35 protein-coding genes (1 of these 35 running past the window's edge) are annotated in these 43862 nt (G+C 61.2%); 22 read left to right on the top strand and 13 right to left on the bottom strand.

Translation table 11 applies throughout. The annotated features are described in order from the left end of the window. The 13 genes from AC07V0_RS24485 to tssA (AC07V0_RS24425) form a co-directional block, all read right to left on the bottom strand. A partial coding sequence (locus tag AC07V0_RS24485) for a DUF6531 domain-containing protein (RefSeq protein WP_492568620.1) occupies window positions 1-1229 on the bottom strand: 1229 nt, incomplete at its 3' end. Window positions 1230-1241: 12 nt separating this feature from the next. After that, entirely contained in the window at window positions 1242-1676 is a 435-nt protein-coding gene (locus tag AC07V0_RS24480) for a DcrB-related protein (RefSeq protein WP_086945205.1), read from the bottom strand. Between the two features lie 18 nt (window positions 1677-1694). After that, a complete protein-coding gene (locus tag AC07V0_RS24475; RefSeq protein WP_086945204.1) occupies window positions 1695-3632 on the bottom strand; it encodes a type VI secretion system Vgr family protein in 1938 nt (645 codons plus the stop codon). Window positions 3633-3680: 48 nt separating this feature from the next. Then, window positions 3681-6359: a type VI secretion system ATPase TssH gene (tssH, locus tag AC07V0_RS24470; protein ID WP_018927410.1), complete on the bottom strand. Its 2679-nt coding sequence runs from the start codon at window positions 6357-6359 to the stop codon at window positions 3681-3683. Further along, the gene (tssG, locus tag AC07V0_RS24465) at window positions 6352-7404 is read right to left on the bottom strand and encodes a type VI secretion system baseplate subunit TssG (protein ID WP_086945203.1); all 1053 of its coding nucleotides are present in this window, start codon (window positions 7402-7404) and stop codon (window positions 6352-6354) included. The genes tssH (AC07V0_RS24470) and tssG (AC07V0_RS24465) overlap by 8 nt, the downstream gene beginning before the upstream one ends. Then, window positions 7368-9227 (bottom strand): type VI secretion system baseplate subunit TssF, encoded by a 1860-nt coding sequence (gene tssF, locus AC07V0_RS24460; RefSeq protein ID WP_018927412.1) that lies wholly within the window; start codon window positions 9225-9227, stop codon window positions 7368-7370. The genes tssG (AC07V0_RS24465) and tssF (AC07V0_RS24460) overlap by 37 nt, the downstream gene beginning before the upstream one ends. Beyond that, on the bottom strand, window positions 9224-9736 hold the full coding sequence (gene tssE, locus AC07V0_RS24455) for a type VI secretion system baseplate subunit TssE (RefSeq protein ID WP_018927413.1): 513 nt from the start codon (window positions 9734-9736) through the stop codon (window positions 9224-9226). Before tssE (AC07V0_RS24455) ends, tssF (AC07V0_RS24460) begins: the two co-directional genes overlap by 4 nt. Beyond that, on the bottom strand, window positions 9730-10155 hold the full coding sequence (locus AC07V0_RS24450) for a hypothetical protein (protein ID WP_018927414.1): 426 nt from the start codon (window positions 10153-10155) through the stop codon (window positions 9730-9732). Before AC07V0_RS24450 ends, tssE (AC07V0_RS24455) begins: the two co-directional genes overlap by 7 nt. Next, complete coding sequence (locus AC07V0_RS24445; protein ID WP_018927415.1) at window positions 10155-10607, bottom strand: type VI secretion system amidase effector protein Tae4; 453 nt, start codon at window positions 10605-10607, stop codon at window positions 10155-10157. Before AC07V0_RS24445 ends, AC07V0_RS24450 begins: the two co-directional genes overlap by 1 nt. An 82-nt stretch (window positions 10608-10689) precedes the next feature. Then, complete coding sequence (locus AC07V0_RS24440; RefSeq protein WP_018927416.1) at window positions 10690-11178, bottom strand: Hcp family type VI secretion system effector; 489 nt, start codon at window positions 11176-11178, stop codon at window positions 10690-10692. Window positions 11179-11264: 86 nt separating this feature from the next. Beyond that, window positions 11265-12758: a type VI secretion system contractile sheath large subunit gene (tssC, locus tag AC07V0_RS24435; protein ID WP_018927417.1), complete on the bottom strand. Its 1494-nt coding sequence runs from the start codon at window positions 12756-12758 to the stop codon at window positions 11265-11267. 15 nt (window positions 12759-12773) lie between these two features. Continuing rightward, window positions 12774-13283: a type VI secretion system contractile sheath small subunit gene (gene tssB, locus AC07V0_RS24430; protein ID WP_007894500.1), complete on the bottom strand. Its 510-nt coding sequence runs from the start codon at window positions 13281-13283 to the stop codon at window positions 12774-12776. Window positions 13284-13363: 80 nt separating this feature from the next. Further along, complete coding sequence (gene tssA, locus AC07V0_RS24425) at window positions 13364-14395, bottom strand: type VI secretion system protein TssA (RefSeq protein ID WP_064621133.1); 1032 nt, start codon at window positions 14393-14395, stop codon at window positions 13364-13366. A 404-nt stretch (window positions 14396-14799) separates the two neighbouring features. On the opposite strand from tssA (AC07V0_RS24425), the gene tagH reads away from it, so the two are divergent. The 22 genes from tagH to tssH (AC07V0_RS24315) form a co-directional block, all read left to right on the top strand. After that, on the top strand, window positions 14800-16233 hold the full coding sequence (gene tagH / locus AC07V0_RS24420; RefSeq protein ID WP_086945202.1) for a type VI secretion system-associated FHA domain protein TagH: 1434 nt from the start codon (window positions 14800-14802) through the stop codon (window positions 16231-16233). Between the two features lie 75 nt (window positions 16234-16308). After that, the gene (gene tssJ / locus AC07V0_RS24415; RefSeq protein WP_018927420.1) at window positions 16309-16815 is read left to right on the top strand and encodes a type VI secretion system lipoprotein TssJ; all 507 of its coding nucleotides are present in this window, start codon (window positions 16309-16311) and stop codon (window positions 16813-16815) included. Between the two features lie 16 nt (window positions 16816-16831). Further along, the gene (gene tssK / locus AC07V0_RS24410) at window positions 16832-18166 is read left to right on the top strand and encodes a type VI secretion system baseplate subunit TssK (protein ID WP_018927421.1); all 1335 of its coding nucleotides are present in this window, start codon (window positions 16832-16834) and stop codon (window positions 18164-18166) included. 6 nt (window positions 18167-18172) lie between these two features. Continuing rightward, window positions 18173-19471, top strand: a complete 1299-nt coding sequence (locus AC07V0_RS24405; RefSeq protein WP_018927422.1) for a DotU family type VI secretion system protein — start codon at window positions 18173-18175, stop codon at window positions 19469-19471. Further along, window positions 19468-22965: a type VI secretion system membrane subunit TssM gene (gene tssM / locus AC07V0_RS24400; protein ID WP_086945201.1), complete on the top strand. Its 3498-nt coding sequence runs from the start codon at window positions 19468-19470 to the stop codon at window positions 22963-22965. Before AC07V0_RS24405 ends, tssM begins: the two co-directional genes overlap by 4 nt. Further along, a complete protein-coding gene (gene tagF, locus AC07V0_RS24395; RefSeq protein WP_064621130.1) occupies window positions 22962-23612 on the top strand; it encodes a type VI secretion system-associated protein TagF in 651 nt (216 codons plus the stop codon). Before tssM ends, tagF begins: the two co-directional genes overlap by 4 nt. A 12-nt stretch (window positions 23613-23624) precedes the next feature. Further along, complete coding sequence (locus AC07V0_RS24390; RefSeq protein ID WP_173861179.1) at window positions 23625-24344, top strand: PP2C family protein-serine/threonine phosphatase; 720 nt, start codon at window positions 23625-23627, stop codon at window positions 24342-24344. Beyond that, window positions 24341-27373 (top strand): serine/threonine-protein kinase, encoded by a 3033-nt coding sequence (locus AC07V0_RS24385; RefSeq protein ID WP_086945199.1) that lies wholly within the window; start codon window positions 24341-24343, stop codon window positions 27371-27373. The genes AC07V0_RS24390 and AC07V0_RS24385 overlap by 4 nt, the downstream gene beginning before the upstream one ends. Next, complete coding sequence (locus AC07V0_RS24380; protein ID WP_064621127.1) at window positions 27373-28089, top strand: ABC transporter ATP-binding protein; 717 nt, start codon at window positions 27373-27375, stop codon at window positions 28087-28089. The genes AC07V0_RS24385 and AC07V0_RS24380 overlap by 1 nt, the downstream gene beginning before the upstream one ends. Next, a complete protein-coding gene (locus AC07V0_RS24375; protein ID WP_019650065.1) occupies window positions 28089-29285 on the top strand; it encodes an ABC transporter permease in 1197 nt (398 codons plus the stop codon). Before AC07V0_RS24380 ends, AC07V0_RS24375 begins: the two co-directional genes overlap by 1 nt. Next, window positions 29278-31005: a formylglycine-generating enzyme family protein gene (locus AC07V0_RS24370; protein ID WP_019650066.1), complete on the top strand. Its 1728-nt coding sequence runs from the start codon at window positions 29278-29280 to the stop codon at window positions 31003-31005. The genes AC07V0_RS24375 and AC07V0_RS24370 overlap by 8 nt, the downstream gene beginning before the upstream one ends. An 84-nt stretch (window positions 31006-31089) precedes the next feature. Then, entirely contained in the window at window positions 31090-32019 is a 930-nt protein-coding gene (gene tagQ, locus AC07V0_RS24365) for a type VI secretion system-associated lipoprotein TagQ (protein WP_064621125.1), read from the top strand. An 846-nt stretch (window positions 32020-32865) separates the two neighbouring features. Next, the gene (gene tssA / locus AC07V0_RS24360) at window positions 32866-34422 is read left to right on the top strand and encodes a type VI secretion system protein TssA (protein WP_495019979.1); all 1557 of its coding nucleotides are present in this window, start codon (window positions 32866-32868) and stop codon (window positions 34420-34422) included. A gap of 32 nt (window positions 34423-34454) precedes the next feature. Continuing rightward, window positions 34455-34958, top strand: coding sequence for a type VI secretion system contractile sheath small subunit (gene tssB / locus AC07V0_RS24355; RefSeq protein WP_007934526.1), 504 nt, complete (start codon window positions 34455-34457; stop codon window positions 34956-34958). Between the two features lie 28 nt (window positions 34959-34986). After that, window positions 34987-36462, top strand: coding sequence for a type VI secretion system contractile sheath large subunit (gene tssC / locus AC07V0_RS24350; protein ID WP_018927432.1), 1476 nt, complete (start codon window positions 34987-34989; stop codon window positions 36460-36462). 12 nt (window positions 36463-36474) lie between these two features. Beyond that, window positions 36475-36882 (top strand): type VI secretion system baseplate subunit TssE, encoded by a 408-nt coding sequence (gene tssE, locus AC07V0_RS24345; RefSeq protein ID WP_018927433.1) that lies wholly within the window; start codon window positions 36475-36477, stop codon window positions 36880-36882. Between the two features lie 10 nt (window positions 36883-36892). Further along, window positions 36893-37405 carry a PAAR domain-containing protein gene (locus AC07V0_RS24340; protein WP_064621122.1) on the top strand — a complete coding sequence of 171 codons (513 nt, stop codon included), beginning with the start codon at window positions 36893-36895 and terminating at the stop codon, window positions 37403-37405. Next, a complete protein-coding gene (locus AC07V0_RS24335) occupies window positions 37402-38208 on the top strand; it encodes a hypothetical protein (RefSeq protein WP_064621121.1) in 807 nt (268 codons plus the stop codon). The genes AC07V0_RS24340 and AC07V0_RS24335 overlap by 4 nt, the downstream gene beginning before the upstream one ends. A 282-nt stretch (window positions 38209-38490) precedes the next feature. Next, window positions 38491-38691, top strand: a complete 201-nt coding sequence (locus AC07V0_RS24330; protein ID WP_019650072.1) for a hypothetical protein — start codon at window positions 38491-38493, stop codon at window positions 38689-38691. A 63-nt stretch (window positions 38692-38754) separates the two neighbouring features. Further along, window positions 38755-40542: a type VI secretion system baseplate subunit TssF gene (gene tssF / locus AC07V0_RS24325; RefSeq protein ID WP_086945197.1), complete on the top strand. Its 1788-nt coding sequence runs from the start codon at window positions 38755-38757 to the stop codon at window positions 40540-40542. Then, window positions 40506-41513, top strand: coding sequence for a type VI secretion system baseplate subunit TssG (gene tssG, locus AC07V0_RS24320; RefSeq protein WP_018927440.1), 1008 nt, complete (start codon window positions 40506-40508; stop codon window positions 41511-41513). The genes tssF (AC07V0_RS24325) and tssG (AC07V0_RS24320) overlap by 37 nt, the downstream gene beginning before the upstream one ends. Window positions 41514-41526: 13 nt before the next feature. Continuing rightward, on the top strand, window positions 41527-43862 hold the 5' portion of the coding sequence (tssH, locus tag AC07V0_RS24315; protein WP_086945196.1) for a type VI secretion system ATPase TssH. Its footprint extends 313 nt past the window's final position; the window shows 2336 of its 2649 coding nt (coding positions 1-2336); it begins with the start codon at window positions 41527-41529; its stop codon lies off the right edge, out of view.

Raw genomic sequence — 43862 nt, 5'->3', positions numbered from 1 at the left:
CCGCTGTCGCTTTCTATCAACAGCTGCCCATTAACGTGGCGCCGGACACTCAGCCCTTCACCGGCACTGAACACCGCACCGCCCAGAGGAATCGAGCCCATATCGATGCGCCGGCCCTGTTCATCGGTGTACACCAGCGTTTCCCCGCCCTCCGGGTGAGGCAGGATTTCAACGCACACCTCGTAGGACACGCTCCAACCCGCCCCGAACAACCCGTCGCGTCGCTCGTCGCGGCTGTTGTAGAAGCGCTGCCAATCGATCGGCAAGACACCGGGCAGCACGAAGTCCAGCTCTTCCTCGCCTCCCAGCACCTTGGCCCCGGTCGCAGCATGCACCGGGTTCGACGAGCCCATGGCGGCGTTGGCCATCGCGCCCATGGCGCTGCTGACGGCCATCGACGTCGCGCCACCGATCAGCATGCACGGCAATTTGCTGAAGAATTTTCCCTTGCCGCCCTTGAGCATCAGCAACGCGGTGACCGCCAGGCCCACGCCCGGGGTCTTGCCGCTGCGGATCTCGCGTACCACCACCGAGCCGCCGCCAATGGTCACGTTGGAGGAAATCAGCCCGGACGATACGACCTTGGCGTCGCAGGTGCTGCGGTCGCCGCTGCGCACGGCAGGCTGGCCGTTGATGGTGACCTTGTCCGAGCCCTCGGCCATGAACTGCGGCGGCATCGGCGGATGCTTCATGCAGACGAGCAGGTCCAGTGGCTTGGGCACTGCGCCGGGCGCCGGGGTGGCGACGGTGGGGCGCCACATCTGCGAGAAGAAGCTCTCGGCGATGTCCAGATAGCTGGGCTCGGCTTCGGGCTCGGGTGCCTCCAGCTCGGTGCCGGCCGGCGCAACATGGGACGGAATCGCCCCGGCGGCCCGGGCGGCGGGCATGTTGTTGGTCAGGGTGTTGGTGGAACCGGTGAGAATCGTCGCCTGCACCGTGGGCGGAAACAGCGCATTGCTGAAGCTCTCGCACAGGTTGCTCAGGCCCTTGTCGGCCCCGGTCTTGCTCATGGCAAGGCCGACGATGGTGCCCACCACCGCGCCGAGCAGAAAGCAACCGAGGCCGCCGGTGGCAACGGTGATGCCCGTGGCCGCCACCACGGCAGCCGTCGCCACCGCGGTGATCGCGATATTGGCCGCCACCTCCAGCACGCCGCCGAGGATGTCGGCCATCATTGAGGTGTGGTCGAGTGCATCGCCCAGGCGGGCGGCCCAGAGTGCGTCAGACATGCAGGGTGCTCATCAGGCCGGAACGTCGAACAACAGCGAACTCTTGATGGTTGCCCAATGCGCGGCTTCGGCATCGCCGAGTTTTTCCGCCTTCACGTAGCTCAGGGCGAGCATTTTGCGGGTGCCGGGCAATACCAGCGCCAACTGATATTGGAAGACTTTGTCGTTGCCCTTGTTGAACTGGCTGCGCAACTCGATGCCTTCGACCTCATGGCTGGCGCCCAGGCGCACGGCGACGCCCGGTTGAAAACGCAAGTCCTGCACTTGTTTTTCCAGGCGCTTGAGCTGGTCGTCGAAGTTGCTTTGCAGGGTTTCGCCCTCGGCCAGCAAGCTGCGGCTGACAATCAGCGAGGTGCCCAGTTCGGGGAACTTGAGGATGTTGATCGTCGCGTCTTGCAGCTCGCCTGCCGGCAGCTGGAACTGGAACTCATTGATGCGGTAAGTCATGGCGCTTGAATCTCGTGGTTAGCCCTTGGGCTTGGGGAATGCGGCATTGATATTGGCGTCGATGCTGGCCTTGACGCCCTGGCCGTCAGGCGTGGCGCCAGGGCCGCCGCCGTTGTTCAGGTGCAGCACGCCGCCGGTGTTGATCTCGGCGTCACCGCTGGCATAGAAGCTTATTTGCACGCCGGTCAGGTTGATCTGGCCGCTGGCATTGAGCTCCAGGATGCTTTCGCCGCATACCAGCCGCAGGTTTTCGCCCACTTCGATGACGTAGCTCTGGCTGATGCTGTCGGTCTTGCGCTGGCCCACCGACAGAATGTCTTCCTGCTTGACGATGCGCAGCCGGTTGTTGCCGATGGTCACCGTCTCGTTATGCCCGATGCTTTTGTTGCGGTCGTGGCCCACCGAGTGGCTTTCATCCACCTCGACCACGATGTCCTGATTGCGCTCGGCATGGATGTACAACTGCTCGGCGCCTTTTTTGTCTTCCATGCGAATTTCGTTGAAATTGGCCGGCGAGCCGCCCTTGCTCGAACGGCTTTTCATGCCGCTCTGGGTAGCGTTTTCCGGCAAGTCGTAGGGCACGGTCTGTTCGGCGTTGTAGACGCGGCCGGTGATGATCGGCCGATCCGGGTCGCCTTCGAGGAAGCTGACGATGACTTCCTGGCCGATTCGTGGGATTTGCATCGAGCCCCAGTTTTTTCCGGCCCAGGATTGCGACACGCGAATCCAGCACGAGCTGTTTTCGTTGGATTGGTCGTGACGGTCCCAATAGAAATGCACTTTCACCCGGCCGAACTGGTCGGTCCAGATTTCCTCGCCCTTGGGGCCGACCACCAGTGCGGTCTGCGGGCCTTTGACGATTGGGCGGTGGGTGTTGGGCAGGGGGCGATAGCTTTGTTGTGCATCAATGCAGGTCAGGCTGCTTTCGAACTGCGCCGAGGCCGCGCCACCGCTGGTTTCCAGGCTTTCCTGGTCAATGTGGTAGCGGGCGCCGACGATCAGGTATTCGCGGTTCTGGTCCTGGCGGCTGAAGCCGGTGAGGCTGAACAAATGACCCGACCCCAGGCCTCGGGCGTTGCCGGCCAGCTCGACCTGTTCGTGCAGGGTCTGCAAGGCTTCGATACGGGTACGTGCGTAGTGTTCGCCGTCTTCGCTTTGCACATAGGTGCCGGGGTAGTCGTACAGCGGATAATCGCCGGCGGTGTGCGGACGGGGCATGGCCGAGCGCACGTCAATCCGCGCGCCAGGGCGCTGGAAGTCATAGTCGTTGAGTTCCAGCGAGCCCGGCTGGACTTGCTGGGCCAGGTGCCAATCGTAGATGTGATCGCGTTCGCGCTGCTGCTCATTCTTGGGGTAGTAGGGCACCGAGGCATAGCCGGGCACGTTGGCATGGGCGCCGTAGGCATCGGCCAGCACCAGCACATGACGACCCTGTTCATGGCGGAAGAAGTAGTAGATTCCTTCCTGTTCCATCAGGCGGCTGACGAAGTCGAAGCTGGTTTCGCGATACTGCACGCAGTATTCCCACTCGCGATAGGGCCGGCTCAGGGTATCTTCGAAATCCGAGAAACCCAGGTCACGAAACACCTGCTTGATGATCTGCGGGATGGTCAGGTTCTGGAAAATCCGGCAATCGGACGTGCGGGTCAACAGCCATAGCCAGGGCCGCAGCGTGACCTGGTAACTGGCGAACTGGCCCTGGTCGACGTTCTGGCTGCAACGGGCAACGATGCCATGGAAATGACGCTCGCCACCGCCGTCCAGTTGCAGGCTCAGGCACATGGGTTTGCCGAGCAACTGGTTGAGGTCGATGGCGTTGTCCAGCGAGTGCAGCTGCAACTCATAGTTGAACAGCCGCCCCAATTCTTCGTCTCCGCCCATGTCCTTGAGCAACAGCACATCCGGCCCCAGGGGGCTGGTGATCTTTGCCAGGCGTGAGAGTTGCTTGAATAGCATCAGTTATCCCTTGTCACTGCTCGGTTCCTTCCTACGGAGGAGGGCCGCTTAGGCGGCGTCGCTGAAGTCGTAGTGCAATTCGTTGTCCCGGGCGCTGATCCGCACCCCTGCCAGCGCTTTGCCTTCGAGCATGCGGGTGAGGAACTCGCGGCTCATGTCCGGTAGCAGGCTGTTGGTCAGAATGGTGTCGATCATCCGCCCGCCGCTTTCGGTTTCGGTGCAACGGGAGACGATCAGGTCGATCACCGCGTCGTCGTAATCGAAGGCCACCTTGTGGGTGTTCTCCACGCGCTTCTTGATGCGGTTGAGTTGCAGGCGGGTGATGGCCTTGAGCATCTCGTCGCTGAGCGGGTAGTACGGAATGGTCACCAGGCGGCCCAGCAAGGCCGGCGGGAAAATCTCCAGCAGTGGTTGGCGCAGGGCCTTGGCGATTTCTTCGGGCTCCGGCACGTTTTGCGGGTCTTTGCAGACCTGGGCAATCAGCTCGGTGCCAGCGTTGGTGGTCAGCAGAATCAAGGTGTTCTTGAAGTCGATCACCCGGCCTTCGCCGTCCTCCATCACACCTTTGTCGAAGACCTGGAAGAAGATCTCGTGCACATCCGGGTGAGCCTTTTCCACCTCGTCCAGCAGCACCACGCTGTAGGGTTTGCGCCGCACGGCTTCGGTCAGCACGCCGCCTTCGCCATAGCCGATGTAGCCCGGTGGCGCGCCCTTGAGGGTGGACACCGTGTGAGCTTCCTGGAATTCACTCATGTTGATGGTGATGACGTTTTGCTCGCCGCCGTACATGGCTTCGGCCAGGGCCAGGGCGGTTTCGGTCTTGCCCACGCCGGAGGTGCCGGCGAGCATGAATACCCCGATCGGCTTGCTCGGGTTGTCGAGGCCGGCGCGGGAGGTCTGGATGCGTTTGGCGATCATCTGCAAGGCGTGGTCCTGGCCGATGATGCGTTTTTTCAGGTGCAGGTCGAGGTTGAGCACGGTTTCCAGTTCGTTACGGGCCATGCGGCCCACCGGAATCCCGGTCCAGTCGGCGACCACCGAGGCCACGGCCTGGTAATCGACCGTCGGCAGAATCAACGGGGTTTCGCCTTGCAGGGCGCTGAGACGCTGTTGCAGGTCCACCAGTTTTTCGCGCAAGGCGTGGCTGGTCTCGCTGCCGTCCTCGCTGTCCACCACGCCGACGCGTTCACGCAGGGTGGCGCGGGTGGCGAGCAATTCGTCTACCAGGGTTTTCTCTTCGGCCCAGCGACTTTCCAGCTCGGCGAGGCGTTCGCGTTCGGCACTCAGCAGGTTTTCACTTTGGGTTTGGCGGGCGCCGATGACGATGCCGATGGCGTGCTCGCGGGCGATGATCTGCAGCTCGGTTTCCAACGCCTCGATGCGCCGACGGCTGTCGTCCACTTCGGCCGGCACGGCGTGCAGGCTGATGGCAACGCGGGCGCAGGCGGTGTCCAGCAGGCTCACGGATTTGTCCGGCAGCTGGCGCGCGGGGATGTAGCGATGGGACAGTTTGACCGAGGCTTCCAGGGCTTCGTCGAGGATCTGCACCTGATGGTGTTTTTCCATGGTCGAGGCCACGCCGCGCATCATCAACAGCGCCTTGTCTTCCGACGGCTCGGCCACTTGCACCACCTGGAAGCGGCGGGTCAGGGCCGGGTCTTTTTCGATATGCTTTTTGTACTCGGCCCAGGTCGTGGCGGCCACGGTGCGCAGGGTGCCCCGGGCCAGGGCCGGCTTGAGCAGGTTGGCAGCGTCCCCGGTGCCGGCGGCGCCACCGGCACCTACCAGGGTGTGGGCTTCGTCGATAAACAGGATGATCGGTTTTGGTGAGGCCTGGACGTCTTCGATGACTTGGCGCAGGCGCTGTTCGAATTCACCTTTCATGCTCGCGCCGGCCTGTAGCAGGCCGACGTCCAGGCTGCGCAGTTCCACATCCTTGAGCGCCGGCGGTACGTCACCGGCGACGATGCGCAGGGCAAAACCTTCGACCACGGCGGTTTTACCGACGCCGGCTTCACCGGTCAGAATCGGGTTGTTCTGCCGACGACGCATGAGGATGTCTACCAATTGGCGGATCTCTTCGTCACGGCCGACGATCGGGTCAAGCTTGCCACTGCGCGCTTGTTCGGTGAGGTCGACGGTAAAACGCTTGAGCGCTTCCTGCTTGCCCATGGCACTTGGGGCCATGGCGCCACTGGCTTCACCGGGCACGCTGCCGGCGTTGAAACCATCGCTGGCGCTGAGTGCATTTTCCGGCGAGTCGCCGACGTACTCGTCAAAACGCTCGCTCAGGGCCTCGACCTTGATCTTGTCGAACTCTGCCGACAGTCCCAGTAATCCATGGCGCAGGCTTGGGGTCTTGAGGATGCCCAGCACCAGATAACCGGTACGCACCTGGCTTTCGCCGAACATCAGGCTGCCGTAGACCCAGCCACGCTCCACGGCTTCTTCCACATGGGAAGACAAGTCAGTGATTGACGTCGAGCCTCGTGGCAAACGGTCCAGGGCGTCGGTCAGGTCCCGGGCCAGGCGCGCCGGCTCGATATTGAACTGGCGGATGAGGCGGTGCAGGTCCGAATCCTGCAATTGCAGCAACTGATGAAACCAGTGGGCCAGTTCCACATAAGGGTTACCGCGCAACTTGCAGAACACGGTGGCGGCTTCGATGGCTTTGTAGGCCACGCTGTTGAGTTTGCCGAACAACGCGGCGCGACTGATTTCACCCATGCTCTTGGCTCCTTGAGATCTGTGAGGTGTTGGCTTGCTCGGCGTAATGCCGGGCCAGTATTAAGTCCTTGGCATCTTTTGCGGGCTTGCCCACCCAGGTATTGAACCCCAGGCGGAAGCGGCCATTGAGTTGCAGCGTCGGCACTTCGGGCTGTTTCAGAACCAGGTTCAGATCCCAGTCCAGTTCATGGCCCAGGTATTCGGCCACCCAGGCCACCAGCTCATTGAAGGATGGGCTGCCGGGCAACATGCTCATGTAGTCGTCCAGCTTGAGCGGCCCCAGGCGAATGCGGAATTTGTGCTGGCGATCCCAGACGCAGCGGCCCAGGCAAAAATCCACGCCCAATTGATGGGCGCTGACGCCCACGCGGCTGCGCTCCGGCAGCACCAGCCATTGGCCGACGTACTCTTCGATCTCCACCGGCAGGCCGAAGTACTCGCTGATGATTGCCTTCAAACCGTCGGGATAGCGGGTTTGTGCCGACAGATGACCGCTGTAATGCAGCTTCGCCGTGTCGGGTATCAGGCCTTGTTTGAGCAGGCTCGGCATGCCTCGACCGCTCAGCGCTGCCAGACGTGCCGACCAGTAGTCATCGTCCGGGCGATCATGGCTGACTGTCGGTCGCGCTTCGGCCCAGGCCCGGTAAAACAGGCTCAGCAGGCGATGGTGGAATACATCCAGAAAGCGTTTGCTGGTGCTGTCGGCGTTGTTGCGCTGGCGTTCACGCACATATTCGGTGAGGTGCAACGGCAACGGGCCGTTGGGGCCGCCGAGGCCAAAAAAGAATTGTTCCAGACGTGCCGGCGAACCGTCGATGCCCGGCTGTACCGAGGCCAGGGTCGCCGGAGCGAAGGTGCAATCGGCTTGCTGCCCAAGGCGCAAGGGGTCATCGGCCAGGCGCAACGAATGACCCAGGCGCGGAAGCTCAGGCGATTCGCACTCGATGCGCCGTAATGCCTGGAAGAAGTCGTATTCCCAGGGCTCCTGGTGCATCGCGTCCAGGGTATTCACAGGGTCGGACGACGTCCGGGTTTGGCTTTCCATCGCATGATCTCGCCGCGCTCGGTGGTACGGATCACCGTCTCGGTAAAACTGTTGATCGACACGTAACGTGCCAGGAAGCGCTCGAACACTGCACCGAGCAAAAAGACGCCCGTGCCACGAAACGCGTTCTCATCGAATTCCAGGGTGATCTCCAGGCCGCGGCCAAACACGATCGGGCCCGGCATTGGCAAACGTCGGGTGCAGGCCTTGCTGCTGACTTCGCGCAGGCCTTCGATCTGCAATTGCAAGGCTGCATCGTTGTCGTCGCCATACAGGCGCAGCAGCTCGCGCAGGGCGGCGGCGCCCTGGCCTTGCTCGCTGAGGGACAAGTAATTGAGCGAAAGCTGGCTGATCAACCGCCAGGCCTTGGCGTCGTGGGCATGGCTGGCGCGTGGGCGGCTCGGGCCGGCCACGCAGCGTACCGCCGCTACCGGTGCGCTGTCGGCCAGGGTGAAGTCGGTCTTGTTGTTGCCCACGCTCATGAACAGGGGCAGGTCGCGGTTGGTGCATAACGCCGTTACGCCCAATTGGCGCAGGTCGTGACGATAGGGCGCCTGCTGGCTGTCCACCAGACTGACGAAGGTTTCGCTGCCGATGTAAGTCGAACGTGGGCCGTTGCGCCGCTGGCCGCTGGAGAGCATGCGGGGTTCGCGCCGCACCGTGTAATACGCCTGATCGCGGCCGTAGCGAGACGGATCGCGGACGGCGTAGAACGGCAAAAAAGGCTGTTCCGACCCGGTGCCATGGCCGGTGAGGGCGGTCAGGGAATGAATCTCGAAATCCATCGGCCGGGTACGGTCGGCGATCACATGGTGTTCATTCACCCGTTCCGACAAGTGGATGCGATCCAGGCGCTTGGGAAACAAGTTGATTGCCGGGGTGCAGAACGGCAGGAACTGCGCGGCACCGACACTGCCTTCCAGGCTCGGATCGTGACGGTCGAACAGCACGATCAATTCCAGCTCCTGGCCCTGGCAGCGTTTGACCGCCCGGCTCAACCCGGTGAAGTCGACAAACAGAAAGCGGCGGGGCAGGGCGAAGTATTCCTGCAACAGGCGATAGCCCTGGAAGGCTCGCGACACCACGGGCAGCGCGGCGTCGGTATCGTCGAACCCCACGGAGCGCAGTGCATCCTGGGGCAGGCGTTCTACCCAATCGCCGCCGGGCTGACGGGCGAAGACGGCGCAGGCGTTACCCAGCAACTGTTCGTAGAGGCGAAAGGGTTGTTCGTCGGCGCCGTTGAGGTACAACGGCAGGTTGTCCAGGGCCAGACTGTTGAAAGGCAGTTCGGCACCGGTGCGCAGGGTCAGGCGCAGGCCAGCCTTGGCCTTGGGGGCGCTGGCGGCCAGGCGCCCGAGCACGGCGGACGGGTTGCCGAAGTACTCGGCCTGGCTGACCTGCAATGGCCACAACGTCACCGCATGGGCGGTGCGGTACTCACAGCAGGTTTGGCTTTCGCGACCCAGGGCTGCGCGCAGAACCGTATCCCGGGGCAACGGGAAGCCGCTGCTCAGTGAGCCTTCATCGGGGTCTGCCTGAAATTGCACCACGGTCATCGACGGTGTCGGCGCCAGGTAATGGGGGTACGCGATTTCCAGCAGGTTGTGGGTGAAGGTCGGGTATTCGGCATCGAGCTTGAGCTGTACCCGCGCCGTCAGGTAGGCGAACCCTTCCAGCAAGCGCTCGACGTACGGATCGGCGCAGTCCATGCCGGACAACGTCAGCCGACTGGCGATTTTCGGGTATTCCTGGGCGAACTCCGCCGCGCTTTCGCGTACGTGGTGCAATTCCTGGTTGTACAGTTCCAGCAGGCGCGGGTTCATGAGTGTCTCCGCTGGTCGGCGTTGACCACTCGCACATGGCCGGATTCCAGGTCCAGGTCGGTTTGCAGCATCAGGCGCAGCGGCACTGGCTGCGCCCAGAGATCGCCTTCGATCTCGAAACTCAGGGCGTTGTGATTCATCTCGGCGGATGCCCGGGCCCGCACGCGCAGGGTATGGCGCAGAATTCGCGGCTCGAACGTGGCGATGGCCTGGTGGATCAGTGCTTCAAGCGCCGCGATATCGACGTTCGATGCACTGTTGCCGGCCAGGGCTGGCAGCCCGAAGTTGACCACCGAAGTGCCGGCCGGTGTGTGCAGCGTCGCATCGGCGCTGAGCAATGACGTGGTGTTGAGCAGCCACGCCAGGTCCCGCAGCACCGAGGCTTTGAGTTGGGTCAGGGACAGCACGCGCTTGTCGGCGCTTTCCTTGAGGTTGCCTGGGTCGTCGTCGGTCAACCGATCCAGCAGGGACGGTTGCAGGCGATCGCGGGTGGCGATGTCGGTTACCACGTAAATGGCGCTACATACATTTTTTGGTCCCCTCCCGTGCCGCAGGACGCAAACGTGTTGACCGCTCCCGCCTCCAGCCCTCCCGGGATCTGGCGGATAGCCTGCATTTTGCTGAGGCAGTCGCGGCTGGGCGCAGGCATGTGCTCGCTGCGCCAGACCGAAAATATCGGGATGTTGTTGAACGTTTCTACGCGCAGTTGCTGTTGTTTATTCAGGCTGAAGCTGCAAGGCCATTCCATGTCCAGCTTCATGCGACTCTGGTCGGGTTTGACCAGCGTGCATTGACCCTGGTCGTTAATCAGGCTGAGTTGCTGCCCAACAAAGACGGCCTGGGTTGTTGGCATCTGGGCATGTTCGGCGCATGCGCTCAGGCTGGTCAGGCTTATCGCCAGGCACATGGCGAGCCGGTGATTTTTCATTATGCGAGCTCCCAGAACCAGACAGCTCTGGACCTGTAAAAGAGGTCGCCGGTTTGGGTCAGGCCCCGATTCCATAGATCAATATGATCGCCAGTACGATTGTCCGCCGACTCCCCTGACTGCTGGAAACAGTCCTTGAAGAAGATAAGCCCGGTCTTGCCCATCAACGTGCGACGCTCCTCGGCGCTGTTACCCAGAATGGTTGGCCGCCCCAGATGATGCTTCCACAACCAGTTCGCCAGCGACTCGGCACCCCGGGCGTGCTCATGTGCACACTTGGGTTCGGTATAGGTGGATTTGTTGACCTTGATGGTCAGCTCTGCATTGAGTGTCGCGCTCATGCGGATAGCACACTGGTTTTCCCAAGGGCCCTCACAGGGCTTGGCGTCAGGATACGTAACCAGAAGGTCGGAATAGGCTTTCCACAAATTGACAAACGAAGGCTTGGCCATGACTCAGACACCGGATGGGAAAGGATTGGATTCGAGCAAGCACCAAAATGCCCCCGGCGCATAACGACGGGGGCACGTTCGATTACACCTTGACGTTCTGGCGGATGTTCCAGCCGAACTTGATCGGCCCGCCTTCCTTGGTGCCGTCGGCTTTTTGCGGCTGGTAGTCCACCAGCACCTTGGCGAAGTTCAGGGTGACGTTTTCAGTCAGACGATCATCGCTGCCCGAGCCGCCGGTGCTCAGGGAACTGATCAGCACTTCTTCCAGGTTGATGATCATGTACTCGACCTGGCTTTCGCCGCCGGCCTTGCGCACGGTCAGCTTGACCTTGTCGATGTGCTTGCCGCTGGCGCAGTGCATCATCAGGTTGGGTGTAGCCTTGTCGACGTACTTGGTCAGCGACAGGTCCTGGACGTTCACCTTGCCGGCTCCGCCGCCGCCGCCCACGTGCATATTGCCGGACTGAGACATGCCCCAGCTCCAGTTCAAGACGTCGATTTCGTCCTTGTGGGCCTTGTCCATGGACTCGCCCTTGATGTCGCCGATCTTGATGAAAATATCAACAGCCATGTTCTCTCCCTGTGTGGTGTCTACCACGTTGTGTTTTTCTGATCGTTCCCACGCTGAGCGTGGGGACGATCACATCAAGGGCGGTGTTACGCGCCTTTGGCCGAAGGCAGCTTGGATACCAGGCGCAGTGACACAGTCAGACCTTCGAGCTGATAGTGCGGGCGCAGGTAGAACCGGGAGTTGTAATACCCCGGGTTGCCTTCCACCTCTTCGACAATCACTTCGGCCGCCGCCAATGGGTGCTGGGCCTTGGTGGTTTCGGTGGAGTGCGCTGGGTCACCGTCGACGTAGTTGAGGATCCAGTCCTGCAACCAGCGCTGCATTTCGTCCTTCTCTTTGAAGGAGCCGATCTTGTCGCGCACGATGCACTTCAAGTAATGGGCGAAACGGCAGGTGGCGAACAGGTAGGGCAGGCGCGCGGCCAGGTTGGCGTTGGCGGTAGCATCCGGGTCGTCGTACTCGGCCGGCTTTTGCAGCGACTGGGCGCCGATGAACGCGGCGAAGTCGGTGTTTTTCTTGTGCAGCAGCGGCATGAAACCGTTCTTCGCCAGTTCCGCTTCACGGCGGTCCGAAATGGCGATTTCGGTCGGGCACTTCATGTCCACGCCACCGTCGTCGGTCGGGAAGGTGTGCGCCGGCAGGTTCTCCACTTCACCACCAGACTCCACGCCACGAATGCGCGAGCACCAGCCAAAGTGTTTGAACGAGCGGTTGATGTTCACCGCCATCGCGTAAGCGGCGTTGGCCCAGGTGTACTTGGAGCTGTCGGCGCCGTCGGTGTTTTCTTCGAAGGCGAAGGCTTCCACCGGGTCGGTCTTGGCACCGTACGGCAGGCGTGCCAGGAAGCGCGGCATGGTCAGGCCGATGTAACGCGAGTCTTCCGATTCACGCAGCGAGCGCCAGCCGGCATATTCCGGGGTGGTGAAGATTTTGGTCAGATCGCGCGGGTTCGACAGTTCCTGCCACGAGCCCATGCCCATCACGGTCGGCGATGCGGCGGCAATGAATGGCGCGTGCATGGCGGCGCAGACTTTCGACAGTTCGCCCAGCAATTCGACATCCGGCGGCGACTGGTCGAAGTAGTAATCGCCCACCAGGCAGCCGTAAGGTTCGCCGCCGAACTGGCCGTATTCTTCTTCGTACATCTTTTTGAAGATCGGGCTCTGGTCCCATGCGGTGCCCTTGAATTTCTTCAGGGTCTTGTGCAGGTCGGTCTTGGAGATGTTGAGCACGCGGATCTTGAGCTGCTCGTCGCTCTCGGTATTGTTGACCAGGTAGTGCAAGCCACGCCAGGCGCTTTCCAGTTGCTGGAACTCCGGGTGATGGATGACCTGGTTGACCTGGGCGGTGAGCTTGGCGTCGATGGCGGCGATGATCGACTCGATCGACTTGATGGCGTCGTTGGACACCAGGTCGGTCTGCGCCAGGGCCTGCTCGGCCAGGGTGCGCACGGCGGTCTCGACGGCTTCACGGGCGCGTTCGGTCTTGGGTTTGAATTCTTGCAGCAGCAGGGAGGCGAACTCGCTGGCTTCTTCGGTGGTGCCCAGTGTCTGGGCGCTTGCGCGTACTGGATCGGTCATGATCATTCGTCCTGATTAAGCCTGAGGCTCGGCGGGCTTGGGCGCACTGGCAAGTGCCTGGAGCAGCGCCGGATCCTTGATGGCCTTCATGATGATTTCTTCGGCACCGGTCTTGCCGTCCATGTAGGTCAGCAGGTTGGCCAATTGAGTGCGCGCTTCGAGCAGTTTGTTCAGCGAGTCGACCTTGCGCGCCACGGCGGCCGGGCTGAAGTCGTCCATGCTTTCAAAGGTGATGTCCAGGCTCAGGTTGCCTTCGCCGGTCAGCTCGTTGGGCACGTGGAACGCAACGCGTGGCTGCATGGCCTTGAGGCGGGAGTCGAAGTTGTCCACATCCACTTCAAGGAACTTGCGATCGGCCACAGGTGCCAGAGGCTCGGCCGGCTTGCCGGCGAGGTCAGCCATAACGCCCATTACGAAGGGCAACTGGACCTTTTTCTCGGCGCCGTAAAGCTCGACGTCGTACTCGATCTGCACTCGAGGCGCACGGTTGCGCGCGATGAATTTCTGAGAACTTTGCTTCGCCACGTTGCTGCTCCTGGTCGCTCAAGCGACGGTGTTGGCGTCATCGGCGGTGCCGGTGACGTGACTGCGTGATCCGTACGCTTTTATTCGCTGTCTGGTCCGCGCAGGTTTTCAAATTGGCTGATGCCGTCGGGAATCAGGTTGCGCACGATCGCCGCGAAGTCGGCGTGCACCAGATTCTTTGCCCGATTCAACAGCACCGGCAGGGGGCTGGAGGGCTCGTGACGGGTGTAATACGCAAGAATCCGGTCCAGGCTGCGCAGCACGTCGTCACGGTTGTTGATTTCGCCGCTGCTGGCGTTAGCGTTGCGCGGCGCGCTTGGCGCGGTGGGGTATTCAACCGGCGCGGCACTGTCGTCGCTGATGGCATCGGGCTGGGGGCTGTCGCCGCTCTGCGGGGCGAACTGGCCGAGAATCTGCAAGGCCATTTTGAGCGGTTGCTTCAATGGGCCAAGGTCAACGCCCTGGGCGGAGCCGACTTGTTCGCTGACGTGTTGCTCGATGGTCTCGGCGGCGCTACGGGCCTCGTGCAAGGCTTTGCGGATGATGTCCAACTGTTCGGGATCGCTGTCGAGGAACGCTCCGGCGAGTTGTTCGGCGCCGAGGTTTTCGTCAGGGAAGCTTTGCAGACCGCTGGCGTTGGCGGCGGCGCGCAGGCTGACAGCGCCAAAGGTTCGCGAACGGGCCAGGATACTTTCGCGCAACAGGCGAATGGTGGCATCGGACGCCAGGCCGGCGAGGGCATTGATGCGCACGGTGGGATCGTTGTCGTCTTCGGCATCCAGGCGTGGATGCAGGTCGGCCCAGTATTGCTTGAGCAATTCGCTGATCAGCGTCAGGACGCGGGCCAGGCCGGGGACACCTTCCAGGGCAAGGGAGCTTTGCAAAAGGAAATGGGTGATACGCAGGTCTTTGCTGCGTTGCAACAAATCCAGGCTTTGCTGCTGGATGCTGCGCCATTCAGGCGGTTCGGCAGGCAATATCGAATCGCCCATGCTGCGCTCGGGCTGGCCTTGGGAATCGCGTTCCAGGCGCAAAAAGTCAGCGTCGTATTCCAGATCTTCGCCACAAGGCGAAGTCGCGGAAACGGCGGCGAGCAGCAAAGGCACTTCCACTGAAATTGATCTCCCTATCGCCCGCGACAGAAACGGGCAGTTCACACGTTAGTTCCAAGTGGAACTTCGCATGTTTCCTTGTGTGTAATGGCCCTTTGGATCCTCTGTGATCTTAAAGTGCCATCACTGTATTCAAGAAAGTTGTTCATTTTTGGTGTAGTACTTATGGCTTGTCAAGGTAAGCTATTTCTCCTGTGTGACAGATGTGAGGTGCTTAACAACCCTCGCGACCGGTAGGTCCAAGAAGGTACTGACGCAGATTTTTTGTCACGTAAACCGGTTAAGATCAGCAAATGTGCTGGTAAAAAGCTGTTTTTTAGGTTGTTTGCAAGGTTTGTCGGCGAGCTTCGCGGGGATTGATCCCTTCATTCGCCGGCGCGCAAAGTGTGCAGCAAGGAGGCAAGATGCCGCTGTGTTTGACTATCACTAGTTATCACAAGATTACCCCTGGTCAATGCTCTGAAAAATCCATGGATCAGGGAGTAATGGCAATTGGCCGTAATTCTGATAATGACTGGATATTGCCCGATCCAGAGCGCTTGGTTTCCGGAAAGCATTGCGTTATTCAATATAAAGATGGCCGGTATTATTTAACCGATAACAGCACTAATGGTGTGGAATTGGTTAAGGCCGGCATTCGTCTGCGCAAAGGAAACAGCGAGCCATTGCAAGATGGGGAAGTTATCCGCATAGGTGATTATGAAATCCAGGCGCGCATCGATTTCAATCTGCCGGTGACTGACAACAACCCTTTTGCCGATTCGTCCAACAGCTTCGAGGCTCTGATGGGGCGTCAGGGCGCCGGCGTGGCTACGCCGACATCGTCGCCCATGACACCACCTGCACATTTCCAGGGTGTGTCGGCCATGGACACGCTGCCGGACTTGTTCGACTTTCTGGCACCGACCACCGTCCCGCCGGCCACCCAGTCCGACCATGTCCCGGCTGAGCAGCACGACTTCCGCCCACCGACCCCGATCCCCAACCCGACGCTCATGGCCGAGCCTGTGCCGCTGGCGTCGGCCCCAGCCCCAGCGCCGGTGATTCCGGAAGATTGGGACCTGTTCAGCGACAAGCCCGCGCCAGTGGCGGTTGCCCCCCTGCCTGTCGCCCCCTTGCCTGTTGCAGAAGTTGCGCCACCACCCGTACCTCAAATCAGCGTGCCGATCGAGCCGGCACCCCTGCGCGAACCGCCCGTGGCTATCGTTGAGCCCCCGGTCAATCCGGTCAGCCCGGTCGACCATTCGCAACCCGACCTGTTGCGAGCCTTTCTGCGCGGCGCCGGGCTGGATCAAGTGCGCCTGGAAAAGGCCCAGGCCGAAGCGCAGATGGAAAACATCGGCCGCAGTTATCGATTGATGGTCGAAGGCCTGATCGATGTCTTGCGCGCCCGCAGCAGCCTCAAGGGCGAGTTTCGCATTCAGCAGACGATGATTCAGCCGGTGGAAAACAACCCGCTGAAATTCGCTCCCAACGTCGATGAGGCCTTGCTGCTGCTGTTGCGCCACACCAATCAAGCGTTCATGGCGCCGGACCTGGCGGTGCGCGACAGCTTCGATGACTTGCGTGCCCACCAGTTGGCGGTGATGGCCGGTGTGGAAGCGGCGATCAAGCATCTGCTGGCGCGTTTCGAGCCGGCACAACTGGAAGAGCGCATGGGCAAGCCCGGTGGCCTGTCGAGCATTTTCAATGGTTCACGACAGGCCCAGTACTGGCAGCAGTTCACCGAGCTCTACAGCAATATTTCCCGTGAGGCCCAGGAGGATTTCCAGGACCTGTTCGGTCGGGAATTCAGCCGTGCCTACGAAGAACACAGTACCAGGCAACGCCGCCGCTGAGCGTGGCCGTTGCATAACGGCATTCAGAGCAAAGAACGGAACAACGGATAGCTGAAACGTCATTGAGGACGCAGGATGATTCACAGGTTTTTACTCGCAGTCGCCACCGCGCTTCTGCTGACCGCGTGTGCCAAGGAGGCCACCAAACCCCAGCCCGAAGAGGCTGAGGCCGACACGGCCGCCGTCGAGTTGCACTTTCACGCCATCGCCGGGCTCAACCCCGGAGCCACTGGCCAGCCGGCCCCGGTCCGGGTGCGCATTTTCGAATTGAAAAATGCCGCCACCTTCGGTCGTTCCGATTATTTCGCACTGGCCGAACGAGCCCAGGCGACGCTCGGTGCGGATCTGATCGACCAGGACGAAGTGCTGATCCAGCCTGGCCAGCAGTTGAGTCTGCAGCGTGACCTCGATCCGGCCACCCGCCATATCGGCGTGCTGGTGGGGTATCGCGAGCTGGATCAGTCGCTGTGGCGCACGGTGATGAACGTCCCGCCGCGCCAATACACCGAATACCAGATCAGCCTCGACGTGCGAGCCGTGCGCAGCGCCGTCGCGGTTCCCCCATCCAGCCCTGCCCAATAAACAATCGGAGCCCCCCATGTCCTGGAACAATCGCGTGGTCTGGTCGGAAGGCATGTTCATTGGAACGCAGCACTTCCAGCAGCATGACCGTTACCTGGAGAATCTCATCGACGCCCGGAGTCGCCCATTGTCGGCCGGTGCCTGGGGGTTTTCTGAGTTGCTGATCGACCAGGGCCTGCTGGCCCAGGGCAAACTGGCGATCATCTCGGCGCGGGGCCTGTTGCCAGACGGCACGCCATTCAACATTCCCCAGGATGATCTGGCGCCGAGCCCGCTGAATATCGATGACAACCTGCGCGATGGTTTGGTGTACCTGGCCTTGCCGCTCAAGCGCGCCGGCGCGCGTGACACCGTTGACGAAGGCGAGGCCCTGGGCGCTGCGCGCTATGTGAGTCAGGTGCGCGAAGTGCGGGACGACAACGCGCCGTTCGAAAACCAGGCCCCGGTGGCCGTGGGGTCGAGGGCACTGCGATTATTGGTCGCCCGGGATGGCATCAGCGACTACGCGGCCATCGGCCTGGTGCGAATCAAGGAGAAACGCGCCGACCGCGCCTTGGTGCTCGATGACACTTACATCCCGCCGCTGCTGGATGTGGTCGCCTCCACGCCCTTGGCTGCGTTTCGCAACGAGCTACTGGGCCTGCTTCATCAACGCGGAGAAGCGCTCGCTGGGCGGGTGGTGGCGTCCGGTGCCGGCGGTGCTTCGGAGATTGCCGATTTCATGCTGCTGCAACTGGTCAACCGTGCTCAGCCGTTGATCCAGCACTTGAGCCACTTGAGCCCTTTGCATCCCGAGCGCTTCTACAGCGAGTTGGTGAGCCTGGCCGGGGAATTCTCGACTTTTACCGCTTCCGGGCGGCGACCGCAGGAATTCCCGCAGTACCAGCATGATGACCTCGCGCTGAGCTTTGCGCCGGTGATGCAAGCCCTGCGTGAAGCGCTGTCGATGCTGATCGACAGCAAGGCCACGCCGATTCCGATCGTCGAAAAAGCCTATGGCATTCATGTGGCCATGCTGGCTGACAAGACCCTGCTCGACAACGCCAGTTTTATTCTGGTGGTGCGCGCCGATGTACCTGCCGAGACCCTGCGCAGCCGCTTCGGCCTGCAGAGCAAAATCGGCTCGGTGGAACACATTCGCGACATGGTCAACCTGCAATTGCCGGGCATCGGCCTGCTGCCGCTGCCGGTGGCGCCACGGCAGATTCCCTATCACGCCGGCTCCACCTATTACGAACTCGACCGGGGCAGCGAGCATTGGCAACAACTGGCCAACTCCGGCGGTTTTGCGTTCCACATCGCGGGTCAGTTCCCGGGGTTGAACCTGGCTTTCTGGGCGATCCGAGGATAAACCGCGATGAATAACGACGATCGTACCCAGTTCATGCCGACCCCCGGTGGCCGTGGCGCCGAGCCGGCCCGCCCGGACCCTGGCCGCGCCCAGCCCGCGCCACTGTCGATGCCGGCCGCGCCGCTGTTGACCGGCAAAGCCGAAGGTCTCAACCCCCTGGAGAGCGCCGCGGGCCCGCTGCTGGCTTTGCTGACCCGCTTGCGCAACACCATTGCCCACCCGGCACCGGCGAGTCTGCGGGCGCAACTACTGGCCTACCTGCGCCAGTTCGAGGAGCGCGCCGAGGCCGCCGGCGTGGTGCGCAACGATGTGTTGCTGGCCCGTTACGCCTTGTGCACCGCCCTGGATGAAGCGGTGTTGAGTACGCCGTGGGGTGGCACCGGCGACTGGGGCAAGCAGAGCCTGCTGATCACCGTGCACAACGAGGCCTGGGGCGGCGAGAAGGTGTTCCAGCTATTGGAACATTGCCTGCAAAGCCCCCGCGAACGTTTGTATCTGTTGGAGCTGTTGTACCTGTGCATGTGCCTGGGTTTCGAAGGGCGTTATCGGGTCATGAATGATGGTCGCAGCCAACTGGAGGCGTTGCGTGAGCGCACCAGTGCGGTTATCCGCAGCGCCCGTGGCGAATATGAACGTGAACTGTCGCCCCATTGGCGCGGCGTGACCGTGGCGCGCGATCGACTGGCGCAATTCATGCCGCCATGGATCGCGGTGGCCATCGGTGTGGCGTTGCTGTTGGCCCTGGTGTTCGGCCTGCGCTTGAAACTGGCCGCCGATGCCGAGCCGGTGTTTAAAAACATTCATGCGCTGGGCGAGATCCCGGTGCAGGCCATCGACCGTCCGGTGGTGCAGCCGAAACTGGTCGAGCGGCCACGCTTGGCCGGTTTTCTCGCTGATGAAATCAAGGCCGGCCGGGTGGCCGTGGAAGATGCCGTTGACCGTTCAGTGGTGACTATCCGTGGCGATGAGCTGTTCGCCTCGGGCAGCGCCAGTATCGTCGACAATTTCCAGCCGCTGATGCTGCGCATCGCCGATGCCATTCGCAAGGTCAAGGGGCAGGTCCGGGTGACCGGTCACAGTGACAATCGCCCGATTGCCACCTTGAGGTTTCCATCGAACTGGGCGTTGTCCGAGGCACGGGCCACTTCGGTGCTGCAAATCCTTTCGGCCAAGACCGGCCAGCCCGAGCGCTTCAGCGCCGAAGGCCGCAGCGACACCGAACCGTTGGCCTCGAACGCTACGACCGAGGGCCGCGCACGCAATCGTCGGGTCGAAATCACAGTGTTGGCGGAGGGGGTCGAGTGAAGGCGTTTTTCAGTTTTATGACCCGCTGGGTCATTCCGTTGCTGGGGCTGATCGCCCTGAGCCTGATCATCTGGTTTGTCGGGCCGCTGCTTGAGCTCCTGGTGCCCGAAGGCCGGCGCTGGGCGCTGATCATTCTGCTGTTCGCGGTGTGGATCGCCTATCGGGTGTTTCGCATCATCCAGGCCCGCCGTCAGGCCGCCGAAGTCATGCGCAGTCTGGCGGCGCAAACCCCGCCGGACCCGACCAGCATCGCTACGGCCGAAGAGCTCGAAACCCTGCGCCAGCGCATGGACGAAGCCCTGACGCTGTTGAAGAAAGCCAAGCTGGGCGGCGACGAACGACGCAATCTCTACGAATTGCCGTGGTACGTGATCATCGGCCCGCCGGGTTCGGGCAAGACCACGGCGCTGGTCAACTCCGGTCTGCATTTTCCGTTGGCCGCGCAGTTGGGCGCCGGTGCGGTGCGCGGCGTCGGCGGTACGCGCAATTGTGATTGGTGGTTTACCGACCAGGCTGTGCTGCTCGACACCGCAGGCCGCTACACCACTCAGGACAGCGACGCGACGGTCGACAAGGCCGCATGGCTGGGCTTTCTGGGTCTGTTGAAAAAACAGCGGGCCCGTCGCCCGATCGACGGTGCATTTATCGCTATCAGCCTCTCCGACCTGTTGCTGGGCAGCGACGCCGAGCGCGCCGCCCATGCCGCTGCGATACGCCTGCGCATTCAGGAGCTGTACACCCAACTGGGCGTGCGCTTCCCGATCTACCTGATGCTGACCAAGCTCGATCTGGTGCCCGGGTTCATGGAGTATTTCGACACCCTGAGCAAGGAAGAGCGAGCTCAGGTCTGGGGCATGACCTTCGCTCTGGATGACGGCAAAAGCAATGACAGCCCGCTGGCCCATCTGCAAAGCGAATTCGCCGGTCTGGAGCAACGCCTGAACGATCGGCTGGTGGAGCGCTTGCAGCAGGAACGCGACCCGGCGCGGCGCGATCTGATCTACGGTTTTCCACAGCAGTTCGGCGCGTTGAAGGATTGCCTGCAAAGCTTCCTTGAGGGCGTGTTCAAACCCAACGCCTTTGAAGAGCGGGCGCTGTTGCGCGGGGTGTATTTCACCAGCGGCACCCAGGAAGGCAGCCCGATTGACCGGCTGATCGGCTCCATGGCCCAGAGCATGAACCTGGACCGCCAGCACCTGGTGCGCCAGAACGGCACCGGGCGCAGTTACTTCATCGAAAAGCTCTTCAGCGCCGTGGCCTTTGCCGAGCGTGGGCTGGTGGGTGTCAATCCGAAAGTCGAACGTCGACGCAAGTGGATCGCCCAGGGCGTGCTGGCCTCGACTGTAGCCTTGGTGCTGGTGGTCGGGACCTTGTGGTGGGTCAGCTATCGCGCCAATCAGGCGTATATCGCGCAAGTCGATCAGAAAGTCGTGCCCCTGGGCCAGACCGTGCAGAACCTCAGCCCGGCGCAGCGGGACGTGCTCGCCGTGTTGCCCTTGCTCAACGCAGTGAAGCACTTGGCCGATGATGCGCCGAACTGGGCCGAAGGCTTGGGTCTGTATCAGGGCGACATGCTTGAAGCCGAGTCCGGCAGCGTTTATCGCAAGCTGTTGATCGCGGTCTTCGCGCCGCGCTTGCTCACGCGTATCGAGGAGCAACTGCACGGCGGCGGCAATTCGGACTTCCTTTACGAAGGCTTGAAGGCCTACCTGATGCTCGCCGACAGCGAGCATTACGATGCTGATTTCATCAAGGCATGGATCGCCCTGGACTGGGACCGCAGCCTGCCGCGCGACTTACCGGCCGAGCAGCGCGTAGCCCTCGGTGAGCACTTGCAGGCGCTGTTCGAACGCCATCCGCCCACTGCGCGTCTCGACCCACGCCTGATCGACGATTTACGCCGGCAGTTGCAACAGCTGCCGGTGGCCCAGCGTGTCTACGACCGGATCAAACGGCAGAAGCTGCCGGACGGCATTGCGGACTTTCGTCTTAACGAAGCGGCCGGGCGCGATGCTGCGCTGGTGTTCAGCCGCAAGAGCGGCAAGCCGCTGGGCGACCCCTTGAGTGGCTTCTTCACGGCCAAGGGTTACCGCCAAGGGTTTTTGCTCACCAGCCTGAACCAGACCGGCACCCTGGCCGAGGAGCAGTGGGTGCTCGGTCGCGATCAGGCAGAACAACAGAACGTCGCCAGCCTGGCTGCCGATGTACGCCGTTTGTATTTCCAGGATTACCAGCGCCAGTGGGACGCCTTGTTGGCTGATATCGACTTCGTGCCGATCACCAGCGTGGCCCAGGCCGCCGATGTGCTGCGGGTGATTTCCGGGCCGACTTCGCCGTTGAAAAAACTGCTGGTGGCGGTGGCGAAGGAAACCGACCTGCAACAGGAAGAACGCCTGCTGGCCGCCAAGGGGGCGCCGGTGGAAGGCGGAGTCGACAAACTCAAGGAGCGCCTGGGCACTTTGCTCGGCCAGGAGCAGATGCAAAACACACCCGAGGCGAGTGAAGACCCCGTCACCGCGCACTTTGCTGAACTCAACAGCATTGTCAGCAAGAACGAAGGCGAGCCGGCAGCCATCGACGGCCTGTTGGCCGACATGAACGCCTTGTATGTGCAGGTCAGCGCCATGGTCGGTGCCAGCGGCGACGCCTTGCTTGGCGAAGCCAAGAACCAGGCCGCAGCGGCGGCGACGCGGGTCAGCCTCAACGCCGAGCGTCAACCGGCGTTGGTGCAGGGCCTGGTCAAGTCGGTGGTCAACTCCACCACCAACAGCATGATGGGTGGAGTACGCAATCAACTGAACGCGGCCTGGACCAGCGAAGTGGTGAACATCTATCGCCAGTCCCTGGCCGGGCGTTATCCGATGTCGCCAGGCAGTGCACGGGACGCGACCCTCGACGACTTCGGTCAGTTCTTCGGCGTGGGCGGGGTGATGGACAACTACTTCCGCAAATACCTGCAGCCCTACGTGGATACCTCGACCCAGGCCTGGCGCTGGCAACCGGGCGCCGCGCAGAAGCTCGGCATCGCCCCGGGCGTGCTGCAAACCTTCCAGCGGGCAGCGACCATCCGGGATGCGTTTTTCCGCTCCGGCGGTACCCAACCGATGGTGCGCTTCGAACTCAAGCCCGTGGCCATGGATTCCACCATCACCCAGTTTTTGCTCGACCTCGACGGCCAGCAATTGAGCTACGACCACGGACCTAGCCGTCCGACCGCGATGCAATGGCCCAACCCCGGCAGCATCGGCGTGGTGCGGATCTCGATCATGCCGCCCACGGCCAGCGGTCGGTCCGGCATCACCCTGGACGGGCCCTGGGCCTGGTTCCGCCTGCTCGAGCAATCGGACCTGACCGCCGGCAACTCGCCGGACCGCTTCAACCTACGGTTGCGGGTCGATGGCGCCAGCGCCTCTTATGAGCTACGGGCCAACAGCGCCTTCAACCCGTTCAAGAGCCGTGTGCTCAGCGGTTTCAGCCTGCCGGAGCGCTTATGAGCACGCCGGGCTTCTATGGAAAGTTGGCCAGTCGCGGGGACTTTGTCAGCCGTGGTTTGCCGCAGAGTTTTATCGGCCCTTGGGATTCGTGGCTGGCAGCGGGGTTGCTCGCCAGCCAGAGCCTTGGCGACCGTTGGCTGAATGCCTATCTGGTCAGTCCGCTGTGGCGCTTTATGGTTGCGCCCGGTGTGTGTGGGCCGCAGGCCGCCGTGGGGGTGGTGATGCCGAGCATTGATCGGGTTGGCCGGTATTTTCCGCTGACCGTCGCGGTGCTGCTGGATCACGACGCTGATCCTGCGTCGGTGATAGGCGGCTCGGATATCTGGTTTGAACAGGTCGAGCAATTGCTGTTGAGCACCTTGAACGTGGAGGCAAGCTTCGAGGCCTTCGGTGCAGGACTGGAGGCGCTGGGCAGCCCGGCTTATCTGCGACGCACCCCGAGCGGCCGTTTTGCCGGGTTGCACCGCTTTGATGTCACTGATCCGCAGGCGCGAATGATCGCCCTCGCCGAACAGGCCTGCGAAGGGGCCAGTGTGTGGTGGGGCCAGGGTTCGGAGCGCATCGCCCCCGGTTTATTGCGGTGCCAGGGCCTGCCGGCCGCCGCTGATTTTGCGCAATTTTTGCTCGGCCAAGAAGGTGTTGTGTAGATGTGTTCAAACGTGGGAAGGACCCTCAAGTCTGCAAGCAAAAGCCATGTCGGCATGGTCCGCCAGGTTAACGAAGACGCTTGCCTGGACCTGCCGCAAAAAGGCCTGTGGGTGGTCGCCGATGGCATGGGCGGGCACGCGGCGGGCGACTACGTCAGCAGTCTGATTGTCGACAGTCTGCGTAGCATTGCTGTGGGCCGTTCGCTGGATGAATACGTCGCGGCGTTGAAAACCGACCTGCTGCGGGTCAACGCCGCCGTGCGTGAAGAAACCGCCAACCGCGGCGTGACCATGATGGGCAGCACGGTGGTGGTGCTGGCGGCGCGTGACTTGCGTGGGGTGTGTCTGTGGGCGGGCGACAGCCGCTTGTATCGCCTGCGTGACGGCCGACTCAAACGCATCTCGCGGGACCACAGTTACGTCCAGGATCTGCAGGACAGCGGCCTGCTCAGCGAAGCCGAAGCCCGGGTGCACCCACGGTCCAATATTGTCACCCGCGCTATCGGGGTCCAGGCACAGCTGGAGCTGGCGATGGTCGAGTTGCTGTTGAAGCCCGGCGACAGTTACCTGTTGTGCAGCGACGGGCTGAACAAAACCGTTGAAGATCATGAGATCCGCGAGGTGCTGGGCCACGACGAGCCAGGGGAAATCGCCAGCAGCCTGGTGTCCCTGGGCCTGATGCGCGGCGCTCCGGACAACATCACCGTCATCGTCGTGAAGGTGCCTTTATGAACCTCACCGCGAACATTCTGATCCCGGGCTACGACATCGACGGTGAGATCGGTGAGGGCGCCATGGCCAGCGTTTACCTGGCGACCCAACGCTCGCTGGAGCGCAAGGTGGCGTTGAAGGTCATGGCCGCCGCGCTGGCAGCCGATCCGAGTTTCTGCGAGCGCTTCCTGCGCGAAGGCAAAACCCTGGCGCGCCTGTCTCACCCGCATACGGTCACCATCCATGACATCGGCAATGTCGGTGAGCTGTATTACATGGCTATGGAATACCTGCCCAATGGCACGCTCAAGGAGCGCATTGCCGCCGGCCTGACGCCGGAGCAGGGCCTGATCTACATCCGCCAGATCGCCTCGGCGCTGGGCTATGCCCACGGGCTGGGGCTGGTTCATCGCGACGTCAAACCGGCGAACATTCTGTTCCGCGCCGATGGCACAGCGGTGCTCTCGGACTTCGGCATCGCCAAGTCGCTGGACGACCGCACCCAGTTCACCCAAGCGGGTTTCGCCGTCGGCACGCCCAGCTACATGAGCCCGGAACAGGCGCGCGGCCAGGACATTGACGGCCGGGCCGATCTTTATGCCCTGGGCGTGGTGCTCTACGAAATCCTCGTCGGCAAACTGCCGTACACCGGCAACGACGCGCTCTCTACGGCCCTGGCGCATTTGACCGAACCGCTGCCGGAGCTGCCGGTGCACCACGGCCGTTATCAAGAGGTGCTGCGCAAGCTGTTGGCCAAGGATCCGGCCGAGCGTTTCCCGGATGCAAAGGCGTTGTTGCAGGCGCTGGATAATCTGCCCGGGGAATCGGTTGAAGCGACCACGATCCGGCCGTTGCCCCTTCCAATGAACAATGACCTGGCGGGACTGACGCCGGTGTCCATCGACATTCCGACGAGCCCCGCACAGCCACAACCCCAAGCCAAGCCTGTTGCGCCGACGGCGAAGTCGACGCCGCAATCCCCGGCCTCGGAGCAGCGCAAGGGACCGGTGTTCGCGCTTGCCGCTGTTGCGGTAGCCGTGGTGCTGGCCTTGGGCGGCGCGGGTTATTGGTGGCTGTCCGGTGACGTCGAGGCGGACGCCAAGGTGCCAGTGGCTTCAGTGCCTCCAGTCAAAACACCACCACCAGCCGTGGCGCCACCGGTGAACCCCCCTGTGGCGACAGACGTCGATAATGGTCAGCGCCCGCTGCTGATGGCCGGCAAAAAAACCTTGTTCCAGCGGGTGCTCAGCAAGCCGGGAGCGAAACTCGCCAGTGAACCGGGGGCAGCACCTGACAAGGCCTTGCCGGCGTTTTCCGTGCTTTACGTCTATCAGCGCCAAGAGGTGGCCGGCAGCCCGTGGCTACGCGTCGGCGCCGCCACCGACGGGCGCAGTGACGGCTGGTTGCCAGCCGAGCAAGTCAGCGACTGGAAGCAAAGCCTGGTGCTCAAGTTCACCGAACGCTCCGGTCGTGCGCCGGTGATGTTCCTGCGTCAGCCCGGCGAAGTGGAGCGGCTGCTGGCCGATCCGTCGGCTGCAAAAAACCTGTTGCTCAAGGCCCAGCAGAACCGTGAAGACAATCAGCAGGTGCTGGCCCTGGAACCGGCCGCCAGCGCGGTGCCGCAGAACCAGTTTTATCTGTTGCCGATCTTTGATTCGCGCGAGAGCTTCGATGAAAACGGCCAGCCGGTGCAGTTGCTGAACGTGGCGTCCATCGACCCCGGCAATGCACCGAAGGCCACTGTCGGCAACACTCCGATCAGCGCCGCCAATGCCGATGCATTTCGCACCGCTGTGGTGTTGGTCGTCGACACCACGGTGTCCATGCAGCCCTACATCGATCAGGTCCGCGACGTGGTGCACCAACTGCAAACCCGCATCGCCGAGCGGGGCGAGCTGGACAGTGTCAGCTTTGGCCTGGTGGGGTTTCGAAACAGCATCCAGAAAACCCCGGGCCTGGAATACGTCGCCAAAACCTTGATCACCCTGGACCAGGGCCGCGACCCACAGCGCTTCATGGACCTGGCGCGGCAGGTCAAGGCGTCCACGGTCTCGAGCCATTCGTTCAATGAAGATGCGTTTGCCGGCGTGATGGAAGCGGTCGAGGGCATGGACTGGTCCGGTTATGGCGGACGCTTGATTCTGTTGGTCACCGATGCCGGTGCGTTGCGCAAGAACGACCCGTATGCCGCCACGCAAATGAACGAGGCCGAAGTGCGTCAGGCCGCATTGGGCAAACAGATCAAAATCTACGCCTTGCACCTGCTCAGCGATGCCGGCAAGAAAACCCATGGCGGTGCGCAAAGCCAGTATCGCACCCTGACCGCCGACGCCAACCCGCAGATCGGCGATCTGTACATCCCGGTGCCGGGCGCCGATGTGCGCAAGTTTGGTGAACGGGTGGACGAGATCGGTTCGGTGTTTGCCGACCTGGTGCATCAGGTGCGCAGCAACAAGTCGCAAACCGTGCCGCTGCTGAGCGCTGCGCCGAGCCTGGCCGACAAATCGGCGGCCATCGGCTACGCGATGCACATGGACTTCCTGGGGCGAAAAGCCGCCAGCCAGGCGCCGCAACTGGTCAGCGCCTGGACCGCCGACCGCGACCTGACCAACCCGGCACTGCCGGCGTTCCAGGTGTGCGTGATGCTGACCAAACTGCAGCTCAACGACTTGCAGCAATCGCTGAAACTGATCGTCGACGCCGCCCGCAAGACCCAGACCTCACCGAAGAATTTCTTCCAGGAAATCGCCAGTGCCAGTGCCTACATGAGCCGCGATCCCTCGGCCTTGCGCAAAGGCGGCAATCTGGCCGATGGCGGGGTTTTGGGGGAGTACCTGGAAGGACTGCCTTATCGCAGCAAGTCGCTGAACATGACCCAGGATTTGTGGCTTTCCCTGAGCGTGGCCGAGCAGGAGGACTTTATCGACGAGCTGGACTCGAAAATCCGCCTCTATGAAACCTTCCACAACGACCTGGCCAACTGGGTGCGTTTCGGCGATGCGGAACCGGGTGATGCCTTGTACCGCGTTCCATTGTCGACGCTGCCGTGATGCTGAACATGAGCGCAGTGCACAAAAGCCGGGGCGCCGGCAGCCAGCGCTACAGCCTGGTGATTCCACGGCTGCAACTGCGTGCCGGTGAGCAACTGGCGGTGGTCGGTCCCAGTGGCTGCGGCAAAAGCACGTTGCTCGATTTGCTGGCGCTGGTGCTGGCGCCGGATCAGGCCGGGCAGTTTGATTTTGCGTCCGGCCAAACCACGACGGACATTGCCGGGCTGTGGCGCGCAGATGCGCAAAGTGCCTTGGCGAACCTGCGCAGCCGGCACTTGGGCTACGTGCTGCAAACCGGTGGCCTGCTGGATTTTCTGGACGTGCGCGGCAACATCGACCTGTCGCGCCAACTGCTCGGCTTGAACGACGACGGCAGCGTCGATCGCCTGGCCGGGGCGTTGGATATCATCGATCAACTGGGCAAAAGACCGTGCGACTTGTCCGTCGGCCAACGGCAACGGGTGAGTTGTGCCCGCGCCCTGGCTCATGGGCCGCGCCTGCTGTTGGCCGATGAACCGACCGCTGCCCTCGATCCGCTGAACGCGGAACGCGTGATGCAGTTACTGGTGACCCAGGCTCGTGAACACAGGGTGTGCTGCGTCGTTGCCACCCACGACGAGTCACTGGCCCGCGCCAGCGGTTTGCAGGTGCGACGCATCAGTTGTCATCGCGACGTCGATGGCGGTGTCACCGCCACCCTTGGGGAGGCCTGCTGATGCGCGGCGCGCTGGTGGCTTCCCTGGCCTGGCAGGATTACCGCAACGATGCCTGGCTGTCGGCCTGCTCGGTATTGGCGCTGGTGGCGGTGATCGCACCGCTGCTGGTGCTGTTCGGTTTGAAATTCGGCCTGGTCAGCAGTTTGACCGAGCGCCTGGAAAACGACCCGGCCACCCGGGAGATCATCCCCCTCGGTGGCGGCCGGTTCAGTGCCGCGTTTATCGAGCAGTTGAGCCAGCGCAGCGACGTGTCGTTCGCCTTGCCGCGCACCCGGCAGATTGCCGCGACAGCGGATCTGACCGCAGGCGCTTCGACGGTGACTGTGGAAATGATCCCCACCACCGCCAACGATCCGTTGCTCGGCAGTCTGCCGGTACCCCAAGGGCTGGATCAGGTGCTGCTCAGCCAGACCGCCGCCGAAAAGCTTGGGGCCAAGGCCGGTGATTGGTTACAGGCCGGTTTTGGCCGGCAGGTGGCCGGTCGTGGCGAGGCGCAGCGCACTCGCGTTCAGGTGCTGCAGGTTCTGCCGCTGGAAGCCTTCGCCCGGGACGGATTGTTCGCGCCGTTGACGTTACTGGAAGCGGCTGAAGATTACCGGGACGGCCGCGCCGTGCCTGCGTTCGATTGGCCAGGTGATGCGGTGGGCGCGACGGAGCAGCGGGTATATCCGGCGTTTCGCCTGTACGCCCGCAGCCTCCAGGATGTCGAACCGCTGCGCCAATACTTCGCTGCACAGAACCTGCTGGTCTCGACCCAGGCCCAGGCCATCGCCCAAGTGCAATCGCTGAGCCGCAACCTGTCGATCGTGTTCTGGATCATCGCCGGATTAGCCGTGGCGGGAGCGTTCGCGGCGATTTTTGCCGGGGCGCTGGCGGCGGTCGAGCGCAAGCGTCGAGCGTTATCGGTGCTGCGCTTGCTGGGGTTTTCCACGGCGGCGTTGCTGTTGTTTGTGGTGGTGCAGGCGCTGTACAGCGCCGGCCTTGCCGCCCTGTTGAGTGCCGGGCTGTATGGCCTGGCGCAATCGGGCCTGAACCATTTATTTGCGCAGATGCCGGGCGAGTACGCCAGCCATCTGCTGGCACGTCACTACGCGTTGGCCCTGGCGGCCGTGCTCGGCGTCAGCGCCGTGGCGGCGCTCTGTGGTGGCTGGCGAGTGGCGCGTATCCAGGCGTGTGAAGGAATCCGAGATGTATAAGTTACTGGGCGCCGCCGTGGCGCTGAGCCTGGCCGGCATGGTCTGGGCTGATGAAGGCACCGACAAGCTGGACAACCCCAAGCCGTTGCCCGATGACGTCAGCCTGCCGCTGCCGTGCGAAGGGCAGATGGTGTTCCGTTACGTCTACATCCTGGCCCAGGGCAGTCTGGACGACCGCGAGATCAGCCTCGGTTACCCGTTCAGCGAAGGCGAGGCCGGCTATCAGCAGTCGTTCATTTCCGGTTATCGCCGGGACTTCATCAATGGCCAGTTCACCCTCAAGGATCTGCCCAAGGACTGGAGTAAAAGCATCACCCCGTTGATGCCCAAGACCGACGCCAACACCCCGCTCAAACCGATGCTCTATTTCATCGGCAAATACGAAGTCACCGCCCGCCAATACGCGCAGGTCATGGCCCAGGCGCAATCGTTGGCCAGCGGTGAACCAGCGCCAGCCTGCGAGGCATTGCAGGCTGAAATTCCGCAAGGCATGGCCGGGCGTTTGCCCAAGGTGAAGCTGTCGCGATTCGAGGCGGAACGCTTCTCGGCGGTGTATAGCGCCTGGCTGATGAAATACCACAAGGACCTGCTGCCGGTGAGCGGTCGCGGCACCTCGGCAGAGGAGGGCGGGCTGGGTTTTGTGCGCTTGCCGACCGAAGTCGAATGGGAATTTGCTGCCCGTGGCGGGCAGGCCGTCAGCCGTCAGGACCTGGAAGGGCGCCTGTTTCCCCGGCGCCTGGACGGCAGCGAAAGCGACGGACCGCTGGCCGATTGGGCGGTCTTCAATCAGGTCGCCGGCGGCACCGGTCAGGCCGCGCGGTTGATGCCGATCGGTACCAAACTGCCAAACCCCATTGGCTTGTTCGACGTGATCGGCAACGCCGCCGAAATGGTCCAGGAGTCCTTCCAGCTGGTGCACGCCGGACGCCGCCAGGGAACCTACGGCGGCTTCGTGGTCAAGGGCGGCAATTACCTGGAAGGCGAGGGCACCTTGTTTACCGGGATGCGCCGCGAGTACCCGCTGTTCGCCGCCGACGGCACCGAGCAAAACAACGAAACCACCGGGTTCCGGGTCGCGGTTGGCGCGTTGTCGGCGCCCCGTTCGCGCTACAAGGAACTGTTTGCCCAATGGCAGAAAGAAGGTCGGCTGGCTTCGCTGACCGATGCCATCGATGACGCCCAGGACCCGACCAAACGCCTGGACAGCATCATTGCCGCCAGCGTCGATCCGCGTTTGCAAGCCGAGTTGGGGCTGGTCAACGAAGAGCTCAAGCGCAACGTCTCGCTCATCGCCCAACAGCGCGAGGAAGCGGCCGGCAACCTGATCCAGTCGGCGGCCCTGGTGGCCGAGACCGTCAACAACTACAACATTCGCCTGACCAATTTGCAGAAGAGTCGCCAGCAGGCCGTGGACGCCAAGGACGAGGCCAGCGCCAAGCTGTTCGCCATGGCCATCGACAACGGCCGCAGCGCGCTGGACGGCGCGGTGGCGATCTACATCGACAACCTGGCGACTGGCACGCGCTACACCGATGCCGTGATCCAGGCGCAGTTTCAACGCATCAAGGAAGAGTTGGAGCGCAAGCCGGTACTGGGCAAGAGCCTGGTGACGCGCGCGACGTTATTCGTTCGCCATGTCGGTGATTATCGTCAGCAACGACGAGCCGACCCGGCGGCGATATTGAAGGAATTGCTCGCATCGAACGCTCAGCGGTCTTGATCGTTCGTTGTACAGCGAGCTTGGAAGGGACTCAGGCGGCGATGGGCCGTGCTGAGCTGGTCAAACTTAAACGAGAACACAACTATGCTTTCCTCCCGTAAAGCTTTTGCTTCGGTTTCCAAGCGTCACTTGCTGCTGATCGCTGTTGGCTTCAGCACCGTACTGACCGGTTGCGCTACGTCGCCGACGTCCAAGGTCGCCTCGAGCACCAAGGTCGAGTACTACCCGAACTGCTACGAGCCGGTGCAGCACCTGCGCGCCACCGATTCGAACATGACCAAGTCGGTGGTTACCGGTGCGGCTGTCGGCGCTGTCGGCGGTGCACTGTTGGGCGCCCTGACCGATTCCGAGAACCGTGGCCGCAACGCCGCCATCGGTGCAGCAGGCGGTGCCCTGGCGGGCGGCGCGGTCGGTTACTACAACGAGCGTCAGAAGCAGATCGCCGATGACAACCAGCGCATCGCGTCCTACGCCTCCGACGTCAACAAAAGCGCCGCTGACATCGACCGCAGCACCGCGTACGCCAAGGCTTCGCAACAGTGCTACCAGAGCGCGTTCACCAAACTGGTCGCCGACCGCAAGGCCAAGACCGTCAGCGACACCGAGGGCCGCAAGCGCCTGGCAGAAATCGTCGCCGGCCTCAAAGAGTCCAACGACCTGATCGTCGCGGTGAACGGTAAAGCCAGCGAAGACCTGAACAACTACACCCAGGCCTACGAAAAAGACCTGCAGCAAGTAGGCGTGCAGCGCACTGACGTGGTCACCGTGGCGACCGCCGACACCACACCGGTCGTGACCCCGACCAAGAGCAAAAAAGCGGTGAAACCGGCGAAAAAACCGGTGCTGCCAACCGTGCCGAAAGAAGCGGTCACCACCGAGAAAACCCTGCAAACCGCACAAGCCAAACAGGCGGAAAGCAAGCAAGTCGCCAGCGCAGGCACCTCTCAGGTCAACAGCATGTGCAAGAACCCGGACCTGGGCGACTGGGCACCGGTACCTTGCCCGAATGTTTGATTGAGCTTTCTGTAGGGCTTTGATCATTCCCGCGCACTGCGTGGGAATGATCTGTACTGGCTACGCCTGGGCGCCATGCGCCGCCATCTCCTGCGCTGGCAAATGATCCAGCGCTCGCTTCACCAGCAACTGCGGATTGTCCGCCATTCTGCTCAACGCCAATTTACATCCCTGCCAGCCTCCATAGGGGATGCCGAGTTGGAGCAAGCGCAAACTACCCGACACGCTTACAAGCGAACAAAAGAATGATGTCGGACGCCTCCAGAAAGTACGTCAGAGTTTTCCGCGTTTCAGAATGTTGCGTCAGCAACGCGCGAAGGGCTTCCGATACTTTTGTAAGAAATTTGAGGCGAACAGAATATGTATTTGGAGAGAAGTGGATCAAATACAAGGCGCCATCATTTTGACGGAATCTTGTATTGCTTATTGTCTGTCACTGCTATGTCCATAGATGACTGTAACTTTTCGGAAACCTCCTACATTTTTCATTTTTTATTTTTGTCATGCTGGGTTCCGCTTCAGGGCGTGAATGTTCAGTGATTATCCACTGGTTTGATAAACCGCTCTGGCCCAATGGTTTCGGGGGCAATTCGTCGAGATGGGAGGGTTAAAGCCAGCGTCAGGGAATCCCCTGTCACATATAGGGCTTTCTCCTACATGCAATAGAGAAACCGCCGTTTTATTGTTTATTTGGGTGCTTGCTAATGGCCATCATTGTGATTAGGATGCGCGCACTTGAAAGAGCACGAACTCAATTGGATGAGACTCATCGCAGCTCTTTGATACTGTCCGGCGCCATTGCAACTGCAATGGCCGCATGACCGTTTTCCTAATTAAAGGCCATGGATGTCCTACTCAAGCAAACTTTCTGCCCATTACCTTGAACTCGCAAAAGCCTCTGTTTCCCAAGAGAGTTTCGCGGGCGAGGATGTTCGCTTTTCGAGCGAATACGAGGCATTGGAAAGCGAACTGGCCAAAGCCCAGTCCATGCACGAAAGTGGTCAGATCGACTGGCTGAAAATCCGTGAAAACAGCGAAAACCTGCTGCGCACTCAATCCAAGGATTTGCGTGTCGGCGCGTGGCTGACCTGGGCGCTATACCAGCGTGAATCCTTCCAGGGGCTGCTGGCCGGCCTCGGTTTGTTGCACCATCTTTGCGAAAACCACTGGGCTGAAGTTCACCCGAACAAGGCCCGCACCCGCTCCGCCGCCATCAGCTGGTTGGTGCCGCGTCTTGAGCAGGTGCTGAACGAAAACGTTGCGATCAAAGAGCAGCTGCCGCTGTTCCGCCGGCTGGTCGAGCATCTGGAAGGCCTCGACGCCGCGTGCACCGAGCACTTGGGCGATGATGCGCCGTTGCTGCTGCCGATCTCCCGCCGCTTGAAAAACATGGTTCAGCGCGCTGCCGACAACCAGCCGGAGCCCGGTGTGGTGGGCGCCGCAGTGGCCCAGGTCAAGCAGGCTGCGACTCAGCTGTTCACCCCCGGCGCACCGATCGACAACGAGAAAGAAGCCCATAAGGCCCTGCGCGCTCAGCAGGAAAGCGCCCGTCCGTTGTGCGCCTGGTGGCTCAAGCAGAAAGCCACCGACCTGCGCGCCCTGCGCCTCAATCGTACGCTGCTGTGGCTGCCCATCGACGCGGTGCCCGAGCGCAATGCCGAGCAGATCACCGTCCTGCGTGGCGTGCCGGCAGACAAACTCAAGGCCTATCAGGACCGCTTCGACCAAGGGAAATATGCTGATCTGCTGGTAGAGCTGGAGGCGAGCCTGGCGAAGGCGCCGTTCTGGTTCGATGGCCAGCGAATGGTCTGGGAATGCCTTCAGGGGCTGAACGCCGAGATGGCCATGCGCGAAGTGGAAATCCACTTCGCGCTTTTGGTTCAGCGCCTGCCCGGCATTATCGAATTGCGTTTCCACGACGGCACGCCGTTCGCCGACCCGGCCACCCGCGCCTGGATCAGCGCCCACGTCATGCCGCACCTGCAAAGCGCCAGTGCGCCGCGCAAGGTCGAAGTCGCCGATACCCAGCCGGCCTGGGAACTGGCCCTGGAAGAAGTCATGCCGATTCTGCGCAAGGACGGCCTCAAGGCCGCCGTGCAGATCCTCAAGCAGGGCCTGCAAAGCGCCCACGGCGGGCGGGTTCGGTTCTTCTGGCAGTTCGCCCTCGCGCGGCTGTGCTTCATGGCCAAGAAATACGAACTGGCCAAGACCCAACTCGAAACCCTCGACCAAACATTACAGGACTCAGGCCTGCACGCCTGGGAGCCCGATCTTGCGCTGGAAGTGCTGCATTTGCTGCATAGCTGCTGCGAGTTGTTACCGCAGAACCATGCAGTGCGTGAACGCAAGGAAGAGATTTATCGCAGGCTGTGCCACCTCGATCTCGAAGTGGTACTCGAATAGGCCCCAGGGCCACAACCGCAAGGAGAAAAGCCATGGCCAAAGAAGGCTCGGTAGCCCCCAAGGAACGCATCAACGTCACCTTCAAACCCGCCACCGGCGGTGCTCAGGAAGAGATTGAACTGCCGCTGAAACTACTGGCAATCGGTGACTACACCCACCGCAAGGACGAACGCAAAGTCGAAGATCGCAAGCCGATCAGCATCGACAAGATGACCTTCGACGAAGTGCTGGCCAAGCAAGAGCTGAGCCTGACGCTGAGCGTACCGAACCGTCTTCAGGAAGAAAGCGACACTGAAGAACTGGCCGTGCAACTGCGCGTCAACTCGATGAAGGACTTCAACCCGGCATCCTTGGTCGAGCAAGTGCCTGAGCTGAAAAAACTGATGGAACTGCGCGACGCGCTGGTGGCCCTCAAAGGCCCGCTGGGTAACGCGCCTGCGTTCCGCAAAGCCATCGAAGGCGTGCTCGCCGACGACGAATCCCGCGGTCGCGTACTCGGTGAGCTGGGCCTGAACGCCGCAGCCCAGGACGCCTGAGCCCCCATCAGCCAAGGAAGCCAACACAATGAGCACTAGCGCAGTACAGCAAAAGAGCAACGAGAACGGCGAATACAGCATTCTCGACAGCATCATCGCCGAAACCCGCCTGACCCCGGATGACGAAGCCTACGACATCGCCAAGCGCGGTGTGTCGGCGTTCATCGAAGAGCTGCTCAAGCCGCAGAACAACGGTGAGCCGGTCAAGAAGGCCATGGTCGACCGCATGATCGCCGAGATCGATGCCAAGCTCAGCCGCCAGATGGACGAAATCCTGCACCACCCGGACTTCCAGTCCCTGGAATCGTCGTGGCGTGGCCTGCAGTTGCTGGTCGACCGCACCAACTTCCGCGAAAACATCAAGATCGAAATCCTCAACGTCTCCAAGGACGACCTGCTGGATGACTTCGAAGATTCGCCGGAAGTGATGCAGTCGGGCCTGTACAAGCACATCTACACCGCTGAATACGGCCAGTTCGGTGGTCAGCCGGTTGGCGCGATCATCGCCAACTACTACATGTCCCCAAGCTCGCCGGACGTGAAACTGATGCAGTACGTGTCCAGCGTAGCCTGCATGTCCCACGCGCCGTTTATTGCTGCCGCCGGCCCGAAATTCTTCGGCCTGGAAAGCTTCACCGGCCTGCCGGACCTGAAAGATCTGAAGGATCACTTCGAAGGCCCGCAGTTCGCCAAATGGCAGAGCTTCCGTCAGTCGGAAGACTCCCGTTACGTTGGCCTGACCGTGCCGCGCTTCCTGCTGCGTAACCCGTACGACCCGGAAGAAAACCCGGTCAAATCGTTCGTGTACAAAGAAACCGTCGCCAACAGCCACGAGCACTACCTGTGGGGCAACACGGCCTACGCGTTCGGCACCAAGCTGACCGACAGCTTCGCCAAATTCCGCTGGTGCCCGAACATCATCGGCCCACAGAGCGGTGGAGCGGTTGAAGACCTGCCGTTGCACCACTTCGAAAGCATGGGCGAAATCGAAACCAAGATTCCTACCGAAGTATTGGTTAGCGACCGTCGTGAATACGAACTGGCCGAGGAAGGTTTCATCTCCCTGACCATGCGCAAAGGCTCCGACAACGCGGCGTTCTTCTCCGCAAGCTCGGTGCAGAAGCCGAAGTTCTTCGGCATCAGCGCTGAAGGCAAGGCTGCAGAGCTGAACTACAAGCTCGGCACCCAACTGCCGTACATGATGATCGTCAACCGCCTGGCTCACTACTTGAAAGTGCTGCAGCGCGAGCAACTCGGTTCGTGGAAAGAACGTACCGACCTCGAGCTGGAACTCAACAAGTGGATCCGCCAGTACGTGGCCGACCAGGAAAACCCGAGCGCCGAAGTCCGTGGCCGTCGTCCACTGCGCGCAGCCCAAATCATCGTCAGCGATGTTGAAGGCGAGCCGGGCTGGTACCGCGTCAGCCTGAACGTGCGCCCGCACTTCAAGTACATGGGTGCCGATTTCACCCTGTCGCTGGTTGGCAAGCTGGACAAAGAGTAAGCGGAGCGACTCATGACTGGATACGGCAGCCTTTTCGAACGCCTGGGTGGCGACGCGGACAAACGCGTCGGCTGGAGCCGCGAGGTTTCCGCCATGGCGTCGGTGGCTGCCCATCTGGCCAAGATGCTCAGCACCCGTGCGGGCAGCGTGCAAACGCTGTCCGATTACGGGCTACCCGATCTCAATGACATGCGCCTGAGCCTGCACGACTCCCTGAGTCAGGCCCGCCGGGCCATCGAAAGCTTCATCGAAGCCTACGAACCGCGCCTGAGCAACGTGCGTGTCATCTCCCTGCCGCGTGACAACGATCAGCTTCGCCTGTCCTTCAGCATCGAAGGCCTGCTGGAAGTTGATGGTTTCAAGCGCCAGGTCAGTTTCGCCGCGCGTCTGGATGGCAGCGGTCAAGTAAAGGTCAACTAAGGAGATTCGTATGTCCGGCAAACCAGCAGCCCGCGTATCCGACCCCACCGCTTGCCCGCTCCCCGGCCACGGCACCAACCCGATCGCCGCCGGTTCCGGCGACGTGTTCTTCGACGGCCTCGCGGCCGCCCGCCAAGGCGATGCCTCGGCGTGTGGTGGTGCGATGGTTGGCGATCTTGCAACGACTGTTTTGATTAACGGTAAACCGGCGGCGACCGTGGGCTCCGTTGGTGCTCATGGCAATAAAGTTACGGCCGGGTCTTCGACGGTGATTATCGGGAACTCTCACACGCCGGTTCCGTTTATTCCGCCGGTTCCATTGATGCTGTTTTCCCATTGTCAGCATGTTGTGATGGAAGATCAGGATGGAAATCCACTTCAGGATATTCCTTATCAGATTACAACCGCCAAAGGCGAAGTTATCTCCGGGCAAAGTGATGCAATGGGCAGAACCCAGTTGGTAGGGGGGGAAGAAGGTGAAACTTTTGACTTTCACGCCGCAATTGATGGAGCGTCGGTATGAGTGCCGAAATTTTGTCTACCTTGATGGCGCGGTCAATTGCGTTAACTCCAAAGTCAGATCCCGTCGGGAAAAAAGTTACCTATAAAGTATTCTGGAAAACGACTGCTTTCTGGACGGATGCAGATATTGCTGCTTATCACGACGAAGCACCATTGATTGCGGAAAAACTGATCAATGAAAAATATTGGGATAAAAACGGCGCTGTAAAAAATAATAAATTTACGTGTGAAGACTTTGCTCTGAGGGTTTTATGCGAATTTGCGTCTAAGCGTGGATTGCCGGTAAAGCTGAAAACGGGTGTTAGAACTTACCGGAATATGGAGAATTACACCGCAGCGCAGCATGATCGTTACGCTTCCAATATGTACGGCTTTAGCGAAATGGTCATGTTGACCTATGGTGCTCCGGATATGCAGGAAGTGGGTGAAAATACTCTGGCTGTGGATGCAGTAGAAAGCCTGATGCCCGGGGACATCCTTGCGCAGGCTCTTGATCGTCCTGGAGATGTTGCGCACCATATCCAAGTCGTAGTCGGAATTAATACCTCCAGAATTGACATCAGGCAGGGTAATACTAGTGGTTGGAGTACCCGCCCTAATACAACATTTCAGAGATTGATTGGCTCTAACATGGCTGATCCGCAGAATGATGGATATGCGGGTATGTCGATTGAAAAAGGATTTTATGAGAAGGCGGTTGTTGGGTGGGATTATAAAAATATGGCTAAAGGCTCTACGGATGAAGACTTTTTGAAAAACTTCCAATTGTATCGTTGGAATTTCATGGGGTTTAATAAAAAATGAGTTTTGACGTCTATTTGGCAGTGTTGGCTGATAGTGATTTGTTTGGCACTTTGGCGATTTTTTGTTTTTTTGCGGCGATTGGTAATTTGTTTGTTAGGGTTAGAAACTCAAAGTGGCACCGAGTTTTGACTTTTTTGTGTCTGGTGTCCATTACATTGCTCGAAGTGGTTGGCAGTTATTATGCCAACTTACCGCCTGCGTGAATGCAGACTTTTTTCTGTGGTGTTTTGGCACTGAAACTGCTGCTCTACAACGGAAGTTTTACTCAAGAGGATGTAAGGGATGAGCGGTTATCTGGCCGTATTAGCTGACAGTGACCTATTCGGTACGTTGGCCATTTTATCGCTGATTCTAGCCCTGACTGGGCTACGCAATAAAAGCCGTAACTCGAAGCTTCATAGGTTGCTGACGTTCATTGTCTTGATGGCGATACCGGTGATGCACGGCATTGGCACCTATTTCCTGAATTTGCCTCCCGCATAAATATGACCACTGAGCAAAAACACGTATCTAGCTCACCCAAATTCAAAACCAGGCAGCCCATCCATGTCCTTTAACCACTACTACCAAAGCGAACTCACCGCACTTCGCCAGTTAGGTCGTCGTTTCGCCGAGCGTAGCCCGGCGTTGGCGCCTTTTCTCGGTCAGGCCGGGCGGGATCCGGATGTGGAGCGGTTGCTGGAGGGCTTTGCCTTTCTGACCGGGCGCCTGCGCCAGAAGCTCGACGACGAGTTGCCGGAGCTCAGCCACTCGCTGATGCAGCTGCTGTGGCCGAACTACATGCGGCCGTTGCCGGCGTTCAGCATTTTGCAGTTCGACCCGCTGAAGCGTTCCGGGCCGGCGTTGATGGTTGAGCGTGATACGCCGGTCGAGAGCGTGCCGGTCGATGACGTGCGTTGCCGTTTCCGCACGTGCTACCCGACCGAGGTGTTGCCGCTGGATCTGGCTGCGCTGAATTACTCGGTAAAGGGTGACGGTTCGCTGTTGAGTCTGCGTCTGGAGATGAGCGCGGATGGTCACCTCGGCGAGTTGGAGCTGAGTCGTCTGCGCCTGCACTTTGCCGGTGAGCGTTACATCAGCCAGATGCTTTACCTGAGCCTGTTGCGCAACCTCGAAGGCATTGAGCTGATCCCGCTGGACGGCGCCGGCAAGCCCATCAACGGCGTAAGCGGTCAACCGATGGCGTTCAAGATGCCCGGCGACCGTGTGCAGCCGGTGGGTTTTGCCGAAGAGGAAGCGTTGATCCCGTATCCGCTGAACACCTTCCGCGGCTATCGCTACCTGCAGGAGTATTTCGCTTTCCAGGACAAATTCCTGTTCGTTGATATCAACGGTCTGGACCTGCTCAAGGCATTGCCGGAAGACACCCTCAAGCAAATGCGCGGCCTTGAATTGCGCTTCGATATTCGCAAGAGCGGCATCATGCGGATGCGTCCGACCCTGGACAACGTGAAGCTCTATTGCACGCCGATCGTCAACCTGTTCGAGCACGATGCACTGCCGATTCGCCTCGACGGCAAACAGGACGAATACCTGCTGTTGCCGGCCGAATACGACCTGGAAAACTGCGGTGTGTTTTCGGTGGAAACCGTGACTGGCTGGAAGCCCGGCGGCCTCGGTTATCAAGAGTACGTGCCATTCGAATCCTTCGAGCACGACCCGAGTTTCGACGTGCCCAACAGCCGTCCGCATTACAGCATCCGCCAGCGTTCGTCGTTGCTGCACGACGGCCTCGACACCTACCTGAGCTTCGGCATCCGCCACACCGAAGCCCACGAAACCCTGTCGATCGAGCTGATGTGCACCAACCAGAACCTGCCGCGCAAGCTCAAGCTCGGCGACATCCGCATGGCCTGCGAAGAGACGCCGGAGTTTTTGAGTTTCCGCAATATCACCCCGGCTACCTCGAGTTTCGCGCCGCCGCTGAACCGCGACTTCCTCTGGAAGCTGATCAGCAACATGTCGCTCAACTATCTGTCGCTGGCCGACGTCAACGCGTTGAAGGTGATTCTCGAAACCTACGACCTGCCGCGCTACTACGACCAACACGCGGAAAAAGTCAGCAAACGCCTGCTGGGCGGGCTCAAGTCGATCAAGCACCAGCATGTCGACAGATTGCACCGAGGGTTGCCGGTTCGCGGGTTGCGCACCGAGCTGACCATCGACCCGGAAGGGTATATCGGCGAGGGCGACCTGTTCGTGTTCGCTTCGGTTCTTAACGAGTTTTTCGCGCTTTACGCCAGTCTCAATTCGTATCACGAGCTGCGGGTAAAAAGCACACAGGGAGAGGTGTACCAATGGACACCACGTATGGGCCTGCAGCCCCTGCTTTAAGCGGGCTGACCCGGGTAATACGCGAGTACTCGCTGTTTCAGGCCGTGCTGCTGGTGATTGACCGGCTGCGCGATGCACACCCGCACCTGAGCGAAGACGACCTGTACGACCAGCTGGAATTCCAGGCCAACCCGAGCCTGGGTTTCCCTGGCAGCGACGTCGATCGCGTGGAGTTTTTCGAAGAACACGGGATGAGGCGCGCGCGTCTGCGTTTCAACCTGATCGGCCTGGTCGGCTCCGGTTCGCCGTTGCCTGCGTTTTACGGCGAACAGGCGCTGGGTGACAGCGAAGACGGCAACCCGACCCGTAACTTTCTCGACCTGTTTCACCATCGCCTGCAACGGCTGATGCTGCCGATCTGGCGAAAGTATCGCTACCGCGCGAGTTTCCAGAGTGGCGCGCTCGACCCGTTTTCGGCGCAGCTGTTTGCCCTGATCGGCCTCGGCGGCGAAGAGATCCGCAAGGCCCAGGAGCTGAACTGGAAACGCCTGCTGCCGTACCTCGGCCTGCTCAGCTTGCGGGCGCACTCGGCGGCGTTGATCGAAGCGGTGCTGCGCTACTACTTCAAGCACGCCGAGCTGACCATCGAGCAGTGCATCGAGCGCCGCGTCGAAATCCTCGACGAGCAGCGCAATCGCCTCGGTCGCGGCAACAGCATGCTCGGCGAAGACCTGGTGCTGGGCGAACACGTGCGCGACCGCAGCGGCAAATTCCGCATTCACATCCGCGAGCTCGACTGGCAACGCTTTCACGAATTCCTGCCGATCGGTTTCGGCTACCAGCCGCTGTGCGCGCTGGTGCGGTTCACCCTGCGTGACCCGCTCGATTACGACATTCGCCTGGTGCTGCGCCAGGAAGAAATCCGCGAACTTCGCATCGGTGAGCAGAACGCCTGTCGCCTGGGATGGACCAGTTGGCTCGGCCGCGAAAAAGCGGACGGCGTGGTGACCCTGGGCAGCAAAATTCATTAAGGACAGATGACACATGATCAACGTAGACCTGCAACAACTTATCCAGGCGCTGGACGCCGAAACCCGTCGTGACCTGGAAAGTTCTGCCGAACGCTGCGTCGCCCGTGGCGGCAGCAAGATCCTCGTCGAAGACTTGCTACTGGGCCTGCTGGAGCGTCCGCAAGGCCTGCTCGCCCGGGCGTTGCAGGATGCCGAAGTGGACGCTGGCGAGCTGAGCGCCGCGCTGCAATCGCGGGTCGAGCACAGCGCCTCGCGCAACCCGGTGTTCGCCCCGGAACTGGTGCAGTGGCTGCAGGACGCCTTGCTGGTGGCCAACCTCGAACTGGGCCAGAGCCAGGTCGAGCAGGCCGCGTTGATCCTCGCATTGCTGCGCAACCCGATGCGCTATGCCGGCAGCCGTTATCAGTCGTTGCTGGCCAGGCTGAACATCGAGCGTCTGAAAGAATTCGCCCTGTCGCAGAAAGAACAACCGGCCACCGGCAAACCGGCGGTGCCCGGCGAATCACTGCTGGAGCGCTTCACCCACAACCTGACCCAGCAGGCTCGCGACGGCAAACTCGACCCGGTGCTGTGCCGCGATGGCGCGATCCGTCAGATGGTCGACATCCTCGCTCGTCGCCGCAAGAACAACCCGATTGTGGTGGGTGAAGCGGGCGTCGGTAAAACCGCTATCGTCGAAGGACTGGCCTCGCGCATCGCCGCCGGTGAAGTGCCGCAAGTCTTGAAAGGCGTTGAGCTGCTGTCGCTGGACATGGGCCTGTTGCAGGCCGGCGCCAGCGTCAAAGGCGAGTTCGAACGTCGCCTCAAAGGCGTGATCGACGAAGTCAAAGCCTCGCCGAAGCCAATCATCCTGTTCATCGACGAAGCCCACACCCTGATCGGCGCGGGTGGCAACGCCGGCGGTTCTGACGCGGCCAACCTGTTGAAACCAGCCCTGGCCCGTGGCGAGTTGCGCACCATCGCCGCCACCACCTGGGCGGAGTACAAAAAATACTTTGAGAAAGACCCGGCCCTGGCCCGTCGTTTCCAACCGGTGCAACTGCACGAACCGACCGTCAGCGAAGCGGTGACCATTCTGCGTGGCCTGGCTCAGGTCTACGAGAAGAGCCACGGCATCTACCTGCGTGATGACGCGGTGGTTGCCGCGGCTGAGTTGTCCGCCCGTTACCTGGCGGGTCGTCAGCTGCCGGACAAGGCTGTCGATGTGCTCGACACCGCCTGCGCCCGCGTACGCATCAGCCTCGCCGCCGCCCCGGAAAGCCTGGAACGCCTGCGTGGCGAACTGGCCGAAGGTGGCCGTCAGCGTCAGGCCCTGCGTCGTGACGCCGAAGCCGGTCTGCTGATCGATCACGAAGCGCTGGACGCTCTGGAAGATCGCCTGGCCGACGCCGAAGACGAAAAGGTCGCCCTCGAAACGCTGTGGACCGAGCAGAAAGAGCTGGCCGAGCGCCTGCTGGAGCTGCGTCAGCAACTGGCCAAGGCTCGCGAAGCCGCCGCCGACGAGCCGACCATCACGGTCGAGGAAGACGCCGAAGGCGCCGTGATCGAGTCGCTGCCCGTAGACGAAGCGCAAAGCGTTGAAACCCTGGAAACCGCGCTCAACGAAACTCACAAAGCTCTGACCGAGCTTCAGGTCAAAGAACGCCAGGTGAGCTTCGAAGTCTGCCCGCGTCTGGTGGCCGAAGTGATCAGCGCCTGGACCGGTGTGCCATTGGCGCAACTGGCCCGCGAACACAACGCCAAGGTCGCAAGCTTCGCCACCGACCTGCGCACGCGCATTCGTGGTCAGGAACAAGCCGTTCACGCCCTTGATCGCTCGATGCGCGCCACCGCTGCAGGCCTGAACAAACCTGATGCGCCGGTCGGCGTGTTCCTGCTGGTCGGCCCGAGCGGCGTCGGCAAGACCGAAACCGCGCTGGCCCTCGCTGATTTGTTGTACGGCGGTGATCGTTTCATCACCACCATCAACATGTCCGAGTTCCAGGAGAAGCACACCGTGTCGCGTCTGATCGGTGCGCCGCCGGGCTACGTCGGTTACGGCGAGGGCGGCATGCTCACCGAAGCCGTGCGGCAGAAACCGTACTCGGTGGTGTTGCTTGATGAAGTCGAAAAAGCCGACCCGGACGTGCTCAACCTGTTCTACCAAATCTTCGACAAAGGCGTGGCCAACGACGGGGAAGGGCGCGAGATCGATTTCCGCAACACGCTGATCCTGATGACCTCGAACCTGGGCAGCGACCGCATCAGCGAGCTCTGCGAAAACGGCGCGCGGCCGACCGCCGAAGTCCTCGAAGAAACCATTCGCCCGGTGCTCAGCAAACACTTCAAGCCGGCATTGCTGGCGCGCAT

It is taken from the genome of Pseudomonas sp. GW821-FHT01E10, assembly GCF_059422365.1.
Note: the sequence above shows the minus strand (reverse complement) of the source record. Positions and strands in the feature narration are given on the sequence as shown.

Coding starts and splice junctions, on each gene's coding strand:
- AC07V0_RS24405 (WP_018927422.1), top strand. CDS start 18,173: ATGAATAACGACGATCGTACCCAGTTCATGCCGACCCCCGGTGGCCGT.
- tssE (WP_018927433.1), top strand. CDS start 36,475: ATGACTGGATACGGCAGCCTTTTCGAACGCCTGGGTGGCGACGCGGAC.
- tssA (WP_495019979.1), top strand. CDS start 32,866: ATGTCCTACTCAAGCAAACTTTCTGCCCATTACCTTGAACTCGCAAAA.
- tssC (WP_018927417.1), bottom strand. CDS start 12,758: ATGACCGATCCAGTACGCGCAAGCGCCCAGACACTGGGCACCACCGAA.
- tssC (WP_018927432.1), top strand. CDS start 34,987: ATGAGCACTAGCGCAGTACAGCAAAAGAGCAACGAGAACGGCGAATAC.
- tssF (WP_086945197.1), top strand. CDS start 38,755: ATGTCCTTTAACCACTACTACCAAAGCGAACTCACCGCACTTCGCCAG.
- AC07V0_RS24375 (WP_019650065.1), top strand. CDS start 28,089: ATGCGCGGCGCGCTGGTGGCTTCCCTGGCCTGGCAGGATTACCGCAAC.
- AC07V0_RS24335 (WP_064621121.1), top strand. CDS start 37,402: ATGAGTGCCGAAATTTTGTCTACCTTGATGGCGCGGTCAATTGCGTTA.
- tagH (WP_086945202.1), top strand. CDS start 14,800: ATGCCGCTGTGTTTGACTATCACTAGTTATCACAAGATTACCCCTGGT.
- AC07V0_RS24445 (WP_018927415.1), bottom strand. CDS start 10,607: ATGGCCAAGCCTTCGTTTGTCAATTTGTGGAAAGCCTATTCCGACCTT.
- tssH (WP_018927410.1), bottom strand. CDS start 6,359: ATGGGTGAAATCAGTCGCGCCGCGTTGTTCGGCAAACTCAACAGCGTG.
- AC07V0_RS24330 (WP_019650072.1), top strand. CDS start 38,491: ATGAGCGGTTATCTGGCCGTATTAGCTGACAGTGACCTATTCGGTACG.
- AC07V0_RS24480 (WP_086945205.1), bottom strand. CDS start 1,676: ATGACTTACCGCATCAATGAGTTCCAGTTCCAGCTGCCGGCAGGCGAG.
- AC07V0_RS24370 (WP_019650066.1), top strand. CDS start 29,278: ATGTATAAGTTACTGGGCGCCGCCGTGGCGCTGAGCCTGGCCGGCATG.
- tssJ (WP_018927420.1), top strand. CDS start 16,309: ATGATTCACAGGTTTTTACTCGCAGTCGCCACCGCGCTTCTGCTGACC.
- tssG (WP_018927440.1), top strand. CDS start 40,506: ATGGACACCACGTATGGGCCTGCAGCCCCTGCTTTAAGCGGGCTGACC.
- tssF (WP_018927412.1), bottom strand. CDS start 9,227: ATGAACCCGCGCCTGCTGGAACTGTACAACCAGGAATTGCACCACGTA.
- AC07V0_RS24475 (WP_086945204.1), bottom strand. CDS start 3,632: ATGCTATTCAAGCAACTCTCACGCCTGGCAAAGATCACCAGCCCCCTG.
- AC07V0_RS24380 (WP_064621127.1), top strand. CDS start 27,373: ATGCTGAACATGAGCGCAGTGCACAAAAGCCGGGGCGCCGGCAGCCAG.
- AC07V0_RS24340 (WP_064621122.1), top strand. CDS start 36,893: ATGTCCGGCAAACCAGCAGCCCGCGTATCCGACCCCACCGCTTGCCCG.
- tagQ (WP_064621125.1), top strand. CDS start 31,090: ATGCTTTCCTCCCGTAAAGCTTTTGCTTCGGTTTCCAAGCGTCACTTG.
- tagF (WP_064621130.1), top strand. CDS start 22,962: ATGAGCACGCCGGGCTTCTATGGAAAGTTGGCCAGTCGCGGGGACTTT.
- tssB (WP_007934526.1), top strand. CDS start 34,455: ATGGCCAAAGAAGGCTCGGTAGCCCCCAAGGAACGCATCAACGTCACC.
- tssG (WP_086945203.1), bottom strand. CDS start 7,404: ATGGAAAGCCAAACCCGGACGTCGTCCGACCCTGTGAATACCCTGGAC.
- AC07V0_RS24440 (WP_018927416.1), bottom strand. CDS start 11,178: ATGGCTGTTGATATTTTCATCAAGATCGGCGACATCAAGGGCGAGTCC.
- AC07V0_RS24450 (WP_018927414.1), bottom strand. CDS start 10,155: ATGAAAAATCACCGGCTCGCCATGTGCCTGGCGATAAGCCTGACCAGC.
- tssK (WP_018927421.1), top strand. CDS start 16,832: ATGTCCTGGAACAATCGCGTGGTCTGGTCGGAAGGCATGTTCATTGGA.
- AC07V0_RS24385 (WP_086945199.1), top strand. CDS start 24,341: ATGAACCTCACCGCGAACATTCTGATCCCGGGCTACGACATCGACGGT.